The sequence below is a fragment of the Streptomyces sp. NPDC001513 genome, from assembly GCF_042894695.1.
In the GTDB taxonomy this organism is placed as follows: domain Bacteria; phylum Actinomycetota; class Actinomycetes; order Streptomycetales; family Streptomycetaceae; genus Streptomyces.
On record NZ_JBIAVU010000008.1, the window covers coordinates 342474 to 397952 of the forward strand.

At 71.6% G+C, this 55479-nt stretch carries 52 protein-coding genes (2 of these 52 running past the window's edge); 26 read left to right on the forward strand and 26 right to left on the reverse strand.

What is annotated here, in order from left to right:
* On the forward strand, positions 1-682 hold the final stretch of the coding sequence (gene glgB, locus ACFYZ4_RS20065; RefSeq protein ID WP_351296489.1) for a 1,4-alpha-glucan branching enzyme. Its footprint begins 1607 nt before the window's first position; the window shows 682 of its 2289 coding nt (coding positions 1608-2289); its start codon lies off the left edge, out of view; the stop codon is at positions 680-682.
* On the opposite strand, the gene ACFYZ4_RS20070 is transcribed toward glgB, so the two are convergent.
* Together ACFYZ4_RS20070 and ACFYZ4_RS20075 are read right to left on the reverse strand one after the other, a co-directional pair.
* On the reverse strand, positions 672-1022 hold the full coding sequence (locus ACFYZ4_RS20070) for a thioredoxin domain-containing protein (RefSeq protein WP_351296486.1): 351 nt from the start codon (positions 1020-1022) through the stop codon (positions 672-674). The genes glgB and ACFYZ4_RS20070 overlap by 11 nt on opposite strands.
* Before the next feature lie 13 nt (positions 1023-1035).
* Positions 1036-1428 carry a MerR family transcriptional regulator gene (locus tag ACFYZ4_RS20075; protein ID WP_351296483.1) on the reverse strand — a complete coding sequence of 131 codons (393 nt, stop codon included), beginning with the start codon at positions 1426-1428 and terminating at the stop codon, positions 1036-1038.
* Positions 1429-1757: 329 nt separating this feature from the next.
* Here ACFYZ4_RS20075 and ACFYZ4_RS20080 point away from each other — a divergent pair, with 329 nt between their 5' ends.
* On the forward strand, positions 1758-2381 hold the full coding sequence (locus tag ACFYZ4_RS20080) for a helix-turn-helix domain-containing protein (protein WP_384347091.1): 624 nt from the start codon (positions 1758-1760) through the stop codon (positions 2379-2381).
* A 7-nt stretch (positions 2382-2388) separates the two neighbouring features.
* Here ACFYZ4_RS20080 and ACFYZ4_RS20085 read toward each other — a convergent pair whose 3' ends face one another.
* Positions 2389-4407 carry a hypothetical protein gene (locus ACFYZ4_RS20085; RefSeq protein ID WP_390784476.1) on the reverse strand — a complete coding sequence of 673 codons (2019 nt, stop codon included), beginning with the start codon at positions 4405-4407 and terminating at the stop codon, positions 2389-2391.
* Positions 4408-4647: 240 nt separating this feature from the next.
* Positions 4648-5673, reverse strand: a complete 1026-nt coding sequence (locus ACFYZ4_RS20090) for an ATP-dependent 6-phosphofructokinase (RefSeq protein ID WP_390784477.1) — start codon at positions 5671-5673, stop codon at positions 4648-4650.
* Positions 5674-5897: 224 nt separating this feature from the next.
* Here ACFYZ4_RS20090 and pta point away from each other — a divergent pair, with 224 nt between their 5' ends.
* The 3 genes from pta to pyk all read left to right on the forward strand — a co-directional run bounded on the left by pta (position 5898) and on the right by pyk (position 10775).
* Positions 5898-7988 (forward strand): phosphate acetyltransferase, encoded by a 2091-nt coding sequence (pta, locus tag ACFYZ4_RS20095; RefSeq protein ID WP_384347075.1) that lies wholly within the window; start codon positions 5898-5900, stop codon positions 7986-7988.
* A gap of 68 nt (positions 7989-8056) precedes the next feature.
* On the forward strand, positions 8057-9280 hold the full coding sequence (locus tag ACFYZ4_RS20100; RefSeq protein ID WP_390784478.1) for an acetate kinase: 1224 nt from the start codon (positions 8057-8059) through the stop codon (positions 9278-9280).
* Between the two features lie 61 nt (positions 9281-9341).
* The gene (pyk, locus tag ACFYZ4_RS20105; protein ID WP_384347081.1) at positions 9342-10775 is read left to right on the forward strand and encodes a pyruvate kinase; all 1434 of its coding nucleotides are present in this window, start codon (positions 9342-9344) and stop codon (positions 10773-10775) included.
* Positions 10776-10912: 137 nt separating this feature from the next.
* On the opposite strand, the gene ACFYZ4_RS20110 is transcribed toward pyk, so the two are convergent.
* The 4 genes from ACFYZ4_RS20110 to ACFYZ4_RS20125 all read right to left on the reverse strand — a co-directional run bounded on the left by ACFYZ4_RS20110 (position 10913) and on the right by ACFYZ4_RS20125 (position 15121).
* Entirely contained in the window at positions 10913-12202 is a 1290-nt protein-coding gene (locus ACFYZ4_RS20110; RefSeq protein WP_351302719.1) for a hypothetical protein, read from the reverse strand.
* On the reverse strand, positions 12192-12770 hold the full coding sequence (locus ACFYZ4_RS20115; RefSeq protein WP_351302722.1) for a DUF6114 domain-containing protein: 579 nt from the start codon (positions 12768-12770) through the stop codon (positions 12192-12194). The genes ACFYZ4_RS20110 and ACFYZ4_RS20115 overlap by 11 nt, the downstream gene beginning before the upstream one ends.
* Positions 12771-12879: 109 nt before the next feature.
* The gene (locus tag ACFYZ4_RS20120) at positions 12880-13527 is read right to left on the reverse strand and encodes a DUF6230 family protein (RefSeq protein ID WP_351302725.1); all 648 of its coding nucleotides are present in this window, start codon (positions 13525-13527) and stop codon (positions 12880-12882) included.
* A 583-nt stretch (positions 13528-14110) separates the two neighbouring features.
* Positions 14111-15121, reverse strand: a complete 1011-nt coding sequence (locus ACFYZ4_RS20125) for a tetratricopeptide repeat protein (protein WP_390784479.1) — start codon at positions 15119-15121, stop codon at positions 14111-14113.
* Positions 15122-15394: 273 nt separating this feature from the next.
* Here ACFYZ4_RS20125 and ACFYZ4_RS20130 point away from each other — a divergent pair, with 273 nt between their 5' ends.
* Complete coding sequence (locus ACFYZ4_RS20130) at positions 15395-16015, forward strand: TetR/AcrR family transcriptional regulator (RefSeq protein WP_030014167.1); 621 nt, start codon at positions 15395-15397, stop codon at positions 16013-16015.
* Between the two features lie 66 nt (positions 16016-16081).
* Here the strand turns inward: ACFYZ4_RS20130 and ACFYZ4_RS20135 are convergent, their stop codons facing one another.
* The 4 genes from ACFYZ4_RS20135 to ACFYZ4_RS20150 form a co-directional block, all read right to left on the reverse strand.
* Complete coding sequence (locus tag ACFYZ4_RS20135; protein WP_390784480.1) at positions 16082-17782, reverse strand: methylmalonyl-CoA mutase; 1701 nt, start codon at positions 17780-17782, stop codon at positions 16082-16084.
* Between the two features lie 98 nt (positions 17783-17880).
* Positions 17881-18210: a DUF3817 domain-containing protein gene (locus ACFYZ4_RS20140; RefSeq protein WP_351304289.1), complete on the reverse strand. Its 330-nt coding sequence runs from the start codon at positions 18208-18210 to the stop codon at positions 17881-17883.
* Between the two features lie 75 nt (positions 18211-18285).
* Positions 18286-18795 carry a MarR family transcriptional regulator gene (locus ACFYZ4_RS20145; protein WP_351304292.1) on the reverse strand — a complete coding sequence of 170 codons (510 nt, stop codon included), beginning with the start codon at positions 18793-18795 and terminating at the stop codon, positions 18286-18288.
* Positions 18796-18816: 21 nt separating this feature from the next.
* Positions 18817-20073: an MFS transporter gene (locus ACFYZ4_RS20150; protein WP_390784481.1), complete on the reverse strand. Its 1257-nt coding sequence runs from the start codon at positions 20071-20073 to the stop codon at positions 18817-18819.
* Positions 20074-20167: 94 nt separating this feature from the next.
* Here ACFYZ4_RS20150 and ACFYZ4_RS20155 point away from each other — a divergent pair, with 94 nt between their 5' ends.
* Both ACFYZ4_RS20155 and ACFYZ4_RS20160 read left to right on the forward strand, forming a co-directional pair.
* On the forward strand, positions 20168-21166 hold the full coding sequence (locus ACFYZ4_RS20155; protein ID WP_390784482.1) for a DUF5937 family protein: 999 nt from the start codon (positions 20168-20170) through the stop codon (positions 21164-21166).
* Positions 21167-21237: 71 nt separating this feature from the next.
* The gene (locus ACFYZ4_RS20160) at positions 21238-22257 is read left to right on the forward strand and encodes a glycoside hydrolase family 6 protein (protein ID WP_390784483.1); all 1020 of its coding nucleotides are present in this window, start codon (positions 21238-21240) and stop codon (positions 22255-22257) included.
* A gap of 345 nt (positions 22258-22602) precedes the next feature.
* On the opposite strand, the gene ACFYZ4_RS20165 is transcribed toward ACFYZ4_RS20160, so the two are convergent.
* Both ACFYZ4_RS20165 and ACFYZ4_RS20170 read right to left on the reverse strand, forming a co-directional pair.
* Entirely contained in the window at positions 22603-22899 is a 297-nt protein-coding gene (locus tag ACFYZ4_RS20165) for an MTH1187 family thiamine-binding protein (RefSeq protein ID WP_351304702.1), read from the reverse strand.
* Entirely contained in the window at positions 22896-23240 is a 345-nt protein-coding gene (locus tag ACFYZ4_RS20170; RefSeq protein ID WP_351304705.1) for a DUF3817 domain-containing protein, read from the reverse strand. The genes ACFYZ4_RS20165 and ACFYZ4_RS20170 overlap by 4 nt, the downstream gene beginning before the upstream one ends.
* A gap of 193 nt (positions 23241-23433) precedes the next feature.
* On the opposite strand from ACFYZ4_RS20170, the gene ACFYZ4_RS20175 reads away from it, so the two are divergent.
* The 5 genes from ACFYZ4_RS20175 to ACFYZ4_RS20195 all read left to right on the forward strand — a co-directional run bounded on the left by ACFYZ4_RS20175 (position 23434) and on the right by ACFYZ4_RS20195 (position 26810).
* The gene (locus ACFYZ4_RS20175) at positions 23434-24072 is read left to right on the forward strand and encodes an AIM24 family protein (protein WP_351304708.1); all 639 of its coding nucleotides are present in this window, start codon (positions 23434-23436) and stop codon (positions 24070-24072) included.
* Positions 24072-24722 carry an AIM24 family protein gene (locus ACFYZ4_RS20180; protein WP_351304711.1) on the forward strand — a complete coding sequence of 217 codons (651 nt, stop codon included), beginning with the start codon at positions 24072-24074 and terminating at the stop codon, positions 24720-24722. The genes ACFYZ4_RS20175 and ACFYZ4_RS20180 overlap by 1 nt, the downstream gene beginning before the upstream one ends.
* Positions 24723-24733: 11 nt before the next feature.
* Positions 24734-25546 (forward strand): AIM24 family protein, encoded by an 813-nt coding sequence (locus ACFYZ4_RS20185; protein ID WP_351304717.1) that lies wholly within the window; start codon positions 24734-24736, stop codon positions 25544-25546.
* Between the two features lie 64 nt (positions 25547-25610).
* Entirely contained in the window at positions 25611-26114 is a 504-nt protein-coding gene (locus ACFYZ4_RS20190) for a MarR family transcriptional regulator (protein WP_351304720.1), read from the forward strand.
* Between the two features lie 120 nt (positions 26115-26234).
* Positions 26235-26810, forward strand: coding sequence for a PepSY domain-containing protein (locus ACFYZ4_RS20195; RefSeq protein ID WP_390784484.1), 576 nt, complete (start codon positions 26235-26237; stop codon positions 26808-26810).
* A gap of 161 nt (positions 26811-26971) precedes the next feature.
* Here ACFYZ4_RS20195 and meaB read toward each other — a convergent pair whose 3' ends face one another.
* Positions 26972-27934: a methylmalonyl Co-A mutase-associated GTPase MeaB gene (gene meaB / locus ACFYZ4_RS20200; RefSeq protein ID WP_351293257.1), complete on the reverse strand. Its 963-nt coding sequence runs from the start codon at positions 27932-27934 to the stop codon at positions 26972-26974.
* 101 nt (positions 27935-28035) lie between these two features.
* Entirely contained in the window at positions 28036-29235 is a 1200-nt protein-coding gene (locus tag ACFYZ4_RS20205; protein ID WP_351293254.1) for an acetyl-CoA C-acetyltransferase, read from the reverse strand.
* A 135-nt stretch (positions 29236-29370) separates the two neighbouring features.
* Here ACFYZ4_RS20205 and mce point away from each other — a divergent pair, with 135 nt between their 5' ends.
* The 7 genes from mce (at position 29371) to ACFYZ4_RS20240 (ending at position 39679) form a co-directional block, all read left to right on the forward strand.
* On the forward strand, positions 29371-29799 hold the full coding sequence (mce, locus tag ACFYZ4_RS20210; RefSeq protein ID WP_008738238.1) for a methylmalonyl-CoA epimerase: 429 nt from the start codon (positions 29371-29373) through the stop codon (positions 29797-29799).
* Between the two features lie 193 nt (positions 29800-29992).
* Positions 29993-34549: a polarized growth protein Scy gene (gene scy, locus ACFYZ4_RS20215; RefSeq protein WP_390784485.1), complete on the forward strand. Its 4557-nt coding sequence runs from the start codon at positions 29993-29995 to the stop codon at positions 34547-34549.
* Positions 34550-34745: 196 nt separating this feature from the next.
* Positions 34746-35684 (forward strand): cellulose-binding protein, encoded by a 939-nt coding sequence (locus ACFYZ4_RS20220; protein WP_351293249.1) that lies wholly within the window; start codon positions 34746-34748, stop codon positions 35682-35684.
* A gap of 104 nt (positions 35685-35788) precedes the next feature.
* Entirely contained in the window at positions 35789-36811 is a 1023-nt protein-coding gene (locus ACFYZ4_RS20225) for an ABC transporter ATP-binding protein (RefSeq protein ID WP_351583614.1), read from the forward strand.
* Between the two features lie 2 nt (positions 36812-36813).
* A complete protein-coding gene (locus tag ACFYZ4_RS20230) occupies positions 36814-37584 on the forward strand; it encodes an ABC transporter permease (protein WP_351293263.1) in 771 nt (256 codons plus the stop codon).
* A gap of 146 nt (positions 37585-37730) precedes the next feature.
* On the forward strand, positions 37731-38846 hold the full coding sequence (locus tag ACFYZ4_RS20235; protein WP_390784486.1) for an ABC transporter ATP-binding protein: 1116 nt from the start codon (positions 37731-37733) through the stop codon (positions 38844-38846).
* Positions 38843-39679, forward strand: a complete 837-nt coding sequence (locus ACFYZ4_RS20240) for an ABC transporter permease (protein ID WP_351293240.1) — start codon at positions 38843-38845, stop codon at positions 39677-39679. Before ACFYZ4_RS20235 ends, ACFYZ4_RS20240 begins: the two co-directional genes overlap by 4 nt.
* A gap of 36 nt (positions 39680-39715) precedes the next feature.
* On the opposite strand, the gene ACFYZ4_RS20245 is transcribed toward ACFYZ4_RS20240, so the two are convergent.
* A complete protein-coding gene (locus tag ACFYZ4_RS20245) occupies positions 39716-40042 on the reverse strand; it encodes a hypothetical protein (protein WP_030009607.1) in 327 nt (108 codons plus the stop codon).
* 229 nt (positions 40043-40271) lie between these two features.
* Here ACFYZ4_RS20245 and ACFYZ4_RS20250 point away from each other — a divergent pair, with 229 nt between their 5' ends.
* A complete protein-coding gene (locus tag ACFYZ4_RS20250; RefSeq protein ID WP_351293237.1) occupies positions 40272-41303 on the forward strand; it encodes an LLM class flavin-dependent oxidoreductase in 1032 nt (343 codons plus the stop codon).
* A 16-nt stretch (positions 41304-41319) separates the two neighbouring features.
* Here ACFYZ4_RS20250 and ACFYZ4_RS20255 read toward each other — a convergent pair whose 3' ends face one another.
* Positions 41320-41712 (reverse strand): SCO5389 family protein, encoded by a 393-nt coding sequence (locus tag ACFYZ4_RS20255; protein ID WP_030660337.1) that lies wholly within the window; start codon positions 41710-41712, stop codon positions 41320-41322.
* A gap of 219 nt (positions 41713-41931) precedes the next feature.
* On the opposite strand from ACFYZ4_RS20255, the gene nucS reads away from it, so the two are divergent.
* A complete protein-coding gene (gene nucS / locus ACFYZ4_RS20260) occupies positions 41932-42603 on the forward strand; it encodes an endonuclease NucS (RefSeq protein ID WP_030708169.1) in 672 nt (223 codons plus the stop codon).
* A gap of 85 nt (positions 42604-42688) precedes the next feature.
* On the opposite strand, the gene ACFYZ4_RS20265 is transcribed toward nucS, so the two are convergent.
* The 3 genes from ACFYZ4_RS20265 to ACFYZ4_RS20275 all read right to left on the reverse strand — a co-directional run bounded on the left by ACFYZ4_RS20265 (position 42689) and on the right by ACFYZ4_RS20275 (position 46753).
* Entirely contained in the window at positions 42689-45211 is a 2523-nt protein-coding gene (locus ACFYZ4_RS20265) for an ATP-binding protein (protein WP_390784487.1), read from the reverse strand.
* 192 nt (positions 45212-45403) lie between these two features.
* Positions 45404-45727: an STAS domain-containing protein gene (locus ACFYZ4_RS20270; protein WP_030153791.1), complete on the reverse strand. Its 324-nt coding sequence runs from the start codon at positions 45725-45727 to the stop codon at positions 45404-45406.
* A 177-nt stretch (positions 45728-45904) separates the two neighbouring features.
* A complete protein-coding gene (locus tag ACFYZ4_RS20275) occupies positions 45905-46753 on the reverse strand; it encodes a 3-hydroxyacyl-CoA dehydrogenase family protein (RefSeq protein WP_351293230.1) in 849 nt (282 codons plus the stop codon).
* A 274-nt stretch (positions 46754-47027) separates the two neighbouring features.
* Here ACFYZ4_RS20275 and ACFYZ4_RS20280 point away from each other — a divergent pair, with 274 nt between their 5' ends.
* Entirely contained in the window at positions 47028-47600 is a 573-nt protein-coding gene (locus tag ACFYZ4_RS20280) for a cob(I)yrinic acid a,c-diamide adenosyltransferase (protein ID WP_390784488.1), read from the forward strand.
* Between the two features lie 64 nt (positions 47601-47664).
* On the opposite strand, the gene ACFYZ4_RS20285 is transcribed toward ACFYZ4_RS20280, so the two are convergent.
* A complete protein-coding gene (locus tag ACFYZ4_RS20285; protein WP_390784489.1) occupies positions 47665-48237 on the reverse strand; it encodes a hypothetical protein in 573 nt (190 codons plus the stop codon).
* Between the two features lie 162 nt (positions 48238-48399).
* Between ACFYZ4_RS20285 and ACFYZ4_RS20290 the strand changes: the two genes are divergently transcribed.
* The 3 genes from ACFYZ4_RS20290 (at position 48400) to ACFYZ4_RS20300 (ending at position 52270) form a co-directional block, all read left to right on the forward strand.
* A complete protein-coding gene (locus ACFYZ4_RS20290; RefSeq protein WP_390784490.1) occupies positions 48400-49584 on the forward strand; it encodes a sensor histidine kinase in 1185 nt (394 codons plus the stop codon).
* A complete protein-coding gene (locus ACFYZ4_RS20295; protein ID WP_351293219.1) occupies positions 49581-50234 on the forward strand; it encodes a response regulator transcription factor in 654 nt (217 codons plus the stop codon). Before ACFYZ4_RS20290 ends, ACFYZ4_RS20295 begins: the two co-directional genes overlap by 4 nt.
* Before the next feature lie 182 nt (positions 50235-50416).
* Positions 50417-52270: a glycoside hydrolase family 18 chitinase gene (locus ACFYZ4_RS20300; RefSeq protein WP_351293216.1), complete on the forward strand. Its 1854-nt coding sequence runs from the start codon at positions 50417-50419 to the stop codon at positions 52268-52270.
* Between the two features lie 93 nt (positions 52271-52363).
* Here ACFYZ4_RS20300 and ACFYZ4_RS20305 read toward each other — a convergent pair whose 3' ends face one another.
* From ACFYZ4_RS20305 to ACFYZ4_RS20320, 4 genes are all read right to left on the reverse strand, one after another.
* Positions 52364-52810, reverse strand: a complete 447-nt coding sequence (locus ACFYZ4_RS20305; protein ID WP_327416472.1) for a DUF2550 domain-containing protein — start codon at positions 52808-52810, stop codon at positions 52364-52366.
* A gap of 163 nt (positions 52811-52973) precedes the next feature.
* Complete coding sequence (locus ACFYZ4_RS20310) at positions 52974-53345, reverse strand: F0F1 ATP synthase subunit epsilon (protein WP_030708154.1); 372 nt, start codon at positions 53343-53345, stop codon at positions 52974-52976.
* 140 nt (positions 53346-53485) lie between these two features.
* Positions 53486-54928, reverse strand: coding sequence for a F0F1 ATP synthase subunit beta (gene atpD, locus ACFYZ4_RS20315; RefSeq protein WP_351293212.1), 1443 nt, complete (start codon positions 54926-54928; stop codon positions 53486-53488).
* On the reverse strand, positions 54928-55479 hold the 3' portion of the coding sequence (locus tag ACFYZ4_RS20320; RefSeq protein WP_351293209.1) for a F0F1 ATP synthase subunit gamma. 366 nt of this gene lie beyond the right edge of the window; 552 of the gene's 918 nt are visible here — the last part of the coding sequence; the start codon falls outside the window, past its right edge; it ends in the stop codon at positions 54928-54930. Before ACFYZ4_RS20320 ends, atpD begins: the two co-directional genes overlap by 1 nt.

Sequence of the window (55479 nt, forward strand, 5' to 3'; positions counted from 1 at the left end):
CCACGACATGACCTTCGGGATGATCTACGCCTTCAGCGAGAACTACGTGCTGCCGATCTCGCACGACGAGGTGGTGCACGGCAAGGGCTCGCTGGTGTCCAAGATGCCCGGGGAGGACTGGTGGCAGAAGCGGGCCGCGCACCGGGCGTACCTCGGCTTCATGTGGGCCCACCCGGGCAAGCAACTGCTGTTCATGGGGCAGGAGTTCGCCCAGGGCTCGGAGTGGTCGGAGGTGTACGGGCCGGACTGGTGGCTGCTGGACGACTCCTACGCGGCGGCCGGTGACCACCGGGGCGTACGGAACCTGGTGCGCGACCTGAACCGCACGTACACGGCGGCGCCCGCCCTGTGGGAGCGGGACACCGTGCCGGAGGGCTTCGCCTGGGTGGAGGCGGACGCCGCGGAGGACAACGTGTTCGCCTTCCTGCGGTACGCGCAGGACGGTTCGCAGCTGCTGGCGGTGTCGAACTTCTCGCCCGTGGTCCGGCACGGCTACCGGATCGGCGTGCCGGAGGAGGTGCCGCTGTGGCGGGAGGTCCTCAACACCGACCTCCAGGTCTACGGCGGCAGCGGCGTCCACCACACGCAGCCGCTGCGGGCGGAGCCGGTGCCGGCGCAGGGCCGTCCGGCCAGCCTGCGCATGACCCTCCCGCCGCTGGCGACGGTCTGGCTCAGGCCGTAGCGGCGGCCGTCAGCTCCTCCTCCAGCTCCTGGAGGAGCCGGCGCTTGGGCCGGGCCCCGACGATCTGCCGCACGGGCTCGCCGTCGCGGAAGAGGAGCAGGGTCGGCAGGGACAGCACCCCGTACCGCGTGACGGCGGCGGGGTTGCGGTCCGCGTCGATCCGCACGACCTTGAGCCGGTCGGCCTCCTCGGCGGCGACCGCGGACAGCACGGGCGCGATCTGGCGGCAGGGGCCGCACCAGTCCGCGGTGAACTCCAGGAGGACCGGCCGCCCGCGTTCCGCGAGCACCTCGGTCTCGAAGTCCGCGTCGGTCACTTCCGCCACACCGTGAGCCTTCATGTTCCCATCCCTCTCATCCGGTCATCTCGCACTTGGGCACGGCCGCCTCTCCGGCAGCCGCCTCCGCATCGGCCAGTTGCCCCGCCAGCTGCTCCCGTACGTCGGCCAGCTGGCCGATCAGGCCGTCCAGCTCGGCGAGCTTGCGGCGGTAGACGGCCAGCGAGGCCGGACAGGAGTCCCCGGCCGGGTGGCCGGCCCGCAGGCAGTCCACGAAGGGCCGGGTCTCCTCCAGCTCGAAGCCGAAGTCCTGGAGCACGCGGATCTGGCTCAGCAGCCGCAGGTCGTCCTCGTCGTAGGTCCGGTAGCCGTTGCCGGCCCGCCGTGCGGGGAGCAGCCCGCGCGACTCGTAGTACCGCAGCGTCCGGGTGCTGGTCCCGGCCCGCTCCGCCAGTTCGCCGATGCGCATGCAGCGACCGTAATCCTTGACGCCGACGTCAAGGCAAGGGACGGAGCAGGTGTCCGCTTCATCTTGTGTGGAGGGTGTGACGACCCTTGCGTCGGCAGGCATTGGCTGGAACCGTATGCATATCAAAAGATCTTCCAGCTCACCGATTACCGGACAGTCGCCCGAAAACCCGACGAAAGCCCCTATCTCCATAGGACTTTCCTACGAGGTATGGGCTTGTTTGTTTGGTCTGTAGGCGCCGTCGCCCGGCCACTCCTACGGTGTGCGGTGTGCACTCCAGCCCACCTTTCAATGCCCCCGCCGCGCGTCGTCTGCGCGCGGCCCTGGGCATGGCTCCCGGACATGTCGCCTACGGCCTGCGCGCCCAGTACGGACTCGTCGTCGCGCCCGAGACGGTGATGGCCTGGGAGCGTGGCGAGATATCACCCTCTTCGGTCGAACTCACGGCGCTCGCGGGCGTGCTCTGGTGCGCGCCCGGGGAGCTGCTCGCCGAGCCGGTCACCCTGCGGGAGCACCGGATGTCCCGGGGGCTCGCCGCGGACGAACTGGCCCGGCGGATCGGCCTGGAGACGAACTCGTACCAGAAGATGGAGGACACCGGGCGCTGGAAGGGCAACGAACGGCAGTCCGCCGCCCTCGCCTCGGTGCTCGGTCTGACGCTGGCCCAGTTCGTGACGGCCACCGGCAAGCAGGAGGAGCTGGCCGAGCTGCTGCGCAGTGCGGTGACCACGCGCTGGCAGGCGTACGTGAAGCCGCTCGGCAAGCTGCTGCCGATCCCCAAGGCCAACCTGGAGTGGGTGCTGGAGCAGCTGCACGGCGACTACCAGTCGCGGATGGTGGCGACGCTCAGCTGGGGCGGCGGCGGGGGCGAGGCCGCCAGCGGCGACGCCGGCCGGGAGTTCCTCCTGGAGATCGTGGACCGCTTCTGGCAGCTCGCGGGCGGTACGACGTAGGACCCGGCTAGGGCAGCGGCGCGTGGACCACGGTGGCCGCGCTGCCGGCGGCCGCCAGGTCGGTCCTGAGCCGGTCGGCGGTCTTCCGGTCGCCCACCAGGACGGTCGGCGGGGCCGGGCACGAGGCGATCGCGGTCTTCAGGTGGCCCAGCGAGGTCTGGTACTCCTCCTCCCCGGCCGTCGCGGGTCCGCCGACCTTGACGTGGAAGACCTCGTACAGCCCGACCATGTTGCCGGCCTGGTGGGTGAGGATCTGGGCGAGGAAGGTCGACCTGAGGTTGAGGTAGGCGTCGTTGCCGTACAGGGCGATCACTGGGGTGGTGACACCGGGCAGGTCGCGCCCGGTGAGGGCGGCGGCCGGCGGGCCGATGTCGCTGCTCTTCGCCTCGCCCCGGCTCCACTTGAGCATGGGGCTGCCGTACCAGGCCGAGGGGTGGCCCCAGCCGGAGGGCACGCCCCACTGGACGCCGCCGAACAGCGCCAGCGCCGCGGCCGCCGCGAGGCAGGAGCGCAGCAGCAGGTCCGCGCGGCGGCGCAGCGCGGTGCCCGCCGTCCCGCCGGCGGGCGGCAGCATCAGTCCGATCAGGCCGAGCGAGAGCAGGGCGATGACCAGGCCGGCGGCGGTCAGCTTCTCGAAGTAGTACGAGTAGTAGCCGATGGTGTGCTTCTGCCAGGCGCCGAAGACGCCGATCAGCGCGGCCCCGCCGATGACGAGGGCCGGCACCGTCCGTCCGATGCCCGTCCGGCGGTTCACCGGGAGGGTGCCCGCGACCACGGCGAGCAGTCCGAGCCCGATGAACACCGGGCGGTCGGGGATGACCATCGGGCCGGCCAGGTTCGAGGTCTTGGCGACGTCCAGCTTGGTGAGGACGGAGAAGACGCTGGGCAGTCCCGCCACCAGGGTGGCGGCCACGAGTGCCCCGAGGACCGGGATCCACCGGCCGGCGAACCGGCGGCGGTGGACGAGCAGCGCCGCGACCAGGGCGATGCCGACGAGGGCGCCGTAGAGGTTGTAGACGTAGGTGACGGCGATCAGGCCGGCCGCCGCGAGCAGGACGAACTCGGTCCGGCCCGCCGCGGGCCGCACCAGCAGGGCCAGGGCGACGGCCAGGAACAGCAGGCCGATCGTCTCGGAGTCGAAGCCCCGCTCGATCAGCTCCGCCATCGATCCGGACATCATCACCGCGGCGGCCGTGGCGCAGACCGCGGCCGCGCGCCAGCCGCGCAGGCGCGGGCCGCCGATCCAGCGGGCGGCCCAGACCAGCGCCCCGCAGAACAGGGCGTAGGCGGCCAGGACGTAGAGGAAGTACCGGTTCGTCATGGCGAGGGCGGAGCCCGCCTCGGCCGAGGACGTCACCAGGGCGTCGACCCAGGCCAGCAGGAAGTGGGAGCCCTGCGGGTAGACCGCCTCGGACGGCGTCATCATGTACGTCCGGGCGGCGTCCTGGTGGAGGAAGGCGTAGCCGCCGACCTGCCGGATGCCGGTGAAGTACGAGAAGTGCCCCATCCGGTCCTCGGACGTGACGAAGTAGGCCAGCCGGTCGGCGGCCGACTTGCCGGCCACCGGGTGGTGGACGTAGTGCCAGACCACGGCGACGGTGCCGGCGACCAGCGCGTCCGAGCCGCGCAGCCGCAGCGGGATGCGGGGCCGGCGGCGGGCCAGCCAGCCGGCGACGGAGGCGATCGTCAGCAGCAGGCCGGCCCCGGGCACGGGGGCCAGGCCCCACGGCCAGACGGAGAAGAGCAGGCCGAAGCCCATCACGGCGCCGCAGAGCAGGAAGGCCGCGACCACGAGACGGTCGAGCAGTCCGCCGCCCACCCGGATCAGGGCGGCGATCGTCAGGACCAGGACGGGGAGGAGCAGCACGTCGAGGGCGACCGCGTGGAGCAGCAGGGGCACCGCCCAGGACGCGGCGAGGGCCGCGGCGAGGACGGTGGGGCTGCGCCGTGCGGCGGGGCCGGTGGCCCGGGGCCCCGGTCGGTTGTCGACCGGTTCGGCGGTCCGGACGGCGGAGCTGGTCGCCACTGGAGTGGGGCACCTTTCCATCGAGTGCGGGTGGGCGGAGGAGGGGGCCCGGTGTGCGGGCCCGGTCCGTCGCGCGACTCGGCCGGCTCGTCCCCCGGCCGGAATCCTAACCAGGGGGGACCGGGGCACGGAGGCGCGGAGGCGCAGAGCGGCCCCGGAGCGCCGGCTCCGGGGCCGTCCGGCGGGAAAGTGGGGCCGAAGGTCCCGGCCCGGCAGGGGCGCAGGTCCCGGCCGGGCGGGTCAGAAGACGGACTCCGCCTCGTACATGCGGTCCTCGGGGACCGTCTTCAGTTCGGTGGTGGCGGAGGCGAGCGGGGTCATGACGATGTCGGTGCCGCGCAGGGCGGTCATGTTGCCGTAGTCGCCGCGGTGGACGGCCTCGACGGCGTGCCAGCCGAAGCGGGTCGCGAGCACGCGGTCGTACGCGGTGGGCACGCCGCCGCGCTGGACGTGGCCGAGGATGACCGGGCGGGCCTCCTTGCCGAGGCGGTGCTCCAGCTCGATGGCGAGGCGGTTGCCGATGCCGGCGAAGCGCTCGTGACCGTACTGGTCGATGGCGCCCTTCTCGTACGGCATGGAGCCCTCGGCCGGGTGCGCGCCCTCGGCGACGCAGATGACGGCGAACTTCTTACCGCGGGCGAATCGTTCCTCCACCATCTTCACCAGGGCGTCCACCTCGAAGGGGCGCTCCGGCAGGCAGATGCCGTGGGCGCCGCCGGCCATGCCGGACTCCAGGGCGATCCAGCCCGCGTGGCGGCCCATCACCTCGACGACCATCACGCGCTGGTGGGATTCTGCGGTGGTCTTGAGGCGGTCGATGGCCTCGGTGGCGACCATGACGGCGGTGTCGAAGCCGAAGGTGCGGTCGGTGGAGGAGATGTCGTTGTCGATGGTCTTGGGCACGCCGACGATCGGCATCCCGGCCTCCGACAGCATCCGGGCGGCGGTCAGGGTGCCTTCGCCGCCGATCGGGATGAGGGCGTCGATGCCGTAGCGCGTCGCCAGTTCGGCGGCGTTCTCGGCGGCCTCGTGCAGGCGGGCGCGCTCCATGCGCGCCGAGCCGAGGATGGTGCCGCCGCGGGCGAGAATGCCGCTGACGGCATTGATGTCGAGGGGGCGGAAGTGGCCGTCGAGGAGGCCCTTGAACCCGTCCTCGAAACCGATGACCTCGTCCCCGTGCCCGACCAGGGCGCGGTGTACGACCGACCGGATGACAGCGTTGAGCCCCGGACAGTCGCCGCCTGCGGTGAGAACTCCGATACGCATCGTGCTGTGTCTCCTGCCGTACATATGAAGGGCGTAATGGTGAAGCCTGTCCGATTGTTCCACGGGCCCGGGGTGCCGCGCGTGATGTGCTGCTCCGGTTCCCGGGTCTTTCGACCCTCCCGGCCAGGCCCTTTCCCGGGGCGCGCCCTATCTATTGGCAGAGGTATTGTCAAGGGGTCAAGCCAGGCCAAACAGACATCCACAGCATGGGACGGAGTGCGGGCGTGACGCGCAGCGTGTACGTGACCGGTATCGAGCGGGGCGACGGCCGCCAGGTCGTCGAGCTGGGGATCATGGAGCTCCTGACCCGGCAGACGGGCCGGGTCGGCGTCTACCGTCCGTTGCTCCACGACGGACCGGACCGCCTCTTCGAGCTCCTGAAGGCCCGCTACCGGATCGACCAGGACTCCGCGACCGCGTACGGGATGGAGTACCAGGAGGCCTCGGCGATCCTGGCCGAGAAGGGCACCGACGAACTCGTCTCCCGGCTGGTCGACCACTACCACCGGGTGGCCCGCGACTACGAGGTCATGCTCGTCCTCGGCACCGACTACGCGGAGACCAACCTCCCGGACGAGCTGGCGCTCAACGCCCGCCTCGCCAACGAGCTGGGCGCGGTCGTCGTCCCCGTCGTCGGCGGCACCAGGCACCACGCCGAGGCGGTGCGCGCCGAGGCCCGCAACGCCTACCGCGCTTACGAGACCCTGGGCTGCCACGTCGTCGCGATGGTCGTCAACCGGGTGGCCCCGGAGGACCGCGACCTCATAGCCGAGCGGCTCGCCGCCCGGCTCCCCGTGCCCTGTTACGTCCTGCCGGACGACAAGTCGCTCTCCGCCCCGACCGTCGCCCAGATCACCCGGGCGCTCGGCGGCGAGGTGCTCCTCGGCGACGAGGCCGGGCTGGCCCGCGACGCCCTGGACTTCGTCTTCGGCGGCGCCATGCTGCCGAACTTCCTGAACGCCCTGACCCCCGGCTGCCTGGTGGTGACCCCCGGCGACCGCTCCGACCTGGTCGTCGGCGCGCTGGCCGCGCACACCTCGGGCACCCCGCCGATCGCCGGTGTGCTGCTCACCCTGAACGAGCGGCCGAGCAGGGAAGTCCTGACGCTCGCCGCGAAGCTGGCCCCGGGCACGCCCGTGGTGTCGGTGGCCGGCAACAGTTTCCCGACCGCCGCCGAACTCTTCTCGCTGCAGAGCCGGCTGAACTCCGCGACCCCGCGCAAGCTGGAGACCGCGCTCGGCCTCTTCGAGCGGCACGTGGACACCGGCGAGCTGCGCGACCTGCTTTCGGTGGCCCGCTCGGAGCGGGTCACTCCGATGATGTTCGAGCACGAGCTGCTGGAGCGGGCCCGCTCGGAGCGCCGCCGCGTCGTGCTGCCCGAGGGCACCGAGGAGCGCGTGCTGCGCGCCGCGGACGTGGTGCTGCGCCGGGGCGTCTGCGACCTGACCCTGCTGGGCGACGAGCAGGCGATCCTGAAGAAGGCCGGCGACCTCGGCGTCGACATCTCGGGCGCACAGCTGATCGACCCGGCGACCTCTCCTCTGCGGGAAGGTTTCTCCGAGTACTACGCCCAGGTCCGCGCCCACAAGGGCATGACCGTCGAGCTCGCCAACGACGTGGTCACCGACGTCAACTACTTCGGCACGCTGATGGTCCAGCAGGGCCTGGCCGACGGCATGGTCTCCGGCTCGGTGCACTCCACCGCGGCGACCATCCGCCCCGCCTTCGAGATCATCAAGACCAAGCCGGAGGCGTCCATCGTCTCCTCGGTCTTCTTCATGTGCCTGGCCGACCGGGTCCTCGTCTACGGCGACTGCGCCGTCAACCCGGATCCGAACGCCGAGCAGCTCGCCGACATCGCCGTCCAGTCGGCCGCCACCGCCGCCGCCTTCGGTGTCGACCCGCGGATCGCGATGCTCTCGTACTCGACCGGCACCTCCGGTTCGGGCGCGGACGTGGACAAGGTCCGCAAGGCCACCGAGATCGTCCGTGAGCAGGCCCCCGGCCTGCAGATCGAGGGCCCGATCCAGTACGACGCGGCCGTGGAGCCCTCGGTCGCCGCGACCAAGCTGCCCGGGTCGGAGGTGGCCGGCCGCGCGACGGTGCTGATCTTCCCCGACCTCAACACCGGCAACAACACGTACAAGGCCGTGCAGCGTTCGGCGGGCGCGGTGGCGGTCGGCCCGGTGCTCCAGGGTCTGCGCAAGCCGGTCAACGACCTCTCGCGCGGCGCGCTCGTGCAGGACATCGTCACCACCGTGGCCATCACCGCGATCCAGTCGCAGGGCGGGCCGTCGCCCGCGGCCACCGCCTGACCCACCGCCTGCCCCCTCTCCCGCCCCCTCTCCCGCCCCGCCGCCCGAGACAAGGAAAGACCCTCATCGTGACCGCATCGCGCGTACTCGTCCTCAACTCCGGCTCCTCGTCGGTCAAGTACCAGCTCCTCGACATGGCGGACCGGTCCCGGCTCGCGGTCGGCCTGGTCGAGCGGATCGGCGAGGAGACCTCGCGGCTGGTGCACGAACGGATCACCGGGGACTCGGCCCCGGACGCCGCCGGCGGCAAGCGCGAGCAGCTCGGCCCGATCGCGGACCACGAGGCGGCGCTGAAGGCCGTGGCCGCCGAGCTCGCCGCCGACGGGATGGGCCTGGACTCCCCCGAACTCGCGGCGGTGGGGCACCGGGTGGTGCACGGCGGGACGCGGTTCACCCAGCCGACCGTGATCGACGACGAGGTGCTGGCGGAGATCCGGAACCTGATCCCGCTGGCTCCGCTGCACAACCCGGCGAACGTGACGGGCATCGAGGTGGCGCGCTCGCTGCGCGCGGACCTTCCGCAGGTGGCGGTCTTCGACACCGCCTTCCACTCGACGATGCCGGAGCACGTGGCGCGGTACGCGATCGACGCCGCGACGGCCGACGCGTACTCCATCCGGCGGTACGGCTTCCACGGCACCTCGCACGCCTACGTCTCCCGGGCGACGGCCGCGCTGCTCGGCAGGCCGGTGGAGGACGTGAACGTGATCGTGCTGCACCTGGGCAACGGCGCCTCCGCCTCGGCGGTCCGGGGCGGGGTGTGCGTGGAGACGTCCATGGGCCTGACCCCGCTGGAGGGTCTGGTCATGGGGACCCGTTCGGGCGACCTCGATCCGGCGGTCGTCTTCCACCTGGCGCGGGTGGGGGGCCTCTCGGTGGATGAGATCGATTCGCTCCTGAACAAGAAGAGCGGTCTGCTGGGCATGTGCGGCGACAACGACATGCGCGAGGTGCTCCGGCGGGCGGGCGAGGGCGACGAGGCGGCGAGCCTCGCCTTCGCCGCGTACGTCCACCGGCTGAAGAAGTACATCGGCGCCTACTCGGCGGTCCTGGGGCGGGTGGACGCGGTGGCGTTCACGGCCGGGGTCGGCGAGAACGCCCACCAGGTCCGCGAGGCCGCGCTGGACGGCCTGGCCGAGCTGGGCCTGGCGCTGGATCTCGAAGCCAACGCGGCGCGTTCCCCGCAGCCGCGGCTGGTTTCGGCGGAGTATGCCCGGGTGGCCGTGGCGGTGGTCCCGACGGATGAGGAACTGGAGATCGCCACCCAGGCGTACGCGCTGGTTACCCACTAGTCACTTGGACTTTCCACCAGACGGAATATTCCGCTACGAAACAAACCGATAGGATCCAGTCATGCGCCGTTCCAAAATCGTCTGCACGCTGGGCCCCGCCGTCGACTCGTATGAGCAGCTGAAAGCGCTCATCGAGGCAGGTATGAACGTGGCCCGATTCAACTTCAGCCACGGATCCCAGGCAGAACACCAGGAGCGGTACGACCGCGTCCGGCAGGTCTCCGAGGACACCGGGCGCGCCGTCGGCGTCCTCGCCGACCTCCAGGGCCCGAAGATCCGTCTGGAGACCTTCGCCGAGGGCCCCGTCGAGTTGGTGCGCGGTGACGAGTTCACCATCACCACCGAGGACGTCCCGGGCGACAAGTCCATCTGCGGCACCACCTACAAGGGTCTCCCGGGCGACGTCGCCAAGGGTGACCAGATCCTGATCAACGACGGCAACGTCGAGCTCCGGGTGACCGAGGTCGAGGGCCCCCGGGTCCGGACCATCGTCATCGAGGGCGGTGTCATCTCGGACCACAAGGGCATCAACCTGCCGGGTGCCGCCGTGAACGTCCCCGCCCTGTCGGAGAAGGACGTCGACGACCTCCGATTCGCCCTGCGGATGGGCTGCGACATGGTCGCCCTGTCCTTCGTCCGCGACGCCAACGACGTCAAGGACGTCCACAAGGTGATGGACGAGGAGGGCCGCCGGGTCCCCGTCATCGCCAAGGTGGAGAAGCCGCAGGCCGTCGAGAACATGGAGGCCGTGGTCGCGGCCTTCGACGCGGTCATGGTGGCCCGTGGCGACCTGGCCGTCGAGTACCCGCTCGAAAAGGTCCCGATGGTCCAGAAGCGGCTCATCGAGATGTGCCGCCGCAACGCCAAGCCGGTGATCGTCGCGACCCAGATGATGGAGTCGATGATCACCAACTCCCGCCCGACCCGCGCCGAGGCCTCCGACGTCGCCAACGCGATCCTCGACGGCGCGGACGCGGTCATGCTGTCCGCCGAGTCCTCGGTGGGCGCCTACCCGATCGAGACCGTCAAGACGATGTCGAAGATCGTCACGGCGGCCGAGGAGGAGCTCCTCTCCAAGGGCCTCCAGCCGCTGGTCCCGGGCAAGAAGCCCCGTACCCAGGGCGGCTCCGTCGCCCGCGCGGCCTGCGAGATCGCCGAGTTCCTCGACGGCAGGGCGCTCATCGCCTTCACCCAGTCCGGGGACACCGCCCGCCGCCTGTCGCGCTACCGCTCCACGCAGCCGATCCTGGCCTTCACCACGGACGTGAACACCCGCAACCAGCTCGCGCTGAGCTGGGGCGTCGAGTCGTACGTCGTCCCGCACGTGGACAACACCGACGCGATGGTCGACCTGGTGGACGGCGAGCTGCTCAAGCTCGGCCGCTACAACGAGGGCGACACCGTGGTCATCACCGCCGGCTCGCCCCCCGGCGTCCCGGGCACCACCAACATGGTCCGGGTCCACCACCTGGGCGGCGACGCCGGCCGCGACTGACGCGCCGCACCGCCTGAAGCCTGAACTCTGCCGCACAGAGACCGAGGGCGGCACCGCGGATCCGATCGGGATCCGCGGTGTCGCCCTCGGTGCGTTCTCCGGGTGACCGTGTGCCAGGTGACTGCTGCCGTACGGGACTACTCCGGCGGGCCGATGTAGTTCTTCAGGCCCGGGACGGTCAGGGTGCCGCCGAACTGGCCGGCCTGGACGACCTTGACGTTCGAGAAGAACGCGAAGGGGACGTTCAGGGGCGGCGGGCTGTTCGGGGTGAACTCGATCGGGATCAGTCCGAAGAGGTTCCCCTTGAGGCTCTCGGTGTACATCGTCACCGTGCCGCCGCGGATCTTGGACGTGGAGCCCGGACGGGACTTCAGGTGCGCGACCTGCCCGTCCTTGCCGACCGTCTGGTACAGGTCCTTGATGTCCAGCGAGTCCGCGGTGAACTTCAGGACCTTCTTGATCTTGCCGCTGCCGGTCTTCACCTCGACGATCCCGTGGTAGTCCAGGCCGTAGAGGGTCAGCAGCGAGCTGTCGAGGTACCAGGGCTCGTCCGGCAGGAGCGGGATGCCCTGCTCCAGCTCGGCATCGGCCAGCGCCTTGGCGTCGTAGGTCGGGCAGGGGAAGGGTTCCTTCCCGTCCGGGTCCTTCGACTCCTCGGGCTTGGCCTCGTCCTCGTCCTCTCCCTTGTCCTTGTCCTTGTTCTCGCGCTCGCCCGCCTTGCCCGTCTCGTCCTTCGGGGTCTTCGCGGTGTCCTTGACCTCGTCGGACAGCTCCGAGACGTCGACGCCCGCCTGCTTCGCCGCGTCCCGGATCGCGTCCGCGGCCGGGTCCGGGGTCGGGGTCGGCTTGGCGGTCGTGGAGGGCGTGGGGGTCGGCGTCGGGGTCGTCTTCGGCAGGCCGTCCTTGAGGGGCCGGCCGAGCTCGTCGACGAGGCCCTTGAGCGCGTCGCCGACGCCCAGCGGGTCCAGCGGGTTCGTGCTCTTGGTCGGCGTCGGGGTCGCGGCCGGGGCCGTCTCCTGCTTCGCCGGGGGCGTGGTCGCCGACGGCGAGGCACTCGTCTTCGGCTTCGGCTTCGCGGCCGCCGACGCGGACGGCGAGGGCGTCGCACCGGGCGAGGTGCTCGGCGAAGGCGTCGTCGACGGGGTGGGGGACGGCGACTTCGACTCGGACTCCGCGGGTTCGTCGGACCGCGTGACGCACGGGCCGGGCGCGAAGGGGATCTCCTTGTCGTCGGCCACGGCGAGCTTCGGCGCCATGCCCATCCCGACGAACACGGCCGTCGGCATCGCCGCGAGCGCCATCGTCTTGCCGACGGGTATCTGGATCTTGTTCAGCAGCGACTTCCTGGGCGCCGCGTGGCGCGGCCCCTTGGTCTCACGGGACTCTGCGCCTGGGGCCACGCCCCGCTGCGTCTCGTCACCCCGCACTGTTCCTCCCGCCATCGGCATGGGCAGTCGTCTCGCTCGCGTGTGCCGTATCCGTCTCGCGGGGTCCCGGAATACCGTGGATCCCCGCCGCCGCCTCCGTCTTGCCGAGGTCCACGGTGGCCGCGGCCGGCTGCTGGCCGGCCGGCTCCTCGTCCGCCGGCTGCCCGGGTGCCCACGAGAGGGCGAGCGCGCCGCCGAGCATGGAGAGGATGAATCCCGCCCCGAAGCCGCCGAGGTTGGAGACCGGCAGGGACACCAGGGCCAGCAGGATCGCGGCCACGCCGGCGAAGACGCGGATGGTCTGCTGGAACCACAGCGCGAGGCCCAGCGTGATCAGCAGTACACCGATGATCAGTGCGCCCGCGCCACCTGTGGTGGCCATCGCGAGGCTGACGTTGCCCAGCCGGAGGTCCGCGTACGGGAAGTACGCGATCGGGAAGCCACCGAGGAGCGTGAACAGCCCGGCCCAGAAGGGACGGCGACCGCTCCAGGAATGGAAGTGGTAATACACCACGGTGAGCCAGGCGTCGTCTTCTGAGCGAACGTAAACCGGGGCCTGGGGGTTCATGGACAACAGCTCCCTGGAAACGGTGGTACGGAGAAATCTGTGGAGCCCGCGAGGCCGGGCGGCAACGGCAGCCGTCGCCGCCCGGCCTCGCGGTCACGCATCAGGACGGTCAGTCCTGGACGTCCTTGTCCTGGTAGCACGGCTGGTCGCCGCCCAGCAGGCGCAGCTTCAGGTTGGGCAGCTTGAAGGTGCCCGCCGTGGTCGCCCACGCCTTCTGCTTGACGTTCGACAGGATGGCCCGGTCGGCGCGCTGCGAGAACGCGTACGGGCTGGCGACCGTGCCGGCCTGCGGCTTGGTCTTGTGGCTCGGGTCGCCGACCGCGACACCGATGTCCAGGTTGGTGAACTCGGCGTCGGTGTCGAGCTCGGCCACATCCAGGTAGATGTTGGTCGCCTCGGCCGGGGTGCCCTTGTGACCGGTCTTCAGCTGGAGCGTGATGTTGCCCAGCGGAGTCGGGGTGACCAGGGACTGGCACATGTTGGTGATCTTGGCGTTGCTGAACCCGGAGATGGTGACCGGGTGGTGCTGCGGGTTGCCCTTGAGGTCGTGCCCCTCGGCGACACCGCCGTACTGAATGAGGTTCTGACCGTCGAGCTTGTCGGCCGAGACCTTGAAGTCCTGGCCGGAGACGCTGAACGACGCCGCGAGGGCACCCTGCGCCAGACCCACACCGACCGCGGCCGTGGCCGCGATGCTCGGCACCATGACGAGCGCGAAGCGCTTCCATCTGGTCCCGCCACGAACCTGAGAACTCATTTCGTTCCTCCTTCTCGGACGTACATCTCCGGTCCGGGCCGTGCCCGTCCTGGGATGGGAGAAGTGCTACGTCCTCGGGAAGGAGCGCAGGCGGCCGGGCCGCGGCTGTGCCACGTCCGAAACACCGGCGATCACCCCCGAGCGACAACCACTGGGCCACGCGTTCGCGCAACCTGGAGGACAGGCCCCGCCGGTGTGGCAGAGACCCCCCTGTCCCACGGCCGGTGCCACTGCCACAGGCCGGCTCGGTGGGGACCCTTCACCGCGGCTCCGAGTGAGCGGCTCTGCGGGAAGGACCGAGCGTCGCCGATCGTGGTCCATTCCCGGCCGGGGCACAAGGGGGTTCGTTACTGGCGGGTAACGGCCAGATAACCTGAGTGCGACCTGTCGCGGTCGGGCAGCAACACAGGGTGTTACCCAAGGCCACGACAGAACGGTGGAATGGTGAACACTCCGGACAGTTCACGGGGTTCGATTTACTCCGAGTAACAGCGGCCGCGATTACCAAGTTTTGGTAAAGCGCGGCCGCTGTTTATCTACGTGTCAACAAATCGTCGGCCGCCCGGAGCGGGCCGGATCGGGCCTAGAAGAGCACTCGCGCGAGCGCCGTGCGCGCCGCGGACACCCGCGGGTCGTCGGCGCCGATGACCTCGAACAGCTCCAACAGCCGCAGCCGTACGGCGTCCCGGTCCTCACCGAACGTGACGCGCACGGTGTCCACCAGACGGCCGAAGGCGTCCTCGACGTGACCGCCGACCAGGTCGAGGTCGGCCGCGGCGATCTGGGCCGCCGGGTCCTTCGGGTTCTCGGCCGCCGCGGCACGCACCGCCTGCGGGTTCATGTGCTGGACGCGGGCGAGGAGCTCCGCCTGGGCCAGGCCCAGCTTGGCCTCGGTGTTCAGCGGGTCGTCCGCGAGCACGTTCTTGTACGCCTGCACCGCGCCGCCCAGGTCACCGGCGTCCAGCGCGACGACGGCCGCCTCCAGCAGGGCGTCGTACGGGCCGGCCGGGGCCTCGGCCTCGTCGGCGTCGGCGGCGGCCGGAGCGGGCCCTTCCGCGTTCGGGTCCACCTCGATGCCGATGATCCCGAAGCGCTCCTCGGCGACCTGCACCAGCTGGGCCAGGGTCTCGCGGATCTGCTGCTCGGGGGCCACGCCCTGGAAGAGCGGCAGCACCTGGCCGGCGACCACGGCGAAGACGGCCGGGATGCCCTGGATCTGGAACTGCTGCATCAGCATCTGGTTGGCGTCGACGTCGACCTTGGCCAGCACGAGCCGGCCGTTCGCCTCGACGGTCAGACGCTCCAGCAGCGGGCTGAGCTGCTTGCACGGCTCGCACCACTCGGCCCAGAAGTCCAGGACGACCGGGACCTCGGCGGAAAGCTGGAGCACATCGCGTTCGAAGCCGGCCTCGTCTACGTCGATGACGAGCGCGGACGGCGGCACCGCACCGGCGGACGGACCCGCCCCGCCGGCCTGACCGGCCTGGCGTGCCGCTTCGGCGCGGGCCTGCTCGGCCTTGGCCTTGGCCTCGCCGGCCGCCTTCACCGCGGCGAGGTCGACGACGCCGCTCATGGACATGTTTCTGGGCTGCATGCGTACATCCTCCCCCGTGTGCGCGCGCCGACGAAAAAGATCGCGTGAATTGGCCGTACCGGCCGTCCGTCGCGATCGTGGTGCTGGTCGTGATACTGGTCGTGGTGCTGATCGGCGCCGGGTCCCCACCTGGCGCCTGTAGCCCTTCGCGTGGTTGTCGCTCTTACGCTACGAGCCGTAGCGTAACTCCCCCCGCGGCCGTCCGGGTCCTTTCGCGGCCCGTGATCTGAACCACAGCGGCCGCCTCGGCTACCGGCGGGTATGGTCTCGGCCATGCGCAACCCCAGCCCCGGCCGCACCGGTCGTCCCCGCAGCGCCGCCGCGGACGCCGCGATCCTCGCCGCGACCCGGGACGCGCTGGTGGAGCTGGGCTGGTCGAAGCTGACGATGGGCGACGTCTCAGCCCGCGCGGGGGTCGCCAAGACCACCCTCTACCGGCGCTGGGCGGGCAAGAACGAGCTGGTCGTGGACGCGGTGGCGGAGCTCTTCGACGCGCTCGAACTCCCGGACCGGGGCTCCCTGGAAGCCGACATCGAGAACGTCGTCCTGCAGTTCGCGGAGCTGCTGCGGCGCCCGGAGGCCCGTACGGCCCTGATGGCTGTCGTCGCCGAGTCCACCCGGGACGAGGCCCTGCGCGACCGGATCCGGTCGGCGATCGTGGACCGGCAGAAACGTCTCGTCGTACTGGGCCGCGAACGGGCCCAGGCCCGCGGCGAACTCCCGTACGAGGAGGACGAGTCCCTCGCGGGCCGCACCACGGACCTGATCTTCGACGTGATCGCGGGCACGGTGGTGCACCGCGCCCTGGTGAGCTCCGAGCCGGTGGACGAGCTCTGGGTGGCCACCTTCACGGCCCTCCTGATGCACGGCCTCCGCGGCCCCGCCGCGGCCTGAGCACCGAAACGGCCGGCCGCGGCGCCCTCTACGGGCGCCGCGGCCGGCCGTTTCGCGCCGCAAGGGCTAGAAGCCCGGCGGCTCCGTGTAGGTGCCCCACTCGTCGCGCAGGACGTTGCAGATCTCGCCCAGCGTGGCCTCGGCGCGCACCGCGTCCAGCATGGCCGGGATCATGTTCGACCCGTCCCGGGCGGCGTCGAGCATCGCCTTCAGGGCGGCGGTGACCTTGGCGTCGTCGCGCCGGGCCTTGCGCGCCGTCAGCTCCCGTACCTGGACGGTCTCGACCTCGTGGCTGACCCGGAGGATCTCCAGGTCGCCGGTGACCGACCCGTGGTGGACGTTGACGCCGACGACCCGCTTGTCGCCCTTCTCCAGCGACCGCTGGTACTGGAAGGCCGACTCGGCGATCTCCCCGGTGAACCAGCCGTCCTCGATGCCGCGCAGGATGCCCGAGGTGATCGGCCCGATGGGGTGCTGCCCGTCCGGGTGGGCGCGCAGGCCGCGCTCCTTGATCTGCTCGAAGATCTTCTCGGCGTCGGCCTCGATGCGGTCGGTGAGCTGCTCCACGAACCAGGAACCGCCCAGCGGGTCCGCCACATTGGCGACGCCGGTCTCCTCCATCAGCACCTGCTGGGTGCGCAGGGCGATCTCGGCCGCCTGCTCGCTCGGCAGGGCGAGGGTCTCGTCGAGGGCGTTGGTGTGCAGGGAGTTGGTGCCGCCGAGGACGGCCGCGAGGGCCTCCACGGCGGTGCGCACGACGTTGTTGTACGGCTGCTGCGCGGTCAGGGAGACGCCGGCGGTCTGGGTGTGGAACCGCAGCCACATCGACTTCTCGCTCTTCGCCCCGTAGACCTCCTTCATCCAGCGCGCCCAGATGCGGCGGGCGGCGCGGAACTTGGCGATCTCCTCGAAGAAGTCGAGGTGCGCGTCGAAGAAGAAGGAGAGGCCGGGCGCGAAGGCGTCCACGTCCATGCCGCGGGAGAGGCCGAGCTCCACGTACCCGAAACCGTCGGCGAGGGTGTAGGCGAGCTCCTGCGCGGCCGTGGCCCCGGCCTCGCGGATGTGGTAGCCGGAGACGGACAGCGGCTTGTAGGCCGGGATGCCCTTCGTGCAGTACTCCATGAGGTCGCCGATGAGGCGCAGGTGCGGCTCGGGTTCGAAGAGCCACTCCTTCTGGGCGATGTACTCCTTGAAGATGTCGGTCTGGAGCGTGCCGTTGAGGACGGCGGGGTCCACGCCCTGCCGCTCGGCGGCGACCAGGTACATGCAGAAGGCGGGCACGGCGGGGCCCGAGATCGTCATCGAGGTCGTGACGTCACCCAGCGGGATGTCCTTGAACAGGATCTCCATGTCGGAGGCGGAGTCGATGGCGACCCCGCAGTGCCCGACCTCGCCCAGCGAGCGGGGGTCGTCGGAGTCGCGCCCCATGAGGGTCGGCATGTCGAAGGCCACGGAGAGCCCGCCGCCGCCGGCGGCCAGGATCATCTTGTAGCGCTCGTTGGTCTGCTCGGCGTTGCCGAACCCGGCGAACTGCCGGATGGTCCAGGTCCGCCCCCGGTAGCCGGTGGCGTGGAGCCCCCGGGTGTACGGGTACTCGCCCGGCCACCCGATGCGCTCGAAGCCCTCGTACGCGTCGCCGGGCCGGGGCCCGTAGACCGGCTCGACCTCGTCGCCGGAGAGCGTGGTGAAGTCCGCCTCGCGCTTGCGGGCCTTGTCATAACGGGCCTGCCAGCGACGGCGGCCTTCCTCGATGGCGTCAGCGTCCATACCCATGAATTTACTAGGACGTCCTAGTAAATGTCGATGGCAAACCCCCGGGGAGTCGCCCCGGGGGTGGGTGACGCTCGCCTCGTACGGGGCGGAGATCAGGCCTTGGCGGTCGCCAGCGAGTCGCTGACCAGCGGTTCCACCTCGGCGCGGACCTTGCGCTCGACGAAGAAGGCGGCCAGCGGAATCGTGCCCGACACGAGCACCCAGAGCAGCTTGCCGAAGGTCCACTTGGCCTTGGAGCCCAGGTCGAAGGCGAAGACCAGGTAGATCATGAAGAGGACGCCGTGGGCCTGGGAGACCGCGAAGGTCAGCCCGGCGCCGGTGTCGAAGCCGTACTTCGCCACCATGCAGGCACAGAGGATCAGGAGCATGACCGCGGTCACGTAGGCCATGACGCGGTAGCGGGTCAGCACGCTTCGTTTCATGCGGACGAGCCTAACCGTCCGTTTTGCTCGATCTTGACGCGGCCCCGGTGATCGCGGGACGGCCCCGGGTCCGCCTCAGGACTCCTCGAAGTCCGCGGCGGCCACGCGCAGCGGGCGCAGCAGCGCGAAGATCTCCGCGCACTCCTCGGCGTCGTAGGCGCCGAGGCCGAACTCGACCGCCATCAGGTCCTTCGTGGCCGCCTCGACCACCTCGCGGCCCTTCTCCGTGATGGAGGCGAGGGTGCCGCGGCCGTCGTTCGGGTTGGGCCGCTTGTCGACCAGCCCGGACCGCACCAGCCGGTCCACGGTGTTCGTCACCGAGGTCGGGTGGACCATCAGACGCTCGCCGATCTTCGACATCGGCAGCTCCCCGGCCTTGGAGAAGGTGAGCAGCACCAGGGCCTCGTACCGCGCGAAGGTCAGCCCGTACGGCTTGACCACCGCGTCGACCTCGCCGAGCAGGATCTGGTGCGCCCGCATGATCGAGGTGATCGCGGCCATCGAGGGCACGGGACCCCAGCGCTGCTGCCAGAGTTCGTCGGCGCGGGCGATGGGGTCGAAGGGAAGGCTGAGCGGCTTGGGCACGTCCCCGACCCTACCGGGAGGTCACTTCACGGCGGGGGCCGTCTCATCCTTCAGTCCCCCCTCCTGCCGGACTGCGGCCCGGAGTTCGGCGAGGAGCAGCAGGACGACGCCCGTGCCGAGGATCCCGGACCCGGTGACGACCGCGTGCACCGGCAGGAATTCGGCGGCGAGGCCGGCCAGGGCCATGCCCACGCCCTGGAGGGTCATCAGGCCGGTGCTGAGCAGGGTCATCGCCCGCCCGCGCAGCTCGTCGGGCACCGCGTCCACGTACCACTGGTCCAGCCCGAGGGTGTAGGCGTGGGCCAGGCCGGCGAGCAGCAGCGCGCCCAGGAGGAGGGGCACGCCCGGCCGGCCGGCGAAGAGCAGGAGCGGCAGCAGACCGGCGGCGGCGAGCGGGGCCACGATCCGCGATCGGGTGCGGGCGGTGAGGGCGGAGCCGGCCCAGAGTTCGCCGGCGATGGTGCCGACGGGCATCGCGCACATCAGCAGCCCGAGGACCGCGGTGCCGGCGCCGATGCCGTCGACGTACGGGGCGAGCAGCGCCTCGGGCACCACGAGGAAGACGGGCGGCAGCCAGAAGAGCAGGGTGAGCGCGCGCAGCCGGCGCCGGCCGAGGACGGCGCGCAGTCCGGCGAGGGGGGAGGTACGGGTGCTCGTACGGGCGGGCCGGCTGCGGGTGCCCAGGCGCAGCAGCAGCGCGGAGCCGAGGAATCCGGCGGCGGTGAGGGCGATGGCCCCGCGCGGCGCGAGCACGGTGAGCAGCAGCCCGCCGAGGCCGAAGCCGACGAGCTGGGCGCTCTGGGCCACCATCCGCATCAGCGAGCGGCCCAGGACGAAGGTGTCGCCGGGGCCGAGGATGTCGGCGAGGGAGGCGTTGCGCGTGCCCTGGAAGAGCGGTGCCACGAAGGCCATCGCACAGCGCAGGGCGAGGAGCACGGCGACGGGGGTGCCCGGCAGGATCATGGCCGTCGCGCAGGCCGCGCAGACGAGGTCGCACGCGACGAGCACCCGCCGGGCGGGGTGCCGGTCGGCGATCCCGGCGAGCAGCGTGCCGCCAAGGGCGTAAGGGAGGAAGCCGAGGGCGAAGGTGAGCGCGCTCATCAGGGGTGAGCCGGTGGCGCGGTAGACGAGCACGGTGAGGGAGATCTCGGCGACGACGACACCAAGTACGGAGAGCAGGTGGGCGGCGAAGACGGGACGGAACTCCCGGGTCCGGAAGACGGAGCGGTAGCCCGGTGACGGCGTGGACCGCGCGGGCGCCTGGGTGTCGGCTGGCATGGGCCCAGCGTCCGCGCCGGGGGGTGGGGCGCCCCAGAGATTCGTCCGTAGCCGAATATTGGGGTGTCGCACACAGGTGAGGAAGGGGGCGGGGATGGGCCTGCACCATCGCTTCGGGCACCGGGACCTGCTGCGCTGCCGGTTCGCCCTGTCGCCCGCGTGGGAGACGCAGGAGGCGGTGCGCACCCTGAACCGCCCGGACCGGCAGGGCTACCACCTGCCGTGGCTGCGACGGATCCGGGCCGCGGCCGACGGGCTGGACCTGCGGCCGCTGTGGCTGCTGATGCCGCGCCGGGGTCACAGTACGGACTTCATCAGCCCGCCGCCGAGCGGCCCCGGAGTCACTTTCGAGGAGGAGCTCGCGCTGATCCGCGCGGCCGATCCGGCCGCGGCGCGCGAGGACATGCGCAAGGCCCTGGCCTGCACGCCGGGCGCGCTCGACAGCGAAGCGGGCCGGGCCCTGCTCGCCGATCCGGCGCGGTCGGTGCAGGAGCTGGCCGATCTGATCGAGCGGGCCTGGAGCGTGCTGGTCGAGCCGCACTGGCCGCGGCTGCGGGCCCTGCTGGAGGCCGACGTCCTCTTCCATACGCGGCGCCTCGCGGCCGGCGGCCTGGAGTCGCTCTTCGACGGTCTGCACCCCGACCTCTCGTGGGACGCCGCCTCCCTCACCCTGACCGTCGAGCGGCCGTCGCACCACGAACGCGTCCTGGGCGGCCAGGGCCTCGTCCTCATGCCGAGCGCCTTCGTCTGGCCGCAGATCGCGGGCGGCTTCGACCCGCCCTGGCAGCCGACCGTGGTCTACCCGGCCCGCGGCGTCGGCGCCCTGTGGACCCCCGTACGGGAGGACACCCCGGCCGCGCTCGCCCGCCTGCTGGGGCGGGCGCGGGCCGACGTGCTGTGCGCGCTGGACGAACCGTCCTCCACCACGGCGCTGGCCCACCGGCTCGGCCTCGCCCCGTCGACGGTCTCGGCGCATCTGGGCACCCTGCACGCGGCGGGCCTGCTCATCTCCGCCCGCCACGGCCACCAGGTGCTCTACGAGCGCACCCCCCTGGCCATCGCCCTCGCGAGCGGCGACCCCACGGTGTCGTAAGGGGGCGACAACTGACCGCTATGTCACGATATTCCGGTCCGCTGCCCGCCCCTTCGTCCCGAGGAAGCCGGATGCCCTCCGCCGCCCCCAGACGCCGCCTCCACTCCGTCCTCGGCCTCCTCCTGCTGCTCGTCACCGCCCCGGCCTGCTCCGGCGGGCCCGCGCCCGCGCCCGGTCCCCCCGCGACCCCCTCGCCCGGCGCGCCCGCCGCCGAGTCCCCGTACTGGGTGGACCCGGGGAGCAGGGCCGCCCGGCAGGTCGCCGCCTGGGAGGCGGCCGGCCGCAACAGCGACGCCCAGGTGCTGCGCAGGATCGCGGACCGGCCGACGGCCCTGTGGGGACCGGGCGGCGACCCGGGGCCCGCGATCCGCCGGGCCGGGGCGGCGGCCCGGGCCGCCGGGCGGACCCTGCTGCTCGCCGCGCACAACATCCCGTACCGCGACTGCGGCGGGCCGCGTCCCGGCGGCGCCGCGAACGCCCGGGCGTACCGCGACTGGATCGGCGCCTTCGCCGACGGCATCGGGGCCACCAGGGCCGTCGTCATCCTGGAGCCGGGCGCGCTCGCGCACACCGTCGACGGCTGCACCCGGGCCGAACAGCACGCGGAGCGCTACCGGTTGCTCTCCGAGGCCGTGGACCGGCTCAAGCGGAACCGGAACACCAAGGTCTACCTGGACGCGGGCGATCCGGCCTCGGTCGAGAACCCGGCGGACCTCGTGACGCCCCTCTCGAAGGCCGGCCTGGAGCACGCGGACGGCTTCGCCGTCAACGTCTCCGGCTTCCAGCCCGACGCCGCCGCCCGGGCGTACGGCGCCAGGATCTCCGAACGGACCGGGAACAGACACTTCGTCATCGACACCGGCCGCAACGGCGCCGGCCCGCCGCCGGGCGACGGCGCCCGGTCCCGGTGCAACCCGCCGGGCCGCGCCCTCGGCACCCCGCCGACCGACCGCACGGCCGACCCGCTCGTCGACGCGTACCTGTGGATCAAACCCCCGGGCGAGTCCGACGGCCCCTGCCACGGCGGCCCCCCACCCGGCACCTGGTGGCCGGACCAAGCCCTGGGCCTGGCCCGCCGCGCCACGGAGTAACAGATCCAGCCCCGCCGGCGTTTGAGGCGCACCCAACCCAGCCCCGCCGGCGTTTGAGGTGCCCAACCCAGCCCCGCCGGCGTTTGAGGCGCGCCCAACGCAGCCCCGCCGGCGTTTGAGGCGCCCAACCCAGCCCCGCCGGCGTTTGAGGCGCCCAGCCCAGCCCCGCCGGCGTTTGAGGCGCGCCCAACGCAGCCCCGCCGGCGTTTGAGGCGCGGGGTCTGGGGCGGAGCCCCAGGAAGCCGGGCGCAGCCCGGGCCCCCGCCCCCGCCCGCACACGCAAAGGCGCCCCCGGCCAGGAGGCCAAGGGCGCTTCGGGGAAACCAGCGACGGCAGCCGGGCGCCTCAGCCCCCGGCCAGGTGCCGCTCCACCGTCTCCACCTTCGACGTGATCCCGTCGCTCACGCCCGGCCGGATGTCGGCCTTGAGGATGAACGAGACCCGCGGCGCCCGCTCCTCGACCGCGGCCACCGCGCGCCGGACCACGTCCATGACCTCGTTCCACTCACCCTCGATGGTGGTGAACATGGCGTCCGTACGGTTCGGCAGTCCCGACTCGCGGACCACCCGGACCGCGTCGGCGACGTACTCGCCGACCTCTTCACCGACCCCGAGCGGGGTCACCGAGAACGCGACGATCACGCTTCCGCCACCTGTCGCGCGCGGGCCGCCATCACGCTGTCGGCCTCTTCCCGCTTGAGCAGCTTGTCGCCGTACAGCCCGCCGAAGGGCACCAGCGAGAGGACGAAGAACAGCAGGACCCTCTTCACCGGCCACTTCGCCTTGGTCCAGACGTCGATCAGGAGGACCAGGTAGGCGAGGAACAGGATCCCGTGGATGGCTCCGAGCGGCATCATCAGGTAGTCGATGTCCGAGATCCGGCTCAGCACGGAGCCGAAGATCAGCAGGGCCGGGAACGACAGTGCCTCCGGAACGGAGATGAGTCGCAGACGGTGCAGGGCGGAGGCGGTCTTGATGTCCACGTTCAACCTTCGGGGTGGAGGCCTGGGTCGGATCGATCCAGTGTCTCAGCCGCTTTGCGGGATCTTGACCCGGCCCCTCCCCCACCGCGGCGGGCCCGGAACGCCCCGCCATCGCCCCTCATACCGACCAGGTGTGGCATATATCGGCCACGGGGCCCTGTTCGGGCTCGCCCGCTGCCGATAACGTCTTCCCGTGGCTCAGTTCCGACTCCAAGGCAGCAAGGTGCTGGCCGTCGACCTGACCGGGGATGCCGTGAAAGCGAAGAACGGCTCCATGGTCGCGTACGACGGGCAGATGGCCTTCAAGAAGATGACCGGCGGTGGCGAAGGCCTCCGCGGCATGGTGACCCGCCGGCTGACCGGCGAACAGATGACGGTGATGGAGGTACAGGGGCACGGCACCTGCTTCTTCGCCGACCGCGCCAGCGAGATCAATCTGGTCAATCTGCGCGGCGAGAAGCTCTACGTCGAGTCCAGCAACCTGCTGTGCACCGACGCCGGTCTGCGCACCGGCACCACCTTCACCGGCCTGCGCGGCGCGACGTCGGGCAACGGTCTCTTCACCACGACCGTCGAGGGCTCCGGCCAGGCGGCCATCATGTCCGACGGTCCGGCGGTGGTGCTGCGCGTGAGCGCCCAGTACCCGCTCTCCGTCGACCCGGGGGCGTACATCGCGCACACCGGCAACCTCCAGCAGTCCTTCCAGTCCGGTGTGAACTTCCGCACACTGATCGGCGAGGGCTCCGGCGAGGCGTTCCAGATCCGGTTCGAGGGCGAGGGCCTGGTGTACGTGCAGCCCAGCGAGCGCAACACCGTCGGGGGCGACATCTGATGCCGTTCCGCGAGATCAACTCGAAGATGGTCGAGGCGCAGGTCGTGTCGGGCCAGAAGATGTTCAGCCAGCGCGGCGCCATGCTCGCGTACCGCGGCGACGTCTCCTTCACCCCGAGCCTGACGGGCGGTCAGGGCGGGGTCATGGGCATGATCGGGCGCCGGGTGGCGAACGAGCAGACCCCGCTGATGACGGTCGAGGGCAGCGGCACCGTGATGTTCGGCCACGGCGGCCACCACATCCAGGTGATCAACCTGACCGGCGAGACCCTCTACGTCGAGGCCGACCGGCTGCTCGCCTTCGACGGCACCCTGCAGCAGGGCACGATGTTCATGGGCTCCCAGGGCGGCGTCATGGGCATGGTCCGCGGCCAGGTGACCGGCCAGGGCCTGTTCACCACCACCCTCAAGGGCCACGGCTCGGTCGCCGTGATGGCCCACGGCGGGGTCATCGAGCTGCCGATCACCCCGCAGCGCCCGATCCACGTGGACCCGCAGGCGTACGTCGCCCACCACGGCGACGTGCGCAACAAGCTCTCCACCGCGCTGGGCTGGCGGGACATGGTGGGCCGCGGCTCGGGCGAGGCGTTCCAGCTGGAGCTGTCCGGCCAGGGCGCGGTGTACGTACAGGCCTCCGAGGAGAAGCTGTGAACTTTGGCCCTGTGACCGGCGGACCCGGCGGCGCCGGCAGTCCCACGGTCTTCGACCCGTACACGCTGCCCTCGGACGACAACGTGAACGCGTACACCTTCTGCGTGGAGCTCAAGGGGAGCCAGTGGTTCCTGCAGAAGGGCAAGATGATCTCGTACTACGGGCACATCGAGTTCAACGGCATCGGCAACGGGCGCTTCGACCGCCTGCTGCGGACCAGCTTCCACTCCCCGCTGCACGCGAGCGACTGGGTGGTCGCCGAGGGCTCGGGCAAGATGCTGCTGGCCGACCGGGCCTTCGACGTGAACTCGTACGACCTGGACAACGGCAACCTGACGATCCGGTCGGGCAACCTGCTCGCCTACCAGCCCTCGCTGGCCCTGAAGCAGTCGATCGTCCCGGGCTTCCTGACGCTGATCGGAACCGGGAAGTTCGTGGCGGCGTCCAACGGCCCGGTGGTGTTCATGGAGCCCCCGCTGCGCGTGGACCCGCAGGCGCTGGTGGGCTGGGCGGACTGCCCCTCGCCGTGCCACCACTACGACCACGGCTACATGTCGGGCGTGCTGGGCGGCCTGCGCTCGCTGACCGGCATCGGGGGCAGCTCGGGCGAGGAGCACCAGTTCGAGTTCGTCGGGGCCGGGACGGTGCTGCTGCAGTCGTCGGAGATGCTGATGGCGGAGCAGGCGGTCGGCGCGGTCGGCGCGGGCGCGGCCACGGGCAACGCGCAGGGCGTTCCGGGGGCCGGGCAGGGCCCGATGGGGCAGCTGGGCGTGCCACGGATGCCGGGACAGCTGGGTGATCTCCAGCGCCGCCTCGGACTGTGATATCCCGGACCTTCCATCTTTGTACGTAATTCAACTTTTTAGGTAGAGTTCATTCATGGAGACCATGGAGACCGAGACGGCCACCCTCCCCCAGACTCCGTCCGGGGGGACCCCCTGGCTGACCGACGCCGAGCAGTGCGCATGGCGCACCCATCTGGACGTCAGCAGGCTGCTGATGCACCAGCTGGAAAAGGATCTCCAGCCCTTCGGACTCACCAACAACGACTACGAGATCCTCGTGAACCTCTCGGAGTCGCAGGACCACAGGATGCGGATGAGCGACCTCGCCACCGCCACCCTGCAGTCCAAGAGCCGACTGTCGCACCAGATCACGCGCATGGAGACGGCGGGCCTCGTGCGCCGGGTGAACTGCGAGTCCGACCGCCGCGGCCTGTACGCGGTGCTCACGGACGAGGGCATGGAGACGATGCGCAAGGTCGCCCCGCATCACGTGGCGTCCGTCCGTCAGCACTTCATCGACCTGCTGCCGCCGGAGGCCCTGGCGGCGCTGCGCGCCTCGCTGACCCCCGTGGCCGAGCACCTGCGCGACAACCGCGGCAAGATCTGACCCCCGGGGCGCTCGGCGCGCCCCGAACGGCGGCCGGCCGGACAATGGGCACTGTTCGCCCGCTGCCGGCCGCCGCCGAGCATCCCTAGGCGGCCATGGCCGGCCTGAGGAGGTCAAGCCATGAAGCGCACCCTGTACGTCTCCGCGGCCACGGCCGTCGTCCTGGTGGCCGGAGGTCCGGTGGCGGTCGCGGCAGCGGCCACCGCCGACACGGCGAGAACCGTGACCTCGGCCGCCGCCGTCCCCGGCGACGTGACGGCGGAAGCGGCGGCCGCGGCCGCCCTGAAGAAGTACCCGGGCGTGGTCGAGTCCCTCGACCTGGACGGGACCGTCTGGCACGTCGACGTGATCAGCAAGGACGGCAAGGGCCACGCCGAACTGGAGGTGGCGGCCGACGGCACGGTCACCGAGGAGAACCGCGACACCGACGAGAACGCCGCGGAGCACAAGGACCTGATCGCCGCCAAGGTCACCGCCGAACAGGCGATGAAGGCGGCCGTGGCCGCCCACCCCGGACAGGTCACGACCGTCGAATGGGACAACGACGACAACAGCGCCTATTACTGGCACGTCGAGGTCAAGGGTGCCGACAACAAGACCTGGGACGGCCGGGTGGACGCCACGACGGCCAAGGTCACCACGTCCACGGACTCCGACTCGGACTCCGACTCGAACGACAACGACGACAACAACTGACCCGAGCCGGCCCCGTCGGGCCAATCCAGCCCCGCCGGCGTTCGAGGCGCTCTTTCAGCCTCGCCGGCGTTTGAGGCGCGGGGGCTCGGGGGCAGCGCCCCCTGGGGGTCCCCCCGGACGGAGTCCGGGGGAGGCGCCGCACCCGGCCCCCCGCCTCAGGCTCAGGCTTCGGTCAGCGTGGCCAGCAACGCATCCGCGGCGGCGTACGGGTCCAGCTCGCCCACGGCAACCCTGGCGGCCAACGCATCCAGATGCGCATCGCCCCGCAGGTCCGCCATCCGCGCCCGCAGGGCCGTCACGGCGATGGTCTCCACCTCCCGGGCGGCCCGCGTCGCGCGCCGCTCGGCCAGCACCCCGCGCTCGTCCATCCACGCCCGGTGCTTCTCCAGCGCCTCGACCAGTTCGTCGATGCCCTGCCCGCGGGCCGCGACCGTCTTCACGATCGGCGGCCGCCAGTCGTCCCGGCCCCGCGCCTCGCCGAGGCCCAGCATGTGGTTCAGCTCCCGGGCCGTCGCGTCCGCGCCGTCCCGGTCCGCCTTGTTCACCACGTACACGTCGCCGATCTCCAGGATCCCCGCCTTCGCGGCCTGGATCCCGTCGCCCATCCCGGGGGCCAGCAGCACCACCGAGGTGTCGGCCTGCGAGGCGATCTCCACCTCCGACTGCCCGACCCCGACCGTCTCGACCAGGATCACCTCGCAGCCGGCCGCGTCCAGCACCCGGATCGCCTGCGGGGCGGCCCACGCCAGCCCGCCCAGGTGCCCCCGGGTGGCCATGGAGCGGATGTAGACCCCCGGGTCCGAGGCGTGGTCGGACATCCGCACCCGGTCGCCGAGCAGGGCCCCGCCCGAGAAGGGCGAGGAGGGGTCGACGGCGAGGACGCCGACCCGCTTCCCGGCCTTGCGGTACGCGGACACCAGCGCCGAGGTCGAGGTCGACTTGCCGACGCCGGGCGATCCCGTCAGCCCGACCACGTACGCCCCGCCCGTGAGCGGGGCCAGCGCGGCCATCACCTCCCGCAGCTGCGGGGACGCCCCCTCGACCAGCGAGATCAGCCGGGCCACCGCTCTCGGCCGGCCCTCACGCGCCTGGGCCACCAGCTGGGGGACGTCCACCGCCGTCATACGTGCTGCGCTCCTCGGTTCTCGTACGGGTACGGGTGCGGGTACGGGTGCGGTCGGGCCACCGGGCGCCCTCGATCGGGGCCCGGCGGCCCGGCCGGTGCCTACTTGGCGACGCGGACGATCAGGGCGTCGCCCTGGCCACCGCCACCGCACAGCGCGGCCGCGCCGATCCCGCCGCCGCGGCGCTTCAGCTCCAGCGCCAGGTGCAGCACCACGCGCGCACCGGACATGCCGATCGGGTGGCCCAGGGCGATGGCGCCACCGTTGACGTTCACCTTTTCCGGGGTCACGCCGAGGTCCTTCATTGACTGGACGGCGACCGCCGCGAAGGCCTCGTTGATCTCGATGAGGTCCAGGTCGGAGACCTCCAGGCCGTCCTTCTTCAGGGCGTGCAGGATCGCGTTGGAGGGCTGCGACTGGAGAGAGTTGTCGGGACCGGCCACGTTGCCGTGGGCGCCGATTTCGGCGATCCACTCCAGTCCGAGCTCCTCGGCCTTCGCCTTGCTCATCACGACCACGGCGGCCGCGCCGTCGCTGATCTGCGAGGAGGTGCCGGCGGTGATCGTGCCGTCCTTGGCGAAGGCCGGGCGCAGCTTGCCGAGGGACTCCACGGTGGTCTCGGGGCGGATGCCCTCGTCCGCCGAGAAGATCACCGGGTCGCCCTTGCGCTGCGGGATCTCGACCGGGGTGATCTCGGCCTCGAACACGCCGTTCTTCTGCGCGGCCGCGGCCCGCTGGTGCGAGGAGGCGGCGAACTCGTCCTGCGGGGCGCGCTCGATGCCGAGGCGGGTGTTGTGCTTCTCGGTCGACTCGCCCATCGCGATGTTCTCGAAGGCGTCGGTGAGGCCGTCGTAGGCCATCGCGTCGAGCATCTCGATGGCGCCGTACTTGAAGCCCTCACGGGACTTGGGCAGCAGGTGCGGGGCGTTGGTCATGGACTCCTGACCGCCCGCGACCACGATGTCGAACTCCCCGGCGCGGATCAGCTGGTCGGCCAGCGCGATCGCGTCCAGGCCCGAGAGACACACCTTGTTGATCGTGAGGGCGGGCACGTTCATCGGAATGCCGGCCTTGACCGCCGCCTGGCGGGCGGGGATCTGGCCCGCGCCGGCCTGCAGCACCTGGCCCATGATCACGTACTGCACCTGGTCGCCGGAGATGCCGGCCCGGTCCAGCGCGGACTTGATGGCGAAGCCGCCGAGGTCGGCACCCGAGAAGGACTTCAGCGAGCCGAGCAGCCGCCCCATGGGCGTGCGGGCCCCGGCGACGATCACAGAAGTGGTGTTGTTCGATCCGGACATGAGGCACAGCCCCTTGGATGAGGAGTGAACGAGGGTTTACGTGAATGTACTGGGCGGTACCGCAGCGGTCACCGGGCTGCCGGTGTGATCGCGCGCACGTTGCGTGACCACCCCCTTCGGCGGTGCACTGTCACCATGCTGACAAGAATCGACCACATCGGGATCGCCTGCTTCGACCTGGACAAAACCGTCGAGTTCTACCGTGCCACGTACGGCTTCGAGGTGTTCCACTCCGAGGTCAACGAGGAGCAGGGTGTCCGCGAGGCCATGCTGAAGATCAACGAGACGTCCGACGGCGGCGCCTCCTACCTCCAGCTCCTGGAGCCCACCCGCGAGGACTCCGCGGTGGGCAAGTGGCTGGCCAAGAACGGCGAGGGGGTCCACCACATCGCCTTCGGCACCGAGGACGTCCAGGGCGACTCGGAGGCCATCCGCGGCAAGGGCGTCCGCGTCCTCTACGACCAGCCCCGCACCGGCTCGATGGGCTCCTCGATCACCTTCCTGCACCCCAAGGACTGCCACGGCGTCCTCACCGAACTGGTCACCTCCAACCCCGAGCACTGACGGACCACTGATGGCCCGATTCCCCGGCCGGTAGAGTGGCCATGGCTCGGCCGGGGTTCGGTGCGGAGACGGGGTCGGGGCCTGTGACCCCTGCCCCGGTATCTGACACCATTCCCCCGGGGGCGTCGTTCAGCGGGCGAGCGATGCTCATTTGGGAGTGAGCTTGCGACCAGGGGACGGATGGGACCGCGCTGTGCGGGGCTACGAAAGCCAGGAGAGCCATCAGGCCGGGGCCGACCATCTCTCGCGCTTCGAAGCCGAGATGGAGCGGCTGAAGAAGGAGCGCGGGAAGGCCGTCCAGCACGCTGAGGACCTGGGATACCAGGTCGAGGTGCTGCGCGCCAAGCTTCACGAGGTACGCCGATCTCTGGCGTCCCGCCCCGCCTACGACGGCGCGGACATGGGATACCAGGCGGAGCAGCTGCTCCGCAATGCCCAGATCCAGGCCGACCAGATGCGCTCCGACGCCGAGCGCGAGCTGCGCGACGCCCGGGCGCAGACCCAGCGCATCCTCCAGGAGCACGCCGAGCACCAGGCGCGCCTGCAGGCGGAACTGCACGCCGAGGCCGTCAACCGCCGCCAGCGGCTGGACCAGGAGCTCAACGAGCGCCGCCAGACCGTCGAGGCGCACGTCAACGAGAACGTGGCGTGGGCCGAGCAGCTGCGCGCCCGTACGGAGTCCCAGGCGCGCCGGCTCATGGAGGAGTCCCGCGCCGAGTCCGAGCAGTCCCTGAACGCCGCCCGCGCCGAGGCCGCCCGGGTCGCCGAGGAGACCCGGCGCCGGATGGCCGCCGACGCGGAGGCCGCCCGTTCGGAGACCGAGGCCACGCTGCTGCGCGCCCGCAAGGAGGCCGAGCGGCTGCTGACCGCCGCCTCCGCGCAGGCCCAGGAGGCCACCGAGCACGCGGAGCGGCTGCGCTCCACCACCTCCGCCGAGGCCGAGCAGACCCGGCAGCAGACCATGAACCTCGGCCGGGTGGCCGAGTCCCGCGCGCAGGAGGCCGAGTCCGCGCTGCGCGAGGCCCGGGCCGAGGCCGAACGCGTCCTCTCCGAGGCCAAGGAGAGCTCGGCCCGCCAGCTCGCGTCGGCGGAATCCGTCAACGAGCAGCGCACCCGCACCGCCAAGGAGCAGGTCGCCCGGCTGGTCGGCGAGGCCACCAAGGAGGCCGAGGCCCTCAAGACGGAGGCCGAGCAGGCCCTCGCCGACGCCCGCGCGGACGCCGAGCGGCAGCGCACCGAGGCCGGCGAGCAGGCCCGTACGGCCGCGGCCGAGGACATGGCGGCGCAGCTGGCGAAGGCCGCCCGCACCGCCGAGGACGTACTGAACAAGGCCTCGGAGGACGCCCGGGCCACCACCCGGGCCGCGTCCGAGGAGGCCGAGCGGATCCGCCGCGAGGCCGAGTCCGAGGCCGACCGGCTGCGCCTGCAGGCCGCGACCACGGCGGACGAGCTCAAGGGCGCCGCGAAGGACGACACCGAGGAGTACCGGGCCCGCACGGTCGAACTCCAGGAAGAGGCCCGGCGGCTGCGCGGCGAGGCCGAGCAGCTGCGCGCCGAGGCCGTCGCCGAGGGCGAGCGGATCCGCGGCGAGGCCCGCCGCGAGGCGGTCCAGCAGATCGAGGAGGCGGCCCGGACCGCCGAGGAGCTGCTCGGCAAGGCCAAGGCGGACGCGGACGAGCTGCGCGGCGGGGCGACCGCCGAGAGCGAGCGGGTCCGCGCCGAGGCCGTCGAGCGCGCCGGCACCCTGCGCAAGCAGGCCGAGGAGACCCTGGAGCGGACCCGCGCCGAGGCCGAGCGGCTGCGCGCCGAGGCCGAGGAACGGGCCGAGGCCGTACGCGCCGAGGCGGACGCCGCCGCCCTCGCGCGGCGCGAGGAGACCGAGCAGACGGTGGCCGCCCGGCGGGCGGAGGCCGACGAGGAGCTCGTACGGCTGCACACCGACGCCGAGGGCCGGCTGACGACGGCCGAGCAGACGCTGCGCGACGCCCGCGGGGCGGCGGAGAACATCCGCCGGGAGACCGTGGAGGAGACGGACCGGCTGCGTGCCGAGTCGGCCGAGCGGATCCGCACCCTGCAGGCGCAGTCCGAGGCGGAGGCCGACCAGCTGCGCACCGAAGCGGCGCAGGACGCCGGGCGGGTGCGCGCGGAGGCCGAGCAGGTCGCCGTACGGCTGCGCGGCGAGGCCGAGGCCGAGGCCGAGCGGGTGCGCTCGGAGGCGCAGGAGACCGCGGACCGGCTGCGCGCGGAGGCGAAGGCGGCGGCCGAGCGGGTCGCCGAGGAGGCCGCGGAGGCCCTCTCCGCCGCGCAGGAGGAGGCTGCCCGGCGTCGCCGGGAGTCCGAGGAGACCCTGGCGTCGGCCCGGACGGACGCCGAGCAGGAGCGGGCGCAGGCCCGCGAGCAGAGCGAGGAACTGCTGGCGCAGGCCCGCAAGCGCTCCGAGGAGGCGCAGGCCGAGGCGGTCTGGCTGACCGAGGAGGCCGAGCGCCGCGCGTCGGAGCTGGTGTCGGCGGCGGAGGCCACCGCCCAGCAGGTGCGGGACTCCGTGGCCGGGCTGCACGAGCAGGCCGAGGAGGAGATCGCCGGGCTGCGCAACGCCGCCGAGCACGCGGCGGAGCGTACGAAGACGGAGGCCGAGGAAGAGGCCGGCCGGGTCCGTTCCGACGCCTACGAGGAGCGGGAGCGGGCCACCGAGGACGCCAACCGGATCCGCAGCGAGGCGCGCGCCGAGACGGACGCGGCGAAGGCGCTGGCCGAGCGGACGGTCGGCGAGGCGATCGCCGAGGCGGAGCAGCTGCGCGGCGACACCGCCGAGTACGCGCAGCGGGTGCGTACGGAGGCCACGGACGCGCTGGCCGCGTCCGAGCGGGACGCGGCGCGCACCCGGGCCGATGCCCGTGACGACGCGAACCGCATCCGCGGCGAGGCGGCGGAGTCCCTGGAGACCGCGCGTACCGAGGGCGCCCGGATCACGGCCGACGCGACGGCGGAGGCCGAGCGGCTCACCGAGGCGACCCTCGCGGCGAACGCGGCCACGGTCACCGAGGCCGAGGCGGAGGCCTCGCGGATCACGACCGAGGCGGCGCAGGCGGCGGAAGCCGCCCGCGTCGAGGCCGCCGGCACCCTGGACGAGGCCCGCGCCGAGGGCAACCGGCTGCGGACCGAGGCCGCGGAGCAGATCGACCGGCTCATCACCGAGGCCTCGGCGGAGGCGGACCGGCTCATCGAGGAGACCCGGGCGGCCAACGAGGTCACCGTGGGCGAGGCGACGGCTCAGGCCGAGCGGCTGGGCGCGGACGCGGCACGGTTCAAGGCGCAGGCGGGCGAGACCCTGGCGAGCGCCGAACGCGACGCCGCGAGGATCGTTCTCGACTCGCGTGCCGAGGGCGACCGGCTCATCGAAGAGACCCGTGTGGCCAACGAGGCCACGGTCGGCGAGGCGGCGGCGGAGGCCGAGCGGCTGCGCGCCGAGGCGGCCCGGGTCCTGGACGACGCCCGCGCGGACGGCGGCCGGATCATCGGCGAGGCCACCGCGGAGGCGGACCGCGTCACCGTCGCGGCCAACGAGACGCTGGCGAGCGCGGAGCGGGAGTCCGAGCAGACGCTCGACGAGGCGCGGGCCGAGGCGAACCGCCTGCGGACCGAAGCGGCCGAGCAGGCGGACCGGCTCATCTCCGAGGCCGCGTCCGAGGCGGAGAAGCTCACCGAGCGGACCCGCAAGGACAACGAGCGCACGGTCGGCGAGGCGGCCGGCGAGGCCGAGCGGCTGCGTGCGGACGCGTCGGAGGCGCTGTCCTCGGCGCAGGAGCGCGCGACCCGTACCCGCTCGGAGGCCGAGCGGGTCAAGGCGGAGGCGGCGGCCGCGGCGGAGCGCATCCGCACGGAGGCCCGTACGGAGTCGGAGCGGCTGCTGGACGAGGCCCGCGAGGCGGCCAACAAGCGCCGCAGCGAGGCGGCGGAGCAGGTCGACCGGCTCATCACGGAGGCTTCCGCGGAGGCCGACAAGCTCACGGGCGACGCGCAGCAGCAGGCCCTCGCCGCCACCACGGCGGCCGAGGAGCAGGCCGACGCGATGGTCGACGCGGCCCGCAAGGAGGCGGCGCGGATCAGCTCGGAGGCGACCGTCGAGGGCAACTCCACGGTGGAGAAGGCCCGGACGGACGCGAACGAGCTGCTGATCGGCGCGCGCACGGACGCCGCTGCCATAAGAGAGCGGGCGGAGGAGCTGCGCGGCCGCGTCGAGGGCGAGGTCGAGGAGCTGCACGAGCGGGCCCGCCGGGAGTCGGCCGAGCAGATGAAGTCGGCCGGCGAGCGCGTGGACAAGCTGGTGCGGGCGGCGACCGAGCAGAGCGTCGAGGCCGAGGCGAAGGCCAAGGCCCTGGTGTCGGACGCGAGCAGCGAGGCGAGCAAGGTGCGCATCGCGGCGGTGCGCAAGGCCGAGGCGTTGCTCAAGGAGGCCGAGCAGAAGAAGGCGGAGCTGGCCCGGAAGGCCGAGAACGCCCTCGCGGAGGCCGAGGCGGAGGCCGAACGCCTCGTCGACGAGGGCCGCCGTGAGCTGGAGGTCCTGGTGCGTCGGCGCGAGGACATTCAGGCGGAGATCTCCCGTGTCCAGGACGTTCTTGAGGCGTTGGAATCATTCGAGGCGCCTTCGGGCGGCGGGAAGCCGGCGGTCGGCGGCCAGGGCGCGGGGGGCGTGAAGGCCGGAGCGACCGCAGGATCCACTCGTTCGGGTGGCAAGACGTCAGAGGGCTAGCAAACGCGACGGGGATGTGTCCACCTGATGGAGGTTCAGGCGAACGAGTGACAAGCATTCTGTGGCCTTGCCACTCAAAAGGGGTGTCATTGTCCAGATCAAACGCGGATTGACTCGATGACACGCCGCTCGGGCGCCTAGGATTCCCCTTAACACCTCACGTAGCACCTCATCGGTCTCATTCGACAGGAACCCCATGAGCGACACTTCCTCCCCCTTCGGCTTCGAGCTCGTGCGGCGTGGTTACGACCGTGGTCAGGTGGACGACCGCATTACCAAGCTGGTCTCCGACCGCGACAGCGCCCTTGGACGTATCAACTCTCTGGAAAAGCGGATCGAGGAGTTGCACCTCGAGACGCAGAACGCCCAGGCCCAGGTGAACGACGCCGAGCCGTCGTACGCCGGTCTCGGCGCCCGGGTCGAGAAGATCCTTCGGCTGGCCGAGGAGGAGGCGAAGGACCTGCGCGAGGAGGCCCGTCGCGCGGCCGAGCAGCACCGCGAGCTCGCCGAGTCGGCCGCCCAGCAGGTGCGCAACGACGCCGAGTCGTTCGCCGCCGACCGCAAGACGAAGGCGGAGGACGAGGGCGTCCGCATCGTCGAGAAGGCGAAGGGCGACGCGTCGACCCTGCGCTCGGAGGCCCAGAAGGACGCGGCCTCCAAGCGCGAGGAGGCCGACGCGCTGTTCGAGGAGACCCGTGCCAAGGCGGCCCAGGCCGCCGCGGACTTCGAGACCAACCTGGCCAAGCGCCGTGAGCAGTCCGAGCGCGACCTGGCCTCGCGTCAGGCCAAGGCCGAGAAGCGCCTCGCCGAGATCGAGCACCGCGCGGAGCAGCTGCGCCTGGAGGCCGAGAAGCTGCGTACGGACGCGGAGCGCCGCGCCCGGCAGACCGTGGAGACCGCGCAGCGCCAGGCCGAGGACATCGTGGCCGACGCCAACGCCAAGGCGGACCGTATCCGCAGCGAGTCCGAGCGCGAGCTGGCGGCGCTCACCAACCGCCGTGACTCGATCAACGCGCAGCTCACCAACGTCCGCGAGATGCTGGCGACGCTCACCGGTGCGGCCGTCGCCGCGGCCAACCCGATCGTGGACGACGAGCCGGTCAGCCGCGGCGTCCCGGCGCAGCAGAGCCGCTGAGCGACCGGCGGGCCGAAACCCGTCGCACACGCTTGACCCGACCGAGGGCCCTGCGTCACCTGTTCGAGGTGGCGTAGGGCCCTCGGGCGTTCTAGCGTGGCCGCATGATCGAGCTAGAGGGACTTACCAAACGATTCGGCGCGAAGACCGCCGTGGACCACCTCAGCTTCCAGGTCCGACCGGGGGTGGTGACCGGCTTCCTCGGCCCCAACGGGGCAGGGAAGTCCACGACCATGCGCATGATGCTCGACCTCGACAATCCGACCAGCGGGACGGTCCGGATCGACGGGAAGCACTACCGCGAGCTGCCGGAACCGCTGAAGCACATCGGGGCGCTGCTGGACGCGAAGGCCATGCACGGCGGCCGCAGCGCGTACAACAACCTTCTCTGTCTGGCCCAGTCGAACGAGATCCCGCAGAGCCGGGTCGACGAGGTGCTGGACCTGGTCGGGCTGACGGCCGTGGCCAAGAAGAAGTCCAAAGGATTTTCGCTGGGCATGGGCCAGCGACTGGGAATCGCCTCCGCACTGCTGGGTGATCCGGAAATCCTGATGTTCGACGAGCCCGTCAATGGTCTGGACCCGGAGGGAATTCTCTGGATCCGCAATCTGATGAAGGGCCTGGCGGCGGAAGGACGGACGATCTTCGTGTCCTCCCATCTGATGAGTGAAATGGCGCTCACCGCAGACCATTTGGTCGTCATCGGTCAAGGGCGGCTTCTGGCCGATCTTCCGATGGCCGATTTCATTCAGCAGAACTCCCGCAGTTACGTCCGGCTGCGCTCCCCGCAGCAGGAACGGCTCAAGGACGTCCTGCACGACGCCGGGATCAACGCCGTCAGCGTTCCCGCCACCGGCACGCTGGAGATCGACGGAGCGAGCGCGGAACAGCTCGGCGAGCTCGCCGCCCGGCACCAGATCGTGCTGCACGAACTCAGCCCGCAACGGGCCTCACTGGAAGAAGCGTTCATGCGCATGACGGCCGACTCCGTCGAATACCACGCCCACGCGCCGGGCGCGCCCGGCGCCCCGGTCCCGCCGGGCATGGCCGCCGACAACCCCGCCCGGCCGGCCGACGTCCCCGCCTGGGGCGCCGGCTACGAGGCGACCCGCAAGGGCGGCGAGTGACCATGGCCTACACCGCCGTCCTCAAGTCCGAGTGGACCAAGATCCGCACGGTCGCCTCCACCAGCTGGACCCTCGCCCTCGTCTTCCTCGTCACCGCCGGGTTCGCCGCGCTGTTCAGCGCCACGTTCGACAAGAACAATCTGGACCCGGCCCAGCAGGCCACCTTCGACGCCACCGCGATGAGCTTCGCCTCGATGCAGTTCGGCCAGCTCGCGATGATCGTCTTCGGTGTGCTGGTCGTGAGCACCGAGTACAGCACGGGCATGATCCGCACCTCACTGGCCGCCGTACCCCGCCGCGGGCACTTCCTGCTCGGCAAGATGGCGGTGGCGACGACGCTGGCCCTGGTCGTGGGGCTGCTGACCAGCTTCGTGTCGTTCTTCCTCACGCAGGCGCTCCTGGGTGACCTCGGCATCGGCGTCGGCGAGGAGAACGTGCTGCGCGCCCTGATCGGCGCCGGACTGTACCTGGCGCTGCTCGCCCTGTTCTGCATGGGCGTGGCGACCATGCTGCGCAGCTCGGTCGCCGCCATCAGCATCCTGATCCCGTTCTTCCTGATCGTCTCGAACCTCCTCAACGGTTTCGAGGCGACCCGTACGGTCGGCCAGTACCTGCCGAGCAACGCCGGGGCCCGGATCATGCAGGTCGTACCCAACGCCTTCGGGTCCCCCGAGACCCCGTACGGACCGTGGGGCGGCTTCGGGATCATGGTCCTCTGGACGCTGGCCGCGGTACTCGGGGGCTACGCCGTCCTCCGCAAGAGGGACGCCTGACCTCCTGCCGGCGTACTACGGGAGATCCCCGGGTCGGTCTCAGGGGCAGCTCAGGGATCCGGCCCGGGACGGAACCACAGGAAGCTCGTTATCCTCTTAATCCTTACGCGGGCGAAAGTCGTCCCGGCCTGGTAAGGGGCAGCAAGATGATCGAGGCAGTCGGCCTGACCAAGCGCTACGGCGCCAAGACCGCCGTCGACCAGCTGTCCTTCCAGGTCAAGCCGGGTCACGTCACGGGATTCCTGGGGCCCAACGGCTCCGGGAAGTCCACCACCATGCGCATGATCCTGGGCCTGGACCGGCCCACCTCTGGTCATGTCACGATCAACGGCCAGCCCTTCCGGGACCTCCCGAACGCCCAGCGGCACGTCGGGGCCCTGCTCGACGCCAAGGCCGTGCACGGCGGCCGCCGGGCCCGTACGCACCTGCTCTCGATCGCCCAGCTCTCCGGGATCCCGGAGCGGCGGGTGGACGAGGTGCTGGCCGTGGTCGGGCTCCAGGACGCCGCCCGGCAGCGCACGAAGGGCTTCTCGCTCGGCATGGGACAGCGGCTCGGCATCGCCACCGCCCTGCTCGGCGACCCGCAGGTGCTGCTGTTCGACGAACCGGTCAACGGGCTCGACCCCGAGGGCATCCTCTGGGTCCGCAACCTCATGCGCCGGCTCGCCTCCGAGGGCCGCACCGTCTTCGTCTCCTCGCACCTGATGAGCGAGATGGCGCTGACCGCCGACCACCTGATCGTGATCGGGCGGGGGCGGCTGCTGGCCGATATGGGCACCCAGGAGTTCATCGCCCACAACTCGGCCGGATTCGCTCGGGTGCGCGCGGCCGACACTGATCCGGATGGCCGGGAGACACTGGGTACGACCCTCACCAAGGCGGGCGGCCGGGTGCTCCAGGAGCCCGACGGAGCACTGCGCGTGACCGGTCTGGAGCTGCCCCGCATCTCGGACCTCGCGCACGGGGCCGGCGTACGGCTGTGGGAGCTGTCACCGCACCACGCCTCGCTGGAGGAGGCGTACATGCGGATGACCCAGTCCGCCGTCGAGTACACCTCCACCGAGGACCCGCGGGCCGAGCTCTGGGAGCCCGAACCGCTGACCCTCCCCGCGTGGGAGGAGGAACCGACGGCACCGGAGGTCCCGCAGAGGGGCTTCTTCGCGCCGCCGCCGCCCGCAGCGGGCGGGCAGCCCTTCCTCATGCCGAGCAATCCCGGCGAGCTCACGAGCACCGCCAAGAAATCCCCCGAGGACTCACGATGACCCCGACGACCACGACGCCGGAGCGGCCCCGGAGCTACAGCTCCTCCCTCCCCACGCCGCGGCCGCACCTGGGGCACGCGGTGGCCTCGGAGTGGACCAAGCTGGTGTCCATCCGCTCCACCCTGTGGACGCTGGGCTCGCTGGTGCTCATCGTCGTGGGCGTCGGGCTGTTCTTCGTCTCGCAGACCTCGGACGAGGACTACGCGGGGATCACCTTCACCACGCCCGCCCTCTTCGGCCTGCTGGTCGGGGAGATCGCCGTGATGGTCCTCGGCGTGCTGACCATCACCTCGGAGCACGGCACCGGGCTGGCGCGGACCACGTTCACCGCCGCCCCGGACCGCTTCCGGGTGCTCACCGCGAAGTACCTCGTCTTCAGCGTCACGGCCCTGATCACCACCGCGCTGTCCGTCTTCGTGGTCGGGATCGCCGCCGCGCTCGTCCACGACGGCGCCGCGGCCGGCTCGCACGCCGCCCAAGAGTGGTTCGGCGCACTGCTCGGCTGCCTCTACGTCACGCTGCTCGGCGTGCTCGCGCTCGCGATCGGCGCCCTGGTGCGGCACTCCGCGGGGGCGATCGCCGTCATGCTCGGCCTGGTCACGCTGCCGCCGGTGATAGGGGCCATGCTCAGCGGCTGGGAGGCCGTGGCGCCCCTCGGGCGGGCCATCCTCCAACGCAACGTGCCGGTGGCGCTGAGCCAGCTCTTCGGCATGCGGGAGGGCGGCGACCTGGGGGCGGAGCCCAGCACCCTGTCGCACGTGCTGCTCATCGTGCTGGTGACGGGCGCGGCGGTGACCGCCTCGTACCTGTCGGTCGGCCGCCGGGACGTCTAGGACGCCCGGGGTCTTCCGGTACTCGGTACCCGGTACCTAGTACCTCGGCGCGTTGCGGGACCGCTGCACCTTCGAGGTGCGGCGGTCCTTCGCGTTCCAGCAGGCCTTGTGCCAGTGGCGGCGGTCGTCCACGCCGCCGTACTCCGGCCAGGCCACCAGGTGCGGGGTGCCCGAGGGGATCTCCTGGTCGCAGCCGGGGCAGCGGTAGCGCTTGCCGGCCGCGCTGGCGCCGGCGACGTGCCGGACCTTCCAGTCCTCGCCCTGGTACTCCTCGGTGCGCTCCAGCCCGTAGCGGTCGAGGCCGGTGCTGGGGCGTTCGTCCGGGGTCTCGCCGCCCCTGGGGCGGTTGTTGCGCGGTGACACGTATACCTCACGGGAGGGCGGACGGCAGTGACTTTCTCCCAGACTACGCGCAGCGAGGCCGGGTACCCGCAGGGTGGCTGAGGAAGGCTGCGGTCCGAAGAGGAATGGCCCGACAATCCCAATAACTTTCCTGTCAGCCCGTGCCTTTGGCACGTGTCAGACGTTGTTGCCATAGGAAGAACCGGTCCACCTGGGGGAGGCCGCGTCAGCCGCAAGGAGGGTAAAGGCGATGCGCGTAGGAGCGTTTGTACTGGCGGCCCAGTTCCCGGGCCAGGGACAGGGAGAGGCACTGCACCGGGCGGTGCGGACCGCCGAGGTGGCCGAGGAGGCCGGGCTCGACTCGGTCTGGCTGGCCGAGCACCACTTCGTCCCGTACGGGGTCTGCCCCTCGGCGGTGACCCTGGCGGCCCTGCTGCTGGGCCGGACCCGGCGGCTGCGGGTGGGCACGGCGGTGAGCGTGCTGCCGAGCACGCACCCGGTGGCCCTCGGCGAGCAGGCGGCACTGCTGCACGTGACCTCGGGCGGCCGGTTCACCCTGGGGGTCGGCCGCGGCGGGCCGTGGGTCGACCTGGAGGTGTTCGGGGGCGGTCTGGACTCGTACGAGAACGGTTTCCCGGAGGCCCTGGACCTGCTGCGGCGCTGGCTGACGGAGGCCCGGGTGGGAGCCGCCGGCGAGCGGTACGGCTTCCGCGAGGTGGCCGTCGTACCGCGGCCGTCGGAGGCCCTGGACGGGGACGGCTCGGGGCCGGAGGTCATCGTGGCGTGCACCTCCCCCGCCTCCGTACGGCTGGCCGCGCAGCGGGGGCTGCCGATGCTCCTCGGCATGCACTGCGGGGACGAGACCAAGGCGGAGATGGTCGCGCTGTGGCGCGGCACGGCGCTGGCGGCGGGCCACTCGCGGGAGCACGTGGCCGGCGCGGGACACGTCTCCGCCGGGGTGTGCCAGCTCGCGGACCGCACGGCGGACGCCCGCGAGACCCTGCTCAAGGCGATGCCGGGCTGGCTCAAGCAGGGCCTGGACGCGCACGTGACCGTGGACGGACGCGTGCGCGCGATGCGGGATCCGGTCGCGTACACGGAACTGCTGTGCGACCTGCACCCGGTGGGCACCCCGGAGGTGGCGGCGGACCGGCTGGCGGCCACGTCCGCACGGACGGGGATCACGCGCTTCGCCCTCCTGACGGAGGGCTCCGGCGATCTCGCCGCGACGGAGGAGAACGTACGACGACTCGGCGTCGAGGTCCTGCCCCGCCTCGGCTGAGATCTACCGGACCTGCTTAGCAGTCCCGCAGTTCGGGCGACTGGTTGAGCAGCTGACCGCGGATCGAAGTGAACTTGGCCAGCCGGTCGTCCACCGAGGGGTCCAGCGGGAACACCGCAACCCGGTGACAGTTCTGGAATGCCAGGCGCACTCCGAAGTGCCGCTGCAGGGCACCCCGTATCGCGTCACTCGCGAGGGCACGCAGCAGCTGCCCTCGCGCCTGCTCGTCGGGCGGCGGCGTCTGGTTGTCGGCGAACTGTCCGCCGTCCACCTTCAGCTGGGCCACCAACGAGCTGATCATCTCCCATGCGTAGGGCAGGGAGGTCCGGACGCAGTCGACGAAAGCGGCTTCGTCGACCTCGCCTCGCTCGGCCTGTTCGAGTAGGGCCGGTGAGACGTCGAGCGACATGGGTTCTCCTCTCGCGACCCCGGCGATTGGGTTGCCGGAGTCTTACGGGCAGGGAAGGAGGTCGCGACGCAGAGTGCACGCTCCGCCACCTCCCGCTCACCACGGTAGGCGCCCCATGGGTGGCGCACCAGGAGAATGCGCATACAACGCGCCATCCGCGAAGGGGGCTTTCAGGGGCGAATCGCGTGGAGGCCTTCTCGTCGAGTAGCGTTGCCGACCATGCGTCTCGTCATTGCCCGCTGCTCCGTCGACTACGCGGGCCGGCTCACCGCCCATCTGCCCTCGGCACCCCGTCTGATCCTCGTGAAGGCCGACGGCAGTGTCTCGATCCACGCGGACGACAGGGCGTACAAACCGCTCAACTGGATGTCGCCCCCGTGCACCCTCAAGGAGGGGAGCGGTGATGACGCCGGGGTCTGGACGGTCATCAACAAGGCGGGCGAGAAGCTCATCATCACCATGGAGGAAGTCCTCCACGACTCCTCCCACGAGCTCGGCACCGACCCGGGGCTCATCAAGGACGGCGTCGAGGCACACCTCCAGGAACTCCTGGCGGACCGCATCGAAACGCTGGGCGAGGGCTACACCCTGATCCGGCGCGAGTACATGACGGCGATCGGTCCGGTGGACATCCTGTGCCGGGACGCCTCCGGCGCGACGGTGGCCGTGGAGATCAAGCGGCGCGGCGAGATCGACGGCGTCGAGCAGCTGACCCGCTACCTGGAGCTGCTCAACCGCGACCCGCACCTGTCGCCGGTCCGGGGCATCTTCGCCGCCCAGGAGATCAAGCCGCAGGCCAAGGTGCTGGCGACGGACCGCGGGATGGACTGCGTGGTCCTGGACTACAACGCGCTGCGCGGCATCGAGGACGACAAGCTCCGCCTGTTCTGATTCCCGGCCCCACCCGGGCTGCCCGACCGGCCCACCGCCCACTGACGCAACGGCTCCGTCCCCGAGGGGACGGAGCCGTCGGCGTTCACGGGCCCGCGGTGGGCGAGGCGGCGGTGGCCGTGACCACCTGGGTGGCCGTCGGCGACGGCTCGGTGGTCTCGGTCGGCGTCGGGGACGGCCCCGCGGTGGTCGGCGGGGGCGAAACGGACGACGGCGGCGGGGAGTTCGGCGGCGTCGCGGACGGGCGGCGCGACGGGGTCCGGCCCGGTGTGCGGCCCGGGGTCGGGGCGGCGGCGCTCTGTCCCGGCTGCGCGGCCTCCGACGCGGGGGCCGAGGCCGCCGGCGGCTCCGGTGCAGGATCGTTCCCGCTGCTGCCCCGCGCGGTCGACGGGACCGCGGCCGACGGGGTCGAGGAGACCGCCGGGCCCTGCTCCGGCGGCGTGTCGTCCGAGGAGCCCAGCGCCAGAGCCACGACCGTGCCCAGCGCCACCACCGTCAGGGCTCCCGCCCCGGCCAGCAGCACCAGCCGGCGCCGGTCCGGCGCGGGCGCGGGCTTCGGGGCGGCGAGCGCCACCGGCTTGGGCGACAGCGGGAAGGCGTCCTCGAACACCTCCGACAGCGTCGTGGGCGGCTCCGCGCTCCGGTTCACCGGCACCACCGGGGTCATCCGCGTCACCGCCTCGGCGGAGACGGGGCCGACCGGGACCACGGGGGCGATGCGGGTCGACGGGGCCGGTCTGTTCGCGGCCGGGGCGGCCTTCGTGAGCGGCGCGGTCGGGGCGGCCTTGGCGAGCGGCGCGGTCGGGGCGGACGAGGCCGCCGGAGTGGCCGGGGTGCCCGACGTGGCCGGGGTCACCACCGTCAGCGCCTCCGAAGCCGCCGCCAGGGCGGCCGGTGCCTCCAGTCGCAGCGGCGGCGACGCCGCCACCGCCGTCTCCCGGTCCACGACCAGCGCCAGCGCGCGCCGCCCGGCCACCGTGCCCCGCTTGTCGGCCAGCGCGCCGCGCAGCCCGATCGAGGTCTCCAGCTCGGCCCGCGCCCGGTCCAGGCGCCCCTCGCACAGGGCCAGCACGCCGAGCTCGTGGTGGAAGTACGCCTGCTCGGCGACCTCCCCCGCCTTGCGCGCGGCCTCCGCTCCGGAGCGCAGCACCCGCTCCCACGCCTCCCAGTGCAGCGAGCCCGCGAAGGCCGGAGCCGCCGTCCGTGCCAGCAGCACCGCCGCCACCACGTCGGCGCCGGCCAGCGCCGCGAGCACGGCGTCCGCCTCGGCCGCGACGCGCTCCGGGGTCACCGAGGCGTGCCCGGTCCACCAGGCGTAGTGCCGGGCGGCCGTACGGGCCTCCTCCGCGGCGGTGTCCCCGTACCCGACCTCCTCCAGCTGGCGTGCGACGCCGGCGGCGAGCCGGTGGCGCGTCCCGACGGGCGTCAGCAGCCCGCAGGCCAGCAGCTCCGCCACCGCCGTGTCGGCGTGGGTGTCCCCCACCAGGGCCGGCAGGTGCGCGTGGTGCGGCAGCTCCCCGCCGAGCGCGCAGGCGATCCGCAGGGCCGCCCGCGCCGACTCGCTGACCCGCGAGGCCAGCAGCTCGGCCGGGGCCGCGCCCTCGGCCAGCGTCGGCAGCGGCACCTGCACGCGGTCGCGCGGGCGCTCGTCGAAGACGCCGGGCTCCTCCTCGTCGTCTTCCTCGGCGGAGTGGTTGAGCTCGTCCCGCTGCCGCAGCAGCGCCGCGGCCTGTACGAAGCGCAGCGGCAGCCCCTCGGAGGCGAACCGCAGGTCGCCCGCCCAGGCGGTCTCCTCGTCCGTCAGCGGCCGTCCGACGCCCGCTTCGAGCAGTTCCACGCAGTCGGCCTTGGCCAGCCCGGTGAGGAAGACCTCCTCGATGTGGGAGTCGTCGGAGGGGGAGCGGGTGTCGGGGGTCGTGGCGAGCAGGTAGGCGCATTCGGGGGTGGCGCGCAGCAGTTCGTCGAGGGCGGGACCGCCCATCTCCAGGTCGTCCAGGAGGACGATGGCGCCGATGTCCCGTACGCGGGCGAGGAGCTCGTCCCGCTCGGGCCGCTCCCCCGGGGCCTCGTACACGGTCGCGTAGAGCGTCTGGAGGAGTTCCGCGGGCTGCTGGTGCCCGTATCCGGAGAGCCGTACGACGCCGTCGGGCGCGAGGCCCGCGCACCGGGCGGCGACCGCGTCGAGCAGCACGCTGCGGCCGGACCCGGAAGGTCCGGTCAGCCGTACGGACCGGCCCCGTGCCAGCAGGCGGACGAGGCGTTCCTGTTCCTCTTCGCGGCCGAGCAGGGGGCGTATGAGGCCGCCGGGGCCCGGCAGGGCGGGTACCCGTGCCGCGGTCTCCCGGGCCGTACGGGCGGCCGCGTCGCGCTTGGCGGGGCGGCCCCGCTCGGTGCCGGGGCGCAGCGGCTCGATCTCACTGCCGTCGACCGGGTTGACGGTGAGGGTGAAGTCGCCCGCGGTCAGGGTGACGACCCGTGCGGGTCCGTGGGCCGTGGGCGCGGCGGTCGTGGCGGACGGGGCCGGAGCCTGCCCGGATCCGGGCACGGGCGGCGCGGAGCCGCCTGCGGACTGCCCATCCTGTTCGGTCTGCCCTTGTGTACGGTCCATGACCCAGTCCCCCGATCGCGGGCCGAGCGCCTCGCCGTCGTACCGCCCGGCCTCGGCGCACCCGCGGTAGCTCCTGGTCCGGTTTCCGCCCGAACCCTAGACCGTGGCCGGTGGTGCGGGAAACCGCAGGGGGGCGATCACCACCGGACCGTTACGTTTCCGCAGGAAATGCAAAGGTCAGAGGCCTGCCGTTCAGACGCGGGGCAGGGACTCCGCCTCCAGGCCGCCCTCGATGGCGAGGATCCGGTGCAGGCGCGTCGCGACGAGCAGCCGCTGCATCTGGGGCGGCACCCCGCGCAGGACGAGGCGCCGGCCGGTCCGGCCGGCCCTCCGGTGCGCGCCCATGATCACGCCGAGGCCGGTCGCGTCCCAGGAGTCGAGCCCGGTGAGGTCGAGCACGAGGTCGCCGTGACCGTCGTCGAGGGCGGTGTGGAGGGCCGTACGGGCGTCCGCCGCGCTGCGCACGTCGAGGCGGCCCCCGACAGCGAGTTCGGCGTGGTCGCCCCTGATGTGCATGTGTACTCCCGGCAGTACTGCGTACGTATGGTCCGACTGGTCCGTGGTCGGCAACTCTCACTTCAACTGACTGCCCCACGGGCAGGGAAGTTGCCGACCGTGAGCGAACCGATACCTAATTCACCCTGAGGGGTGAACGGGATATTCGAACGGTGGTGCTCAGTGGCTGGACCGGCCTCAGTGCTTGTAGAAGCCCTGGCCGCTCTTGCGGCCGATGTCGCCCGCGTCCACCATCCGGCGCATGAGCTCCGGCGGCGCGAACTTCTCGTCCTGCGACTCGGTGTAGATGTTGCTGGTGGCGTGCAGCAGGATGTCGACGCCCGTGAGGTCGGCGGTGGCCAGCGGCCCCATCGCGTGGCCGAAGCCCAGCTTGCACGCGATGTCGATGTCCTCGGCGGACGCCACGCCCGATTCGTAGAGCTTGGCGGCCTCGACGACCAGCGCGGAGATCAGACGGGTCGTCACGAAACCGGCGACGTCGCGGTTGACGACGATGCAGGTCTTGCCGACGGACTCGGCGAACGCCCGCGTCGTGGCGAGGGTTTCGTCGCTCGTCTTGTAGCCGCGCACGAGCTCGCACAGCTGCATCATCGGGACGGGCGAGAAGAAGTGCGCGCCGACGACCCGCTCCGGACGCTCCGTCACGGCCGCGATCTTGGTGATCGGGATGGCGGAGGTGTTGGAGGCGAGGATCGCGTCCTCGCGGACGATCTTGTCGAGGGCCCGGAAGATCTCGTGCTTGATCTCGATCTTCTCGAAGGCGGCCTCCACGACGATGTCCACGTCGGCCACCGCTTCGAGGTCGGTGGCCGTCGTGATGCGCGCGAGCGCCGCCTCGGCGTCCTCGGCCGTCAGCCTGCCCTTGGAGACGAACTTGTCGTACGAGGCCTTGATCCCGTCCGTGCCACGGGTCAGCGCGGCGTCGGTGACATCGCGCAGTACGACGTCCCAACCCGCCTGAGCGGAGACCTGAGCGATCCCGGAACCCATCAGTCCGGCACCGATGACGGCGAGCTTCCCAGCCACTGCACACCCCACGTTCTTCAAATGACCAGTCTCGAAATACGGCACGGCCTCGTAGCCACTCCGGCGGAGACTAGCGCCCGGGCGGTGCGCTGTGACCGCGAAGTAACACGCGTCACGTCTCAGATGACGGACATCACACCGGTACGGCCCAGCACCCCTGCCCAGCCCTCCAGTTCACCCGTCCTCTCCCCCGTCCTCGCTCCCGTCCCCTCCCCGTCCCCTCCCCCGTCCTCCGGCCCGGCGCGGCCGGGGGCGGTCCGTCTACGCTGGCCGCATGGTGAACCTCACGCGCATCTACACCCGCACCGGCGACTCGGGCACGACCGCCCTCGGCGACATGAGCCGCACGGCCAAGACCGACCAGCGGATCTCGGCGTACGCCGACGCCAACGAGGCCAACGCGGCCATCGGGACGGCCATCGCGCTCGGCGGGCTGCCGGCGGAGGTCGTGAAGGTCCTGGTCCGCGTGCAGAACGACCTGTTCGACGTGGGCGCCGACCTGTGCACGCCGGTGGTCGAGAACCCGGAGTACCCGCCGCTGCGGGTGGAGCAGTTCTACATCGACAAGCTGGAGGCGGACTGCGACCTCTTCCTGGAGCAGGTGGAGAAGCTGCGCAGCTTCATCCTGCCCGGCGGCACCCCCGGCGCGGCCCTGCTGCACCAGGCCTGCACGGTGGTCCGGCGCGCCGAGCGCTCGACGTGGGCGGCGCTGGAGGTGCACGGCGAGGTGATGAACCCGCTGACCGCCACCTACCTGAACCGCCTCTCCGACCTCCTGTTCATCCTGGCCCGGGTGGCCAACAAGGAGGTCGGCGACGTGCTGTGGGTGCCGGGCGGCGAGCGGTAGCACCCGGGGACCCGCGCCGCCGCCGGCCGCCGCGTGGGGGCCACCCCCCGTGGCCCCCGTAGCGCTATCGGTCGGTCTTCGCCAGTACGGTCCGCTCTTCCCCGCCCGCGGGGGCCTTTTTCGGCCAGATCGTGTAGGCGACGGCGACCAAGGCGTGGATGCCGACCGCGCGCAGGGCGCCGAACTGCCACGCCTTGAGCGAGCTCACGTCGCCCGCGTCTCCCACGTACCAGATGGCCACCTGGAGCAGACCGAGGGCGACGGCGGCCGCGACGACGGTACGGACCCACAGCTTCCACTCGTGCACGGCCCGCGCCTTCCCGTACCCGGCGCCGGCCGGCTTGGGGCCCCCGGCCAGCCGGTGCGCGGCGTGCCCGTCGAGCCACTTGATCGTGTAGTGGCCGTAGGCGACGGTGTAGCCGATGTAGAGCGCGGCCAGACCGTGCTTCCAGTCCGGCTCGGCGCCGTTCTTGAGGTCGAGCGTGGTGACCACCAGCAGGACCAGCTCCATCAGGGGCTCGCACAGCAGGACCGCCGCCCCCAGCCGGGGCATCCGCGCGAGGTAGCGCAGGGCCAGTCCGGCCGCCAGCAGCACCCAGAAGCCGACCTCACAGGCGATGATCAGCGCGACGATCATGGGACTCTCCGTCCGCTCGGTTCTCCGTTCCCCTCCAGACTCCCGTCCGGCCGGGCCCGTTTCGTCGTCGCCATTGACCATGTGGGCCTGCATCCTTCGATGTAGCCGCACCTCGGCCCCTCCGCCGACGTGCGCGGCCCGCGCACCCTGTTGGATGGGACCGTGATCGAGAAGAGCCTGCGCCCCCACCGTGACGACGTCTTCCTCGCGGTGGTCAGCACGGCCGCGGGCCTGGCCTTCTGGTCGCTCGGCGTCTACAGCAGCCCGAGCCGGGACCTGTTCCCGGCCTGGGCGGCCCTGGTCCCCCTGGCGGCCCTCGGGGCGATGGAGCTGCTGCGCCGCACCGCGCCGCAGGTGACCCTGGTCGTCGGCACCCTGGGGGTGATCGCCGACCAGTTCACGGTCGGCAGCCTGGCCACCGTCGTGATCTTCACCGATCTGATGTACGCCGCCGTCGTGTACGGGAAACCGGCCATGGCCCGGCGGCTCCCGGTCACCACCGGCCTGATCACGGTCGTGGTCACCATCGCCTCGCTGGCCTGGCTGCGCACCCCGCAGGCCCTGCTGATCGGCACGATCACCGGCATCGTGAGCTTCGCCCCGGCCCTGACCGGCGCCACCCTGCGCAACCATCGCGAGGCCGCCGAGGCGGCCCGGCTGCGCGCGGAGCAGACCGCGCTGCTGGCCGAGATGGACCGCAGCCAGGCCGTGGCCGCCGAACGGGCCCGGATGGCGCGGGAGCTCCACGACATGGTGGCCAACCACCTCTCCGCCATCGCCATCCACTCCACCGCCGCGCTCTCCATCGACACGGCCGCGACCAGCCGCGACGCGCTCGGTGTGATCCGCGAGAACAGCGTGCAGGGGCTGGCCGAAATGCGGCGTCTGATCGGGCTGCTGCGGGATGCCGGCGGTGACCAGGAGCCGGTCGCCGTGCCCTCGCTGCACGGCCTGGACGCCCTGATCGCGCAGGCCCGCACCAACGGCTCGGCGAGCGGGCTGGCGTTCGTACTCCACGACGAGCGGCCGTCCGGGGAGCCCGCGGCGGCCCCGGTGGAGCTGGCGGCGTACCGGATCGTGCAGGAATCGCTCACCAACGCGCTCAAGCACGCCGCCCCCGGCACGGTCACGGTCCGCGTGGCGCACACGGACGGGCTGCTGACCGTGGGGGTGGACTCGCCCTACGGGGACCGGCCGGGCCCCCGCGCCCCCGGCTCCGGGGCCGGGCTGATCGGCATGCGGGAGCGGACGGAGCTGCTGGGCGGAGCATTCACGGCGGGCCGGTCCGGCGCGGTGTGGCAGGTGCGGGCGACACTGCCCGCGAAGGAGAAGGCGGTGGAGGCATGACCATCCGGGTGGTGGTGGCGGAGGACCAGAGCGCGGTGCGGGCCGGGCTGGTGCTCATCCTGCGCAGCGCGGGGGACGTCGAAGTGGTGGGCGAGGCCGGCGACGGGGAGGAGGCGGTGCGCCTGGCCCGGGAGCTGCGGCCGGACCTCGTCCTCATGGACGTGCAGATGCCCCGGCTGGACGGGGTGTCCGCGACGCGTCAGGTGGTCGCGGAGGGGCTGGCCGACGTCCTGGTGCTGACCACCTTCGACCTCGACGAGTACGTCTTCGGGGCGTTGCGGGCGGGGGCCGCGGGCTTCCTCCTGAAGAACGCGGACGCGGCGGAGCTGATCGAGGCGGTACGGACGGTCGCGCGCGGGGAGGGCCTGATCGCACCGGCGGTGACCCGGCGGCTGATCGCCGAGTTCGCGGCGCCCCGGCCGGCGCGGGCCACCCCGGCACCGGAGACGGCCGCGGCGGTGGCCTCGCTGACCCCGCGCGAGCGGGAGGTGCTGAGCGCGCTGGGCGAGGGCCTGTCGAACGCGGAGATCGCCCAGCGGCTGGAGATGGCGGAGGCGACGGCGAAGACGCACGTCAGTCGCCTGCTCGGCAAGCTGGAACTGCGCAGCCGGCTCCAAGCCGCGGTACTGGCACAGGAGTTGGGGATATAGCCCGGGCTCCGGGCGGCCGTGCGCGTACCGGTCTGGACCTCTTGACGGTTGGTCCAGACCTTTCTACGCTCGCCGCAACACTGTGGTGAGCGTGCCATGACAAAGCGTGCTCACGGGCGGCGCAGGTCCCACCCCCATGTCGAGGTCCCCCACGACCGAGACGGACCTACGGAGGATCACCCTTGAGCACAGCATCCCCACCCCGCACCAGGCGCACCCGGTTCTTCACCCGCGTCGCGGCGATCGTGGCCGCGCTCGCCCTGCCCGTCACCGGGCTCGTCGTACTCGCCGCCCCGGCCCAGGCGGCCGCCGCGGCGACCGCGACGTACACCAAGGTCTCCGACTGGGGCACCGGCTTCGAGGGCAAGTGGGTGGTGAAGAACACCGGCACCACCACCCTCACCAGCTGGACCGTGGAGTGGGACTACCCGGCCGGCACCTCGGTCACCTCGGCCTGGGACGCCACCGTCACCAGCTCGGGCACCCACTGGACGGCCAAGAACGTCGGCTGGAACGGCACCCTCGCCCCCGGCGCGAGCGCAAGCTTCGGCTTCAACGGCGCGGGCGGCGGCTCCCCCACCGGCTGCAAGATCAACGGCGCCTCCTGCGACGGCTCCACCCAGCCCGGCGACGCGCCCCCCTCGTCCCCGGGCGCCCCGTCCGCCTCCGCCATCACCGAGACCTCGCTGACCCTGAGCTGGGGCGCCGCCACCGACGACAAGGGCATCAAGAACTACGACGTCTACCGCGACGGCGTCAAGATCGCCACGGTCACCGGCACCACCTACGCCCAGACGGGCCTGACCAAGGGCACCACGTACAGCTACCACGTGGTCGCGCGCGACACGATCGACCAGACCGGCGCCTCGTCCGTCACCGTGTCCGTCACGACGGCCGGCGGCACCCAGCCCCCGGACCCGGGCGGCAAGGTCAAGCTCGGCTACTTCACCGAGTGGGGCGTCTACGGGCGCAACTACCACGTGAAGAACCTGGTCACCTCGGGCACGGCGAGCAAGATCACCCACATCAACTACGCCTTCGGCAACGTCCAGAACGGCCAGTGCACCATCGGTGACGCCTACGCCGACTACGACAAGGCCTACACCGCCGACCAGAGCGTCGACGGCGTCGCCGACACCTGGGACCAGCCGCTGCGCGGCAACTTCAACCAGCTGCGCAAGCTGAAGAAGGCCTACCCGAACATCAAGATCCTGTGGTCCTTCGGCGGCTGGACCTGGTCCGGCGGATTCCCGCAGGCCGCGGCCAACCCGACCGCCTTCGCCCAGTCCTGCCACAACCTCGTCGAGGACCCGCGCTGGGCCGACGTCTTCGACGGGATCGACCTGGACTGGGAGTACCCGAACGCCTGCGGTCTGTCCTGTGACACCAGCGGAGCGGCCGCCTTCAAGAACCTGATGCAGGCGACCCGCGCCAAGTTCGGCGCGAACAACCTGGTCACCGCCGCCATCACCGCCGACGCCTCCAGCGGCGGCAAGATCGACGCGGCCGACTACGGCGGCGCCGCGCAGTACGTCGACTTCTACAACGTCATGACGTACGACTTCTTCGGCGCCTGGGCGGCGCAGGGCCCGACGGCCCCGCACTCCCCGCTCACCTCGTACGCGGGCATCCCGCAGGCCGGCTTCAACTCGGCCGACGCCATCGCCAAGCTGAAGGCCAAGGGGGTCCCCGGCGCCAAGCTCAACCTCGGCATCGGCTTCTACGGCCGCGGCTGGACCGGCGTCACCCAGGCGGCCCCCGGCGGCACCGCCACCGGCCCCGCCCCCGGCACGTACGAGCAGGGCATCGAGGACTACAAGGTGCTCAAGAACAGCTGCCCGGCCACCGGCACGATCGCCGGCACGGCCTACGCGAAGTGCGGCAGCAACTGGTGGAGCTACGACACCCCCGCCACCATCGCCGGGAAGATGACCTGGGCCAAGCAGCAGGGCCTCAAGGGAGCCTTCTTCTGGGAGTTCAGCGGGGACACCACGAACGGTGAGCTCGCGAACGCCATCCACACCGGGCTGCAGTAGGAAAGACGGAAGCCGGGGAGACGGGTCCGCCCCCGTCTCCCCGGCTTCTTCACGTCCTGAAAACCTCAGGCCACAGGCACAGGCGACAGCAATTCAGGCGACATTCACCCTTTGCCCTGGAGGCGCCGCCTCCAGCCAGGCCAGGAAGCCGGTCAGCGCGTCCTCGCTCATCGCCAGCTCCAGGCGGGTCCCGCGGTGGACACAGCCGAGCACGACGGCGTCGGAGAGCAGGGCCAGTTCCTCCTCGCCCTCCGGGGCGCGGCGGGCGACGACCTCGATGGAGGACCGCTCCAGCAGCCGGCGCGGCCGGTGCGAGTACGAGAACACCCGGAACCATTCGATCCGGTCACCGCTGTAGCGCGCGACCCCGTACACCCAGCCCTTGCCGGAGACGTCGGGCTTGTCGGCCACGCCCCAGCGCATGCTGCAGTCGAAGGTGCCGCCGGACCGCTGGATGAGCCTGCGGCGCAGCCCGAAGACAAACAGCCCGATCACCACCAGGGCTACGACCAGGCCGCTCACAAGCAGAGCGAGGAGCATCTTCACCGACCTCCTCGCTCATCGAATACGCATGAGAAAAAAACGACCTGCATCGCCTCAGCCGCGACCCGGTCTGGAAAATTCCAGAACGGACCGCGGCTGAGGTCTGCCGAGTCCCGGCGGTCGCCCCCCGGTACTCAGCGGTTCAAACTCCGACGGGCGTTCAGCCCGTTACGGCGCGCAGCCGGACATCAGCGCGACGCTCGGCGGCGGCGTCCGCCTCCGCCTTCGCGCGCTCCAGTGCCCGCTCCGCACGCTGGACGTCAATCTCGTCCGCGAGCTCGGCGATCTCGGCCAGCAGGGACAGCTTGTTGTCCGCGAACGAGATGAAACCGCCGTGCACCGCGGCGACGACAGTGCCGCCCTCGCTGGTGCGGATGGTCACAGGGCCCGATTCCAGCACACCGAGAAGCGGCTGGTGACCGGGCATGACGCCGATGTCGCCGGACGTGGTGCGGGCGACAACAAGGGTGGCCTCGCCGGACCAGACATTGCGGTCCGCCGCGACCAGCTCGACGTGCAGCTCAGCAGCCAAGGTGGCTCCTCGGGTCACCACCCGGCGGGTCGGCCGGGTGTTGGGTCAAATTCTAATGGGCGTGGGGAGAGGGACGGGACACACCCGCCCCTCTCCCTGAAACGTGCGAACCGGATGCGCCCCTCGCGGAGCGCGCCGGATCAGGAGACGCCCAGCTCCTTGGCGTTGGCCTTCAGGTCCTCGATGCCACCGCACAGGAAGAACGCCTGCTCGGGGAAGTGGTCGTAGTCACCGTCGCAGATCGCGTTGAACGCGGTGATCGACTCCTCGAGCGGAACGTCCGAACCGTCCACGCCGGTGAACTGCTTCGCCACGTGGGTGTTCTGCGACAGGAAGCGCTCGACGCGACGGGCACGGTGGACAACGAGCTTGTCCTCCTCGCCCAGCTCGTCGATACCGAGGATCGCGATGATGTCCTGGAGGTCCTTGTACTTCTGGAGGATCCCCTTGACGCGCATCGCCGTGGCGTAGTGGTCCGCCGCGATGTACCGCGGGTCGAGGATGCGGGACGTCGAGTCCAGCGGGTCCACGGCCGGGTAGATGCCCTTCTCGGAGATCGGACGGGAAAGAACCGTCGTCGCGTCGAGGTGGGCGAAGGTGGTCGCCGGCGCCGGGTCGGTCAGGTCGTCCGCGGGGACGTAGATCGCCTGCATCGAGGTGATCGAGTGACCACGCGTCGAGGTGATGCGCTCCTGCAGCAGACCCATCTCGTCAGCCAGGTTCGGCTGGTAACCCACTGCGGACGGCATGCGGCCGAGCAGCGTGGAGACCTCGGAACCGGCCTGGGTGTAACGGAAGATGTTGTCAATGAAGAAGAGCACGTCCTGCTTCTGCACATCGCGGAAGTACTCCGCCATGGTCAGACCGGCAAGCGCGACGCGAAGACGCGTGCCCGGGGGCTCGTCCATCTGGCCGAACACAAGAGCCGTCTTGTCGATGACGCCCGACTCGGCCATTTCCTCGATGAGGTCGTTGCCCTCACGGGTACGCTCACCGACGCCCGCGAAGACCGACACACCGTCGTGGTTGTTGGCGACGCGGTAGATCATTTCCTGGATCAGAACGGTCTTGCCGACACCGGCACCACCGAACAGACCGATCTTTCCACCCTTGACGTACGGGGTGAGAAGGTCGATGACCTTGACGCCGGTCTCGAACATCTCGGTCTTCGACTCGAGCTCGTCGAAGCGGGGCGCCTTGCGGTGGATCGGCCAGCGCTCGGTGACCTCGGCGTTCGCCTCGGGGTAGTTCAGCACCTCACCGAGGGTGTTGAACACCTTGCCCTTGGTGAAGTCACCGACGGGAACGGTGATGCCCGCGCCCGTGTCGGTCACCGCGGCCTGGCGGACCAGACCGTCGGTCGGCTGCATCGAGATGGTACGGACGAGGCCGTCACCCAGGTGCTGCGCGACCTCGAGGGTCAGGGTCTTGAGCTTGCCGTCCTCGGCCGGGTCGGCGACCTGGACCTTGAGCGCGTTGTAGATCTCGGGCATGGCGTCGACGGGGAACTCCACGTCGACGACCGGGCCGATGACCCGGGCGACGCGGCCCGTGGCGGCGGCCGTCTCAACAGTGGTCGTCATTACTTGTCACTCCCCGCGGTCGCGTCAGCCATGGCGCTCGCGCCACCGACGATCTCGCTGATTTCCTGGGTGATTTCGGCCTGGCGGGCCGCGTTGGCAAGCCGGGAGAGGCTCTTGATGAGGTCTCCGGCGTTATCGGTCGCCGCCTTCATCGCGCGGCGGCGGGCGGCGTGCTCGGAAGCGGCCGACTGCAGCAGTGCGTTGTAGATACGGCTCTCGACGTAGCGCGGCAGCAGGGCGTCGAGGACGTCCTCCGCCGACGGCTCGAAGTCGAACAGCGGAAGGATCTCGCCCTTCGCACCGGTCTCCTCCACAGCCTTCTCAAGGCTGAGCGGCAGCATCCGGCCGTCGACCGGGTTCTGCGTCATCATCGACACGAATTCCGTGTAGACGATGTGCAGCTCGTCGACGCCGCCCTCGGCCGTCTCGGTCTGGATGGCTTCGATCAGCGGCCCCGCGACGCGCTTGGCGTCGGCGTAGGCCGGGCTGTCGGTGAAGCCGGTCCACGAATCCGCGACCTTGCGCTCGCGGAAGCCGTAGTAGGCCAGACC

What these genes read in the sequence shown, in the direction of transcription:
- ACFYZ4_RS20070 (WP_351296486.1), bottom strand. Translation starts at nt 1,022, where the DNA reads ATGAAGGCTCACGGTGTGGCGGAAGTGACCGACGCGGACTTCGAGACC.
- ACFYZ4_RS20075 (WP_351296483.1), bottom strand. Translation starts at nt 1,428, where the DNA reads ATGCGCATCGGCGAACTGGCGGAGCGGGCCGGGACCAGCACCCGGACG.
- ACFYZ4_RS20080 (WP_384347091.1), top strand. Translation starts at nt 1,758, where the DNA reads ATGGCTCCCGGACATGTCGCCTACGGCCTGCGCGCCCAGTACGGACTC.
- ACFYZ4_RS20090 (WP_390784477.1), bottom strand. Translation starts at nt 5,673, where the DNA reads ATGCGTATCGGAGTTCTCACCGCAGGCGGCGACTGTCCGGGGCTCAAC.
- pyk (WP_384347081.1), top strand. Translation starts at nt 9,342, where the DNA reads ATGCGCCGTTCCAAAATCGTCTGCACGCTGGGCCCCGCCGTCGACTCG.
- ACFYZ4_RS20115 (WP_351302722.1), bottom strand. Translation starts at nt 12,770, where the DNA reads ATGAACCCCCAGGCCCCGGTTTACGTTCGCTCAGAAGACGACGCCTGG.
- ACFYZ4_RS20120 (WP_351302725.1), bottom strand. Translation starts at nt 13,527, where the DNA reads ATGAGTTCTCAGGTTCGTGGCGGGACCAGATGGAAGCGCTTCGCGCTC.
- ACFYZ4_RS20125 (WP_390784479.1), bottom strand. Translation starts at nt 15,121, where the DNA reads ATGCAGCCCAGAAACATGTCCATGAGCGGCGTCGTCGACCTCGCCGCG.
- ACFYZ4_RS20130 (WP_030014167.1), top strand. Translation starts at nt 15,395, where the DNA reads ATGCGCAACCCCAGCCCCGGCCGCACCGGTCGTCCCCGCAGCGCCGCC.
- ACFYZ4_RS20135 (WP_390784480.1), bottom strand. Translation starts at nt 17,782, where the DNA reads ATGGACGCTGACGCCATCGAGGAAGGCCGCCGTCGCTGGCAGGCCCGT.
- ACFYZ4_RS20140 (WP_351304289.1), bottom strand. Translation starts at nt 18,210, where the DNA reads ATGAAACGAAGCGTGCTGACCCGCTACCGCGTCATGGCCTACGTGACC.
- ACFYZ4_RS20150 (WP_390784481.1), bottom strand. Translation starts at nt 20,073, where the DNA reads ATGCCAGCCGACACCCAGGCGCCCGCGCGGTCCACGCCGTCACCGGGC.
- ACFYZ4_RS20155 (WP_390784482.1), top strand. Translation starts at nt 20,168, where the DNA reads ATGGGCCTGCACCATCGCTTCGGGCACCGGGACCTGCTGCGCTGCCGG.
- ACFYZ4_RS20160 (WP_390784483.1), top strand. Translation starts at nt 21,238, where the DNA reads ATGCCCTCCGCCGCCCCCAGACGCCGCCTCCACTCCGTCCTCGGCCTC.
- ACFYZ4_RS20180 (WP_351304711.1), top strand. Translation starts at nt 24,072, where the DNA reads ATGCCGTTCCGCGAGATCAACTCGAAGATGGTCGAGGCGCAGGTCGTG.
- ACFYZ4_RS20190 (WP_351304720.1), top strand. Translation starts at nt 25,611, where the DNA reads ATGGAGACCGAGACGGCCACCCTCCCCCAGACTCCGTCCGGGGGGACC.
- ACFYZ4_RS20195 (WP_390784484.1), top strand. Translation starts at nt 26,235, where the DNA reads ATGAAGCGCACCCTGTACGTCTCCGCGGCCACGGCCGTCGTCCTGGTG.
- meaB (WP_351293257.1), bottom strand. Translation starts at nt 27,934, where the DNA reads ATGACGGCGGTGGACGTCCCCCAGCTGGTGGCCCAGGCGCGTGAGGGC.
- ACFYZ4_RS20205 (WP_351293254.1), bottom strand. Translation starts at nt 29,235, where the DNA reads ATGTCCGGATCGAACAACACCACTTCTGTGATCGTCGCCGGGGCCCGC.
- mce (WP_008738238.1), top strand. Translation starts at nt 29,371, where the DNA reads ATGCTGACAAGAATCGACCACATCGGGATCGCCTGCTTCGACCTGGAC.
- ACFYZ4_RS20220 (WP_351293249.1), top strand. Translation starts at nt 34,746, where the DNA reads ATGAGCGACACTTCCTCCCCCTTCGGCTTCGAGCTCGTGCGGCGTGGT.
- ACFYZ4_RS20225 (WP_351583614.1), top strand. Translation starts at nt 35,789, where the DNA reads ATGATCGAGCTAGAGGGACTTACCAAACGATTCGGCGCGAAGACCGCC.
- ACFYZ4_RS20230 (WP_351293263.1), top strand. Translation starts at nt 36,814, where the DNA reads ATGGCCTACACCGCCGTCCTCAAGTCCGAGTGGACCAAGATCCGCACG.
- ACFYZ4_RS20235 (WP_390784486.1), top strand. Translation starts at nt 37,731, where the DNA reads ATGATCGAGGCAGTCGGCCTGACCAAGCGCTACGGCGCCAAGACCGCC.
- ACFYZ4_RS20240 (WP_351293240.1), top strand. Translation starts at nt 38,843, where the DNA reads ATGACCCCGACGACCACGACGCCGGAGCGGCCCCGGAGCTACAGCTCC.
- ACFYZ4_RS20250 (WP_351293237.1), top strand. Translation starts at nt 40,272, where the DNA reads ATGCGCGTAGGAGCGTTTGTACTGGCGGCCCAGTTCCCGGGCCAGGGA.
- ACFYZ4_RS20255 (WP_030660337.1), bottom strand. Translation starts at nt 41,712, where the DNA reads ATGTCGCTCGACGTCTCACCGGCCCTACTCGAACAGGCCGAGCGAGGC.
- nucS (WP_030708169.1), top strand. Translation starts at nt 41,932, where the DNA reads ATGCGTCTCGTCATTGCCCGCTGCTCCGTCGACTACGCGGGCCGGCTC.
- ACFYZ4_RS20265 (WP_390784487.1), bottom strand. Translation starts at nt 45,211, where the DNA reads ATGGACCGTACACAAGGGCAGACCGAACAGGATGGGCAGTCCGCAGGC.
- ACFYZ4_RS20270 (WP_030153791.1), bottom strand. Translation starts at nt 45,727, where the DNA reads ATGCACATCAGGGGCGACCACGCCGAACTCGCTGTCGGGGGCCGCCTC.
- ACFYZ4_RS20280 (WP_390784488.1), top strand. Translation starts at nt 47,028, where the DNA reads ATGGTGAACCTCACGCGCATCTACACCCGCACCGGCGACTCGGGCACG.
- ACFYZ4_RS20285 (WP_390784489.1), bottom strand. Translation starts at nt 48,237, where the DNA reads ATGATCGTCGCGCTGATCATCGCCTGTGAGGTCGGCTTCTGGGTGCTG.
- ACFYZ4_RS20295 (WP_351293219.1), top strand. Translation starts at nt 49,581, where the DNA reads ATGACCATCCGGGTGGTGGTGGCGGAGGACCAGAGCGCGGTGCGGGCC.
- ACFYZ4_RS20305 (WP_327416472.1), bottom strand. Translation starts at nt 52,810, where the DNA reads ATGCTCCTCGCTCTGCTTGTGAGCGGCCTGGTCGTAGCCCTGGTGGTG.
- atpD (WP_351293212.1), bottom strand. Translation starts at nt 54,928, where the DNA reads ATGACGACCACTGTTGAGACGGCCGCCGCCACGGGCCGCGTCGCCCGG.